The organism is Ruegeria sp. H3, from assembly GCF_056533095.1.
In genome coordinates this window covers 281,235-338,098 of the sequence record NZ_JBQFOD010000002.1, presented here as the reverse complement: position 1 = coordinate 338,098, position 56,864 = coordinate 281,235, and the positions used below count along the sequence as shown (strand labels likewise).

At 58.1% G+C, this 56,864-nt stretch carries 52 protein-coding genes (2 of these 52 cut by a window edge); 27 read left to right on the top strand and 25 right to left on the bottom strand.

The genetic code is table 11. The features are described 5' to 3' along the window. The 5 genes in view from ACR0JE_RS04285 to ACR0JE_RS04265 are tightly spaced (at most 9 nt apart) and all read left to right on the top strand, a layout consistent with a single transcriptional unit that may run on beyond the window. Positions 1-11, top strand: the end of a protein-coding gene (locus ACR0JE_RS04285) for a phage distal tail protein, Rcc01695 family (RefSeq protein ID WP_480863204.1). It extends 622 nt beyond the left edge of the window; only the last 11 of its 633 coding nucleotides appear in the window; its start codon lies beyond the left edge, outside the window; the stop codon is at positions 9-11. Beyond that, entirely contained in the window at positions 11-898 is an 888-nt protein-coding gene (locus tag ACR0JE_RS04280) for a DUF2163 domain-containing protein (RefSeq protein WP_480863203.1), read from the top strand. The genes ACR0JE_RS04285 and ACR0JE_RS04280 overlap by 1 nt, the downstream gene beginning before the upstream one ends. Beyond that, entirely contained in the window at positions 898-1,341 is a 444-nt protein-coding gene (locus ACR0JE_RS04275) for an NlpC/P60 family protein (RefSeq protein ID WP_480863201.1), read from the top strand. Before ACR0JE_RS04280 ends, ACR0JE_RS04275 begins: the two co-directional genes overlap by 1 nt. After that, positions 1,341-5,288 (top strand): baseplate multidomain protein megatron, encoded by a 3,948-nt coding sequence (locus ACR0JE_RS04270; protein WP_480863199.1) that lies wholly within the window; start codon positions 1,341-1,343, stop codon positions 5,286-5,288. Before ACR0JE_RS04275 ends, ACR0JE_RS04270 begins: the two co-directional genes overlap by 1 nt. A 9-nt stretch (positions 5,289-5,297) precedes the next feature. Continuing rightward, entirely contained in the window at positions 5,298-5,594 is a 297-nt protein-coding gene (locus tag ACR0JE_RS04265) for a DUF7742 family protein (protein ID WP_480863197.1), read from the top strand. On the opposite strand, the gene ACR0JE_RS04260 is transcribed toward ACR0JE_RS04265, so the two are convergent. Continuing rightward, positions 5,575-5,913, bottom strand: a complete 339-nt coding sequence (locus ACR0JE_RS04260) for a TraR/DksA family transcriptional regulator (protein ID WP_480863195.1) — start codon at positions 5,911-5,913, stop codon at positions 5,575-5,577. The two genes, ACR0JE_RS04265 and ACR0JE_RS04260, sit on opposite strands and share 20 nt — an antisense overlap. Positions 5,914-5,997: 84 nt before the next feature. Here ACR0JE_RS04260 and cysE point away from each other — a divergent pair, with 84 nt between their 5' ends. Then, on the top strand, positions 5,998-6,807 hold the full coding sequence (gene cysE, locus ACR0JE_RS04255) for a serine O-acetyltransferase (protein WP_480542464.1): 810 nt from the start codon (positions 5,998-6,000) through the stop codon (positions 6,805-6,807). Between the two features lie 71 nt (positions 6,808-6,878). On the opposite strand, the gene ACR0JE_RS04250 is transcribed toward cysE, so the two are convergent. From ACR0JE_RS04250 to ACR0JE_RS04230, 5 genes are all read right to left on the bottom strand, one after another. Next, on the bottom strand, positions 6,879-8,183 hold the full coding sequence (locus ACR0JE_RS04250; RefSeq protein WP_480863192.1) for a pyruvate dehydrogenase complex dihydrolipoamide acetyltransferase: 1,305 nt from the start codon (positions 8,181-8,183) through the stop codon (positions 6,879-6,881). 12 nt (positions 8,184-8,195) lie between these two features. Continuing rightward, positions 8,196-9,566, bottom strand: coding sequence for a pyruvate dehydrogenase complex E1 component subunit beta (locus ACR0JE_RS04245; RefSeq protein WP_480863190.1), 1,371 nt, complete (start codon positions 9,564-9,566; stop codon positions 8,196-8,198). A gap of 15 nt (positions 9,567-9,581) precedes the next feature. Then, positions 9,582-10,571 carry a pyruvate dehydrogenase (acetyl-transferring) E1 component subunit alpha gene (gene pdhA, locus ACR0JE_RS04240; RefSeq protein ID WP_480863188.1) on the bottom strand — a complete coding sequence of 330 codons (990 nt, stop codon included), beginning with the start codon at positions 10,569-10,571 and terminating at the stop codon, positions 9,582-9,584. Positions 10,572-10,747: 176 nt separating this feature from the next. Continuing rightward, positions 10,748-11,047, bottom strand: coding sequence for an FtsB family cell division protein (locus ACR0JE_RS04235; RefSeq protein WP_480863187.1), 300 nt, complete (start codon positions 11,045-11,047; stop codon positions 10,748-10,750). A 148-nt stretch (positions 11,048-11,195) separates the two neighbouring features. After that, positions 11,196-12,386 carry a phosphoglycerate kinase gene (locus tag ACR0JE_RS04230; RefSeq protein ID WP_480863185.1) on the bottom strand — a complete coding sequence of 397 codons (1,191 nt, stop codon included), beginning with the start codon at positions 12,384-12,386 and terminating at the stop codon, positions 11,196-11,198. 135 nt (positions 12,387-12,521) lie between these two features. On the opposite strand from ACR0JE_RS04230, the gene ACR0JE_RS04225 reads away from it, so the two are divergent. Together ACR0JE_RS04225 and ACR0JE_RS04220 are read left to right on the top strand one after the other, a co-directional pair. Beyond that, positions 12,522-13,028 (top strand): peptidylprolyl isomerase, encoded by a 507-nt coding sequence (locus ACR0JE_RS04225; protein ID WP_480546833.1) that lies wholly within the window; start codon positions 12,522-12,524, stop codon positions 13,026-13,028. Further along, on the top strand, positions 13,021-13,578 hold the full coding sequence (locus ACR0JE_RS04220) for a peptidylprolyl isomerase (protein ID WP_480542476.1): 558 nt from the start codon (positions 13,021-13,023) through the stop codon (positions 13,576-13,578). Before ACR0JE_RS04225 ends, ACR0JE_RS04220 begins: the two co-directional genes overlap by 8 nt. Positions 13,579-13,614: 36 nt before the next feature. Here ACR0JE_RS04220 and ACR0JE_RS04215 read toward each other — a convergent pair whose 3' ends face one another. The 7 genes from ACR0JE_RS04215 to ACR0JE_RS04185 all read right to left on the bottom strand — a co-directional run bounded on the left by ACR0JE_RS04215 (position 13,615) and on the right by ACR0JE_RS04185 (position 20,126). Then, the gene (locus tag ACR0JE_RS04215) at positions 13,615-14,904 is read right to left on the bottom strand and encodes a hypothetical protein (RefSeq protein WP_480863183.1); all 1,290 of its coding nucleotides are present in this window, start codon (positions 14,902-14,904) and stop codon (positions 13,615-13,617) included. Positions 14,905-15,052: 148 nt separating this feature from the next. Beyond that, positions 15,053-15,742: an aquaporin Z gene (gene aqpZ / locus ACR0JE_RS04210; protein WP_170530563.1), complete on the bottom strand. Its 690-nt coding sequence runs from the start codon at positions 15,740-15,742 to the stop codon at positions 15,053-15,055. Between the two features lie 114 nt (positions 15,743-15,856). Then, positions 15,857-16,654, bottom strand: a complete 798-nt coding sequence (locus ACR0JE_RS04205) for a M90 family metallopeptidase (protein WP_480863181.1) — start codon at positions 16,652-16,654, stop codon at positions 15,857-15,859. A gap of 110 nt (positions 16,655-16,764) precedes the next feature. Then, positions 16,765-17,265 carry a bactofilin family protein gene (locus ACR0JE_RS04200; RefSeq protein ID WP_170530561.1) on the bottom strand — a complete coding sequence of 167 codons (501 nt, stop codon included), beginning with the start codon at positions 17,263-17,265 and terminating at the stop codon, positions 16,765-16,767. Next, positions 17,255-18,583, bottom strand: coding sequence for a DUF5930 domain-containing protein (locus tag ACR0JE_RS04195; RefSeq protein WP_480863179.1), 1,329 nt, complete (start codon positions 18,581-18,583; stop codon positions 17,255-17,257). Before ACR0JE_RS04195 ends, ACR0JE_RS04200 begins: the two co-directional genes overlap by 11 nt. 175 nt (positions 18,584-18,758) lie before the next feature. Then, positions 18,759-19,577 carry a ferritin-like domain-containing protein gene (locus ACR0JE_RS04190; RefSeq protein WP_480863236.1) on the bottom strand — a complete coding sequence of 273 codons (819 nt, stop codon included), beginning with the start codon at positions 19,575-19,577 and terminating at the stop codon, positions 18,759-18,761. A gap of 87 nt (positions 19,578-19,664) precedes the next feature. Further along, complete coding sequence (locus ACR0JE_RS04185; RefSeq protein WP_480863177.1) at positions 19,665-20,126, bottom strand: peroxiredoxin; 462 nt, start codon at positions 20,124-20,126, stop codon at positions 19,665-19,667. A 68-nt stretch (positions 20,127-20,194) separates the two neighbouring features. Here ACR0JE_RS04185 and ACR0JE_RS04180 point away from each other — a divergent pair, with 68 nt between their 5' ends. From ACR0JE_RS04180 to ACR0JE_RS04165, 4 genes are all read left to right on the top strand, one after another. Continuing rightward, positions 20,195-23,581, top strand: a complete 3,387-nt coding sequence (locus tag ACR0JE_RS04180) for a YhdP family protein (protein ID WP_480863176.1) — start codon at positions 20,195-20,197, stop codon at positions 23,579-23,581. A 44-nt stretch (positions 23,582-23,625) separates the two neighbouring features. Beyond that, a complete protein-coding gene (queA, locus tag ACR0JE_RS04175) occupies positions 23,626-24,672 on the top strand; it encodes a tRNA preQ1(34) S-adenosylmethionine ribosyltransferase-isomerase QueA (RefSeq protein ID WP_480863174.1) in 1,047 nt (348 codons plus the stop codon). Between the two features lie 113 nt (positions 24,673-24,785). Then, positions 24,786-26,057 (top strand): MFS transporter, encoded by a 1,272-nt coding sequence (locus tag ACR0JE_RS04170; RefSeq protein ID WP_480542489.1) that lies wholly within the window; start codon positions 24,786-24,788, stop codon positions 26,055-26,057. A gap of 109 nt (positions 26,058-26,166) precedes the next feature. Next, positions 26,167-26,742 (top strand): DUF924 family protein, encoded by a 576-nt coding sequence (locus ACR0JE_RS04165; RefSeq protein WP_353006581.1) that lies wholly within the window; start codon positions 26,167-26,169, stop codon positions 26,740-26,742. Here the strand turns inward: ACR0JE_RS04165 and ACR0JE_RS04160 are convergent. Continuing rightward, entirely contained in the window at positions 26,739-27,173 is a 435-nt protein-coding gene (locus ACR0JE_RS04160; protein ID WP_480863171.1) for a hypothetical protein, read from the bottom strand. The two genes, ACR0JE_RS04165 and ACR0JE_RS04160, sit on opposite strands and share 4 nt — an antisense overlap. 215 nt (positions 27,174-27,388) lie before the next feature. On the opposite strand from ACR0JE_RS04160, the gene lpdA reads away from it, so the two are divergent. Further along, on the top strand, positions 27,389-28,783 hold the full coding sequence (gene lpdA / locus ACR0JE_RS04155; RefSeq protein ID WP_480542495.1) for a dihydrolipoyl dehydrogenase: 1,395 nt from the start codon (positions 27,389-27,391) through the stop codon (positions 28,781-28,783). Positions 28,784-28,917: 134 nt separating this feature from the next. Here lpdA and ACR0JE_RS04150 read toward each other — a convergent pair whose 3' ends face one another. Then, complete coding sequence (locus ACR0JE_RS04150) at positions 28,918-30,303, bottom strand: dipeptidase (RefSeq protein WP_480863169.1); 1,386 nt, start codon at positions 30,301-30,303, stop codon at positions 28,918-28,920. A 332-nt stretch (positions 30,304-30,635) separates the two neighbouring features. On the opposite strand from ACR0JE_RS04150, the gene hemA reads away from it, so the two are divergent. The 3 genes from hemA (at position 30,636) to ispG (ending at position 34,389) form a co-directional block, all read left to right on the top strand. Next, positions 30,636-31,859 (top strand): 5-aminolevulinate synthase, encoded by a 1,224-nt coding sequence (gene hemA, locus ACR0JE_RS04145; protein ID WP_480826807.1) that lies wholly within the window; start codon positions 30,636-30,638, stop codon positions 31,857-31,859. A 131-nt stretch (positions 31,860-31,990) separates the two neighbouring features. Next, complete coding sequence (locus tag ACR0JE_RS04140; RefSeq protein WP_480863167.1) at positions 31,991-33,196, top strand: helix-turn-helix domain-containing protein; 1,206 nt, start codon at positions 31,991-31,993, stop codon at positions 33,194-33,196. Positions 33,197-33,267: 71 nt separating this feature from the next. Then, positions 33,268-34,389, top strand: a complete 1,122-nt coding sequence (gene ispG, locus ACR0JE_RS04135; RefSeq protein ID WP_480863165.1) for a flavodoxin-dependent (E)-4-hydroxy-3-methylbut-2-enyl-diphosphate synthase — start codon at positions 33,268-33,270, stop codon at positions 34,387-34,389. 24 nt (positions 34,390-34,413) lie between these two features. Here ispG and ACR0JE_RS04130 read toward each other — a convergent pair whose 3' ends face one another. From ACR0JE_RS04130 to ACR0JE_RS04120, 3 genes are all read right to left on the bottom strand, one after another. After that, positions 34,414-34,764 carry a hypothetical protein gene (locus ACR0JE_RS04130; RefSeq protein WP_480863163.1) on the bottom strand — a complete coding sequence of 117 codons (351 nt, stop codon included), beginning with the start codon at positions 34,762-34,764 and terminating at the stop codon, positions 34,414-34,416. 136 nt (positions 34,765-34,900) lie between these two features. Beyond that, complete coding sequence (locus ACR0JE_RS04125) at positions 34,901-35,659, bottom strand: DsbA family protein (RefSeq protein ID WP_480542505.1); 759 nt, start codon at positions 35,657-35,659, stop codon at positions 34,901-34,903. Continuing rightward, complete coding sequence (locus ACR0JE_RS04120) at positions 35,656-37,041, bottom strand: M48 family metalloprotease (RefSeq protein WP_480542507.1); 1,386 nt, start codon at positions 37,039-37,041, stop codon at positions 35,656-35,658. Before ACR0JE_RS04120 ends, ACR0JE_RS04125 begins: the two co-directional genes overlap by 4 nt. Here ACR0JE_RS04120 and ACR0JE_RS04115 point away from each other — a divergent pair. From ACR0JE_RS04115 to ACR0JE_RS04105, 3 genes are all read left to right on the top strand, one after another. Then, entirely contained in the window at positions 37,040-38,203 is a 1,164-nt protein-coding gene (locus ACR0JE_RS04115; RefSeq protein WP_480863161.1) for a pyridoxal phosphate-dependent aminotransferase, read from the top strand. The genes ACR0JE_RS04120 and ACR0JE_RS04115 overlap by 2 nt on opposite strands. 66 nt (positions 38,204-38,269) lie before the next feature. Beyond that, positions 38,270-39,490 carry an N-acetylmuramoyl-L-alanine amidase gene (locus tag ACR0JE_RS04110; RefSeq protein ID WP_480542511.1) on the top strand — a complete coding sequence of 407 codons (1,221 nt, stop codon included), beginning with the start codon at positions 38,270-38,272 and terminating at the stop codon, positions 39,488-39,490. Positions 39,491-39,584: 94 nt separating this feature from the next. After that, entirely contained in the window at positions 39,585-42,074 is a 2,490-nt protein-coding gene (locus ACR0JE_RS04105; RefSeq protein WP_480863159.1) for a penicillin-binding protein 1A, read from the top strand. Here the strand turns inward: ACR0JE_RS04105 and ACR0JE_RS04100 are convergent. Further along, positions 42,068-42,901, bottom strand: a complete 834-nt coding sequence (locus ACR0JE_RS04100) for an aminoglycoside phosphotransferase family protein (protein WP_480863157.1) — start codon at positions 42,899-42,901, stop codon at positions 42,068-42,070. The two genes, ACR0JE_RS04105 and ACR0JE_RS04100, sit on opposite strands and share 7 nt — an antisense overlap. Positions 42,902-42,978: 77 nt before the next feature. On the opposite strand from ACR0JE_RS04100, the gene prfB reads away from it, so the two are divergent. The 3 genes from prfB to ACR0JE_RS04085 all read left to right on the top strand — a co-directional run bounded on the left by prfB (position 42,979) and on the right by ACR0JE_RS04085 (position 46,493). Then, positions 42,979-44,103 (top strand): peptide chain release factor 2, encoded by a 1,125-nt coding sequence (prfB, locus tag ACR0JE_RS04095; RefSeq protein ID WP_480863155.1) that lies wholly within the window; start codon positions 42,979-42,981, stop codon positions 44,101-44,103. A 187-nt stretch (positions 44,104-44,290) separates the two neighbouring features. Then, positions 44,291-45,691, top strand: a complete 1,401-nt coding sequence (locus tag ACR0JE_RS04090) for an amidase (protein ID WP_480863153.1) — start codon at positions 44,291-44,293, stop codon at positions 45,689-45,691. Between the two features lie 25 nt (positions 45,692-45,716). After that, positions 45,717-46,493 (top strand): DUF2189 domain-containing protein, encoded by a 777-nt coding sequence (locus tag ACR0JE_RS04085; RefSeq protein WP_480542520.1) that lies wholly within the window; start codon positions 45,717-45,719, stop codon positions 46,491-46,493. 31 nt (positions 46,494-46,524) lie between these two features. Here ACR0JE_RS04085 and ACR0JE_RS04080 read toward each other — a convergent pair whose 3' ends face one another. The 4 genes from ACR0JE_RS04080 to ACR0JE_RS04065 all read right to left on the bottom strand — a co-directional run bounded on the left by ACR0JE_RS04080 (position 46,525) and on the right by ACR0JE_RS04065 (position 49,922). Continuing rightward, entirely contained in the window at positions 46,525-47,232 is a 708-nt protein-coding gene (locus ACR0JE_RS04080) for a helix-turn-helix domain-containing protein (protein ID WP_480863151.1), read from the bottom strand. After that, positions 47,175-47,471 (bottom strand): hypothetical protein, encoded by a 297-nt coding sequence (locus tag ACR0JE_RS04075; protein ID WP_480542524.1) that lies wholly within the window; start codon positions 47,469-47,471, stop codon positions 47,175-47,177. The genes ACR0JE_RS04080 and ACR0JE_RS04075 overlap by 58 nt, the downstream gene beginning before the upstream one ends. A 72-nt stretch (positions 47,472-47,543) precedes the next feature. Beyond that, a complete protein-coding gene (gene ilvN / locus ACR0JE_RS04070; protein ID WP_170530541.1) occupies positions 47,544-48,104 on the bottom strand; it encodes an acetolactate synthase small subunit in 561 nt (186 codons plus the stop codon). A 66-nt stretch (positions 48,105-48,170) separates the two neighbouring features. Then, positions 48,171-49,922: an acetolactate synthase 3 large subunit gene (locus tag ACR0JE_RS04065; RefSeq protein ID WP_170530540.1), complete on the bottom strand. Its 1,752-nt coding sequence runs from the start codon at positions 49,920-49,922 to the stop codon at positions 48,171-48,173. 420 nt (positions 49,923-50,342) lie between these two features. On the opposite strand from ACR0JE_RS04065, the gene ACR0JE_RS04060 reads away from it, so the two are divergent. Together ACR0JE_RS04060 and ACR0JE_RS04055 are read left to right on the top strand one after the other, a co-directional pair. Beyond that, positions 50,343-51,188 carry a HalD/BesD family halogenase gene (locus tag ACR0JE_RS04060; RefSeq protein WP_480863149.1) on the top strand — a complete coding sequence of 282 codons (846 nt, stop codon included), beginning with the start codon at positions 50,343-50,345 and terminating at the stop codon, positions 51,186-51,188. Positions 51,189-51,234: 46 nt separating this feature from the next. Next, positions 51,235-51,618: a bleomycin resistance protein gene (locus ACR0JE_RS04055; RefSeq protein WP_480863147.1), complete on the top strand. Its 384-nt coding sequence runs from the start codon at positions 51,235-51,237 to the stop codon at positions 51,616-51,618. An 80-nt stretch (positions 51,619-51,698) separates the two neighbouring features. Here ACR0JE_RS04055 and ACR0JE_RS04050 read toward each other — a convergent pair whose 3' ends face one another. Both ACR0JE_RS04050 and ACR0JE_RS04045 read right to left on the bottom strand, forming a co-directional pair. Continuing rightward, positions 51,699-52,337, bottom strand: a complete 639-nt coding sequence (locus tag ACR0JE_RS04050) for a response regulator transcription factor (RefSeq protein ID WP_170530537.1) — start codon at positions 52,335-52,337, stop codon at positions 51,699-51,701. Continuing rightward, on the bottom strand, positions 52,334-53,767 hold the full coding sequence (locus ACR0JE_RS04045) for a cache domain-containing protein (protein WP_480542528.1): 1,434 nt from the start codon (positions 53,765-53,767) through the stop codon (positions 52,334-52,336). Before ACR0JE_RS04045 ends, ACR0JE_RS04050 begins: the two co-directional genes overlap by 4 nt. Positions 53,768-54,017: 250 nt before the next feature. Between ACR0JE_RS04045 and ACR0JE_RS04040 the strand changes: the two genes are divergently transcribed. The 3 genes from ACR0JE_RS04040 to ACR0JE_RS04030 all read left to right on the top strand — a co-directional run. Continuing rightward, positions 54,018-55,100, top strand: a complete 1,083-nt coding sequence (locus ACR0JE_RS04040; RefSeq protein ID WP_170530535.1) for a TRAP transporter substrate-binding protein DctP — start codon at positions 54,018-54,020, stop codon at positions 55,098-55,100. A gap of 120 nt (positions 55,101-55,220) precedes the next feature. Continuing rightward, complete coding sequence (locus ACR0JE_RS04035; protein ID WP_480542530.1) at positions 55,221-56,147, top strand: TRAP transporter small permease subunit; 927 nt, start codon at positions 55,221-55,223, stop codon at positions 56,145-56,147. 17 nt (positions 56,148-56,164) lie between these two features. Then, positions 56,165-56,864: the 5' end (the start) of a TRAP transporter large permease gene (locus tag ACR0JE_RS04030; protein WP_480863144.1), read on the top strand. 1,655 nt of this gene lie beyond the right edge of the window; the window shows 700 of its 2,355 coding nt (coding positions 1-700); the start codon lies at positions 56,165-56,167; its stop codon lies off the right edge, out of view.

Genomic DNA, 56,864 nt, shown 5'->3' with positions numbered 1-56,864 from the left:
TGCGTGTCTGATGGCCGGGGATGTTCAGGGGCTGCACGCCCATCTTCAGACCGGTCTGACCACTGTATGCCGTTGTTGGGCGATCACGCGCGCGGATGGGCAGGAATATGGCTTTACGGATCACGACCGGGAACTGGAATTCGAAGGCGTGACCTTCAAGGCCAGTACCGGCCTGACCGCTGCGGCGATTGAACAGGCCACCGGGCTGTCGATTGATAACACCGAAGCAATGGGCGCGCTGTCTGACGCCGCCGTGCGCGAGGAAGATATCGAAGCGGGCCGGTTCGATGGCGCAAAGGTGCGGGCTTGGTTGGTCAACTGGGCCGATCTGGATCAGCGTATCCTGCAGTTTCGGGGATCGATTGGAGAGCTGCGCCGCTCGGGCGGGGCGTTTCACGCCGAGCTGCGCGGGCTGACCGATCTGCTGAACCGTCCGCTTGGGCGTATCTATCAGAAACCCTGTACTGCGGTTCTGGGCGACAAGGTGTGCCGGTTCGATACAAAAGCCGAAGGGTTCTCGGTCGAGGCCGAGATTGTGGCCTTTGACGGTGGTACATTGATCCGTGTGGACGGTGGTGAAAACGCGGCTGCTGCTTGGTTTGAACGGGGGCGTCTGGACGTGTTGTCCGGCTCGGCCAGCGGACTTTGGTCTTCGATCAAAGCGGATCAGAGGGTCGATGGCGGGCGCGAGGTCACCTTGTGGTCCGGAATTGGCGGAGGGCTGTCTGTTGGCAACCAGGTCCGGCTGACCGCGGGCTGCGACAAGCGCATGACAACCTGCCGGTCAAAATTTGACAATATTCTGAATTTTCAGGGCTTTCCCGATCTTCCGGGCGAAGATTGGATGATGGCGGTGCCAAAGAAAACCAATCCGAACAACGGGGGGAGCAGACGGTGATGCCACGTAGACAGGATATCGTGGACGAGGCGCGCAGTTGGCTTGGCACGCCCTATGTCCATCAGGCTTCGACCAAGGGGGCAGGCACAGATTGTCTGGGACTGCTGCGCGGCGTTTGGCGCGCGCAAATCGGTCACGAACCCGAAGAAGTGCCCATTTACACGATGGATTGGTCGGAACCTCAGGGCGAGGAGCGAATGTGGGCCGCTGCGCAACGTCATTTGATCGAAAAGCCAAGCGCGGATCTTTCGGCGGGTGATGTCGTTTTATTTCGCATGCGCGACAGCGGCATCGCCAAGCATTTGGGGATTATGACCAGCACCGGAACAGTCCCGCGTTTTGTGCATGCCTATAACGGGCACGGCGTTGTCGAAAACGCCCTGAGCGAGCCGTGGCGCCGCCGGATTGTGGCCTGTTTTGAATTCCCGTTGGAGGACCGCTGATGGCGACGATAGTTCTTTCTGCAGCTGGTGCTGCATTGGGTGGTTCAATCGGTGGCACGATTGCCGGCCTGTCGACCGCCATTATCGGTCGCGCGGTGGGTGCGACCATCGGGCGGGTAATTGACCAGCGTCTTCTCAGCCAATCTGTGATGGGCGGCGGCAGTGACGTTGTCGAAACCGGGCGGATGGACCGGTTCCGTCTGACCGAGACGGGCGAAGGCGCGCCGGTGTCGACCGTATTTGGGCGGATGCGGGTCGGAGGGCAGGTGATCTGGGCTTCGGACTTTCTAGAAACGCGCAGTGAGACCATCGAAGGTGGTGGCGGTGGCAAGGGCAAACCCAAAGCACCTAAGGTCACGACCGTTACCTACAGCTACTCCATCTCGCTGGCGATTGCCGTTGGCGCGGGACAGATCGCAGATGTTGGCCGCGTCTGGGCCGATGGCGAAGAACAGGAACTGAGCAGCCTGAACATGCGCATCTATCATGGATCGGATGATCAGTTGCCGGACCCTCTGATCGAATCCATCGAAGGTGCGGGCCAGGTGCCAGGCTATCGTGGTACGGCCTATGTGGTAATCGAAGACTTCCAGCTTGGGAACTTCGGAAATCGTGTCCCGCAGTTTTCCTTCGAGGTCGTACGCCCGCCGCAAACGGACCTGCCCGATCGCGAAACTTCGGTCCAGGAATTGGTGCGGGGCGTCGCGATGATGCCCGGGTCGGGTGAATACGCCTTGGCCAGTTCGCAGGTGAACTATGCGCTTGGCTATGGCAAAAGCGCTCCGGCCAATGCCAGCTCAGCCTCGGGCTGGACGGATCTGGTGACCTCGACCCGCGCGTTGTCTTGGGAGTTGCCGCACTGCGATGCAACCTCGTTGATCGTGTCATGGTTCGGCGATGATCTGCGCTGCGGGTCCTGTGATATCCGCCCCAAGGTTGAACGCCGCGACGCGGATGGACAGGGGATGCCTTGGAACGTGTCCGGGCTGTCGCGCAGTCAGGCGCAGCTGGTAGCGCGAGAGGATGATCGCCCGGTCTATGGCGGGACGCCCACGGATGCCTCGGTAGTCGAGGCGATCCGGCATCTGAAGCTATGGGGCAAGCGGGTCATGTTTTACCCGTTCATCCTGATGGAGCAATTGGCTGGCAACGGGTTGCCTGACCCTTGGTCTGATGCAGCCGATCAGCCGCATCTGCCCTGGCGTGGACGGATCACGTTGAGCGAGGCCCCCGGGCGCACGGGTTCCCCCGATGGCACTGCGGATGCCGACACGCAGGTTACTGCGTTTTTTGGGACTGCAAAGGCCAGTGACTTTGTGATCGGCAATGGCACTGTCAGCTATACGGGCCCGCAAGAATGGGGGTTGAACCGGTTCATTCTGCATTATGCCGCCTTGTGCAAGGCTGCGGGTGGGGTCAGCTCGTTTTGTATCGCATCCGAGATGCGCGGGCTGACGCAAATACGCGGAGCGAGCGGTTTCCCGGCTGTTGCACGTCTGCGGGCGCTGGCGGCTGAGGTGCGCAGCATTTTAGGGACTGCTACCAAAATCGGCTATGCAGCGGATTGGAGCGAGTATTTCGGCTATCAACCGCCCGGTACCAGCGACCGGCTGTTCCACCTCGACCCATTGTGGGCCGATGGCAATATCGATTTCATCGGTATCGACAACTACATGCCCCTGTCCGATTGGCGCGATGGCGAAGATCATCTGGATGCCGTTGCGGGCGCGCCATCAATCTATGATCTCGATTATCTGCGCAGCAATATCGAAGGCGGCGAGGGGTATGACTGGTATTATGCCTCGCCCGAGGAAGCAGAGGCGCAGATACGCGCTCCTATCGAAGACGGCGATTATGATGAGCCTTGGATCTGGCGCTACAAAGATGTGCGGAACTGGTGGCTCAACACTCACCATGACCGGATCGATGGTGTGCGACAGGCCACCCCCACAGATTGGATTCCGGGGTCAAAGCCGATCTGGTTCACCGAACTGGGCTGTGCGGCCATCGACAAGGGCACCAATCAGCCAAACAAGTTTCTGGACCCCAAATCGTCTGAATCTCAGCTACCTGCCTATTCCAACGGCATGCGGGATGATTTCATTCAGGTTCAGTATCTTAGGGCGATGCTGAGCTATTGGGGTGATCCGCAGATCAACCCGACCTCAACGGTCTATGGCGGTCCGATGGTGGATATGTCCAACACCTATGTCTGGGCCTGGGATGCCCGGCCGTTTCCGGCGTTCCCGAACCAGGGCGTTAAATGGAGTGACGGCGGCAACTATGCGCGCGGTCACTGGCTGAACGGGCGATCAGGCGCACGCACGCTGGCCTCGGTCGTGACTGAAATCTGCTATGGCGCCGGGGTGACTGATATCGACGTATCGGGCCTCTATGGCGTTGTACGCGGCTATGTCATCGAAGACGTCACCAATGCGCGGTCCGCCTTGCAACCACTGATGCTGCGCTACGGGTTCGACGCCATCGAACGTGACGGTGTGTTGCGGTTTCAGATGCGGGATGGCTATGGCGCTGTTGATCTGAACCCGGATCGTCTGGCGGTCAGCCCCGATCTGGACGGCACTGTCGAATACCGTCGTGAGGCCGAAGCCGAGATGACCGGGCGCGTGCGCCTGCGCTTTGTCCAGTCCGATGCAGACCACGACTTCGTCGCCGAAGAGGCTGTGTTGCCCGATGTCAGTACCCATTCCGTTTCGGTCAATGAGATGCCCCTGTCGATGACGCGCGGTGAGGGAAGGCAAACAGCGGAACGCTGGCTCAGCGAGGCGCGCGTGTCGCGCGACAGCACCCGGTTTGCGCTGCCCCCGTCCATGATGCATCTGGGGGCCGGGGATGTCGTGCGCCTATCGGGCGAGGCCAAAGGTGCGCTCTATCGGATTGACCGGATGGAGACGGCAGAACTGCAACTGGCCGACGCAATTCGGGTTGAGCCGGGGGTCTATAAGCTGTCGGATATTGAAGAGGACCCTATCTCGGTAAAGCCCTATCTGGCGCCTGTTCCGGTGCTGCCAGTCTTTATGGATTTGCCACTGATCACCGGGGCGGAGGTGCCGCATGCGCCTTATCTGGCTGTTTCGGCTGATCCATGGCCGGGCAACGCGGTGGTCTATAGTTCGACGACGGATCAGGGCTATACGCTCAGCGAGGTGATCACCGCACCCGCGACCATTGGCCGAACCGAAACGCCACTGCTGCGCGCCAGCACTGGGCTTTGGGACGATGGCCCGGTCCTTCGGGTCAGGTTGATTGAGGGTCAACTGGAATCGCAACCGCGCGAAGCGCTGTTGAACGGGTTGAACCTTGCGGCCATTGGTGATGGGACAACCGGTAATTGGGAAGTGTTTCAGTTTTCGAATGCGATGCTGGAAAGCCCCGGTGTCTACGCGCTGTCTGGACGACTGCGCGGGCAGTTGGGAACGGATGCCCTGATGCCCGATGCCTGGCCAGACGGATCGGTTTTTGTGCTGCTGAACGACAGTGTCTCGCAGATCAACCTGTTGCAGACCGAGCGCCGGATAGACAAGCACTATCGCATCGGACCCGCGACCCGAGGGTATGACGATCCATCTTATACGCATCTGGTGCAGGCATTTGAGGGCAATGGGCTTCGACCGTATGCGCCGGCACATCTGACGGCAAGGGCAGTTACCGATGGTTATGCAGTCAGCTGGGTGCGTCGCACCCGTGTAGATGGCGATGACTGGTCCGGTCTGGATGTACCGCTCGGTGAAGAAGCGGAAGCGTATCTGTTGCGGGCATGGTCCGGCTCAACGGTTCTGCGCGAAGAGGTGGTGACCCAACCAAGCTGGGCCTACACAGCCGCGATGCAGGTGGCAGATGGGGTATCCGGTCCGTTTGACGTAGAAGTCGCTCAGGTTTCCGCCATCTACGGACCGGGTGCTTCGGCCCGTGTGATGGTCGGGTAGGCCGTTCCGATGCGATCTTTGTTTCATGGGGACCTTAGCGCTGCGGCACGCGCCTTGTTGGCGGTGCCGCAGCCTCAGCGAAAGAGCCTGTGTTTGAAGATGATCGCCGAGGCGGAACTGGCCGACGCGCATGTCAGATCATCAGGTCGCTTGCATCCGTTGTATGGAAATGGCTCGCTGATGGTGGCTGCGCGAAACCGAAAACTGGTGGACGAGCCCGGCTTTGACGACGTGAACTATTGTCAGTGTTTTGAACTGGTTCTGCGTCAGCTGGTCCGCATTCACCTTAGCCAGAAGCGCAGCTGACGCATTTGCAGGCCGCCAGGTCCAGTTTTAGACGGCCATCCGGAATTCGGTCGCCGCAATCCTCGCAATACCCGTATTCACCGTCTTCTAAACGTTGCAACGCCGCTTTGAGACGGTGTGTTTCGATATTCCGGTTCGTTTGCTGCGCTTTGGCCATCGCCTGATTTTGCAAGGCATCCATGCGGCTGAGGCGTCCGACGGCCTGTTGGTCCAATTCGACGACGGCCTGCGCCTGCTGAGATGATGCCGAAAGCGCCGTTAGCTCGGCTAAACGGGCGCGAATGAGGATGTCAAAATGGCTTCGTTCTGTTTCATTCATTTTTGTTGAAGACCCGATCACGGGTTTGCGTTTGGTGTTTTTGTCACTAAATGGCATTCTAGGCGCAGCAGAGGATCAAAAGCCATGTTTGAAAAGCGCAGCCATGTAACGCCGGTAGATCCGGTTTGGACCCGCATCACCTCAGAGGCGACTGAGGCTGTGGAAAAAGAGCCACTGATGGGTGGGCTCGTCCATGCTTGTGTCCTGCATCACCGCAGTCTTGAGCGGGCTTTGTCCTATCGTATCTCGGCCAAACTGTGTTCGAACGAGATGTCGATGATGGTGCTGCGCGAGATCGTGGATGAGGCTTATGCCGATGATCCGTCTCTGCTTGAGGCCGCGCGGGCCGACCTGATGGCGGTTTATGAACGTGATCCGGCCTGCCACCGCTTGTTGCAGCCGATCTTGTATTTCAAAGGCTATCAGGCAATGCAGGCCTATCGCGTGGCGCATTGGCTGTGGCGGAAAGGGCGGCATGATCTGGCGTATTTCTTCCAGATGCGGTCATCCGAGATATTCGGGATCGATATTCATCCGGCCGCCAAAATCGGCAAAGGGATCATGATCGATCATGCCCATTCGATCGTCATTGGTGAGACTGCGATTGTTGGCGACAACGTCTCGATGCTGCATTCGGTGACGCTGGGCGGGACCGGCAAGGAAGAGGAGCAGCGCCATCCCAAGATTGGTGATGGCGTTCTGATCGGTGCCGGGGCTAAGGTTCTGGGTAATATCGAGGTCGGACATTGCAGCCGCATTGCTGCGGGGTCTGTGGTTCTGCAGCCTGTGCCATCTTGCAAAACCGTTGCTGGCATACCTGCCAAGATCGTAGGCGAGGCTGGTTGTGATCAACCTTCGATCTCGATGGATCACATGCTCGGCAAAGACCAGTAATTGGATATAGATAAACGCAAAAGGCCGCCTTGGTTACCGAGGCGGCCTTTGTTTTTTGTGGTTGGCTGTATTTAAGCCAGCATGACCATCGGATTTTCCAGATTGTCGACGATAGCTTGCAACAGCTCTGCCCCAAGCGCCCCATCGATGACCCGGTGATCGACGGACATGGTCACCGACATGACGGTGGCAACCGCTAACTCTCCGTCCTCGCCAACGACTGGTTTCTTGACGCCCGAACCGACGGCCAGAATACCAGCATGCGGCGGGTTCACGATGGCGTCGAAATTGTCGATGCCGAACATACCGAGGTTCGAAACCGCGAAAGTGCCGCCCTGATATTCATGTGGGGCCAGCTTGCGTTCGCGGGCACGACCGGCGAGGTCTTTCATCTCGGTCGACAGCGCTGACAGCGACTTGGTGTCGGCGTCCTGCAGGACCGGGGTGAACAAGCCGCCTTCGATGGCAACCGCAACGGCCACATCCGAAGGTTTCAATTGCAGAACGCGATCACCTGCCCAGACCGCATTACAAGCCGGAACCTGTTGCAGTGCGTTGGCGACGGCTTTGATGATGAAGTCGTTGACGCTCAGCTTGACGCCACGGCCTTCCAACTGCTTGTTCAACTGGCTGCGGAACTTAAGCAACGCGTCCAGCTTGATATCGCGGCGTAGGTAGAAATGCGGTATGGTCTGCTTGGCCTCGCTGAGACGCGCGGCGATAGTTTTGCGCATACCGTCCAATGCGATTTCTTCGTAGTCGCGACCCTCGTACATGCGGGCTACCATATCAGGCGAGGGACCAGCAGGGGCGGCAGCTGTTGGCGCGGCTGCGGAAGCGGCTGGTGCAGCTGCCTGAGCCGGTGCGGCGGCTGTTGCGCCTTCGACGTCTGCTTTAACGATGCGGCCATGCGGGCCCGAGCCAGCGATTTGCGCCAGATCCAGACCTTTTTGTGCAGCGATCCGACGGGCTAAGGGCGAAGCGAAGATACGACCGCCATCGGCCTTCATCGGTGCTGCCGGAGCAGGGACGGGCGTCTCGGATGCCGCTGGCGCGGCGGCCTCGTTGCCCGCAGCGGCTGGGGCCGCATCAGGGACCTTGGCAGGCGCAGCGGCGATATCATCAGCGCTTTCGCCATCTTCCAGCAGAACGGCGATGGCGGTGTTGACCTTGACCCCTTCAGAGCCTTCGGGGATCAGGATCTTGCCGATGGTGCCTTCGTCGACGGCCTCGAATTCCATCGTGGCCTTGTCGGTTTCGATCTCGGCCAGCAGGTCGCCGGACGACACGGTGTCGCCCTCTTTGACCAGCCATTTTGCAAGCGTGCCTTCCTCCATGGTTGGCGAAAGGGCGGGCATCAGAATTTCTGTGGGCATCTGTGTCGCTCCTTACCGGTAGGTCACTTGTTTGACAGCTGCGATCACCTCATCGGTGGTGATCAGGGCCAGCTTTTCGAGGTTCGCCGCATAAGGCATCGGAACATCCTTACCAGTGCAATTGATCACCGGCGCGTCGAGATAGTCAAACGCCTCTTGCATCACGACTGAGCTGATGTAGCTGCCGACCGAGCCTTGGGGCCAGCCTTCCTCGACCGTAACCAGACGGTTGGTCTTCATCACCGAGTTGATGATCGCGCCGGTGTCCATGGGTCGGATCGTGCGCAGATCGATAACCTCGGCGCTGATGCCTTCCTCGGCCAGTTTGTCCGCGGCTTCCAGCGCATATTGCATGCCGATGCCAAAGCTGACGATGGTCACATCCGAGCCTTCGCGCCAGATGCGGGCCTTGCCCAGTGGGATGGTCAGGTCATCCACCTGCGGCATGTCGAAGGACCGGCCGTAGAGGATTTCGTTTTCCAGGAAGATCACCGGGTTGGGGTCTCGGATTGCCGATTTCAGCAGGCCTTTGGCGTCGGCCGCCGAATAGGGCATGACGACCTTGAGGCCCGGTATCTGCATGTACCATGCCGCGTAGTCTTGCGAGTGCTGCGCGGCCACGCGGGCGGCGGCACCGTTGGGGCCACGGAACACGATTGGGCAGCCCATCTGACCGCCAGACATATAGAGCGTCTTGGCGGCGGAGTTGATGATCTGGTCAATCGCCTGCATGGCGAAGTTGAAGGTCATGAACTCGACGATGGGCTTCAGGCCGCCAAAGGCTGAACCAACCGCGATACCTGCAAAGCCATGTTCAGTGATTGGGGTGTCGATCACGCGTTTTGGGCCAAACTCATCCAGCAGCCCTTGGCTGATTTTATACGCGCCCTGATACTCGGCGACTTCCTCACCCATCAGGTAAACGTCTTCGTCGCCGCGCATTTCTTCCGCCATCGCATCGCGGAGCGCTTCGCGGACGGTTTCGGATTTCATCTCGGCATCGGCGGGCCAATCCGGCGACAGGTCCACGACCGGAGCTGCCGGAGCAGATGTAGGAGCGGGGGCCTCAACCGCCGCAGGGGCGGCCTCGGCCACCGCTGCGGCTGCAGGTGCAGCCGCGGGGAGGGCGGCGGCGTCTTCACCTTCTTCCACCAGCACCGCGATAGGGGTATTCACTTTAACCCCCTCGGTGCCTTCCACGATCAGGATTTTGCCAACGATACCTTCGTCAACGGCCTCAAACTCCATCGTCGCCTTGTCGGTTTCTATCTCGGCCATGATGTCGCCCGAGGATACGGTGTCGCCTTCCTTGACCAGCCATTTGGCCAGCGTGCCCTCTTCCATTGTGGGCGAAAGGGCGGGCATGAGAATTTCGGTTGCCATGTCTTATTCGTCCTCTCAGGCGTAAATATCTGTCCAGAGCTCGTCCAGCGACGGCTCGGGGCTTTCTTTCGAGAATTCAGCGGCCTGGTTGACGACCTCTTTGATCTCTTTGTCGATCGCCTTCAGGTCGTCCTCGGTCGCGTGTTTGCCGGTCAGCAGCAACTCGCGCACATGTTCGATCGGGTCGCTTTGCTCGCGAACCTTCTGAACCTCTTCGCGGGTGCGGTACTTGGCCGGGTCGGACATCGAGTGGCCGCGATAGCGGTAGGTCTTGACCTCAAGGATGTAAGGGCCCTTGCCTGCGCGGCAGTGGGCGACAGCCTTTTCGCCCGCCTCTTTAACGGCCAGCACATCCATACCGTTGACCATCTCACCGGGGATACCAAAGGCCTGACCGCGGTGGTAAATATCCGCCGACGAGGTCGAGCGCGCCTGCGCGGTGCCCATGGCGTATTGGTTGTTCTCGATCACGAATACAACGGGAAGTTCCCAGAGGGCCGCCATGTTGAACGTCTCATAAACCTGACCTTGGTTGGCTGCGCCATCACCGAAATAGGTGAAAGTGACGCCGCCGTTTTCCTTGTACTTATCTGCGAAAGCCAGACCCGCACCCAGCGGCACCTGCGCGCCAACGATGCCGTGGCCGCCGTAGAAATGCTTCTCTTTCGAGAACATATGCATCGAGCCGCCTTTGCCCTTGGACAAGCCGCCCTCGCGTCCAGTCAGTTCAGCCATCACGCCGCCCGGATCCATGCCACAGGCCAGCATGTGACCGTGATCGCGGTACGAGGTGATCCGCTTGTCACCTTCCTTTGCCGCTGCTTCCAGACCGACAACAACCGCTTCCTGTCCGATATAGAGGTGGCAGAACCCACCGATCAGACCCATTCCATAAAGCTGACCAGCCTTTTCTTCGAATCGGCGGATCAGAAGCATCTCGCGGTAGTAAGTCTTGAGTTCTTCCGCAGAAACATTTGGTTTCTTTGTGGTTTTTCGCGCAGCCATCTTGGCGACCTCTCCCTTTCGGACAGATAGTTTAGCGTTAAACTATCTCTTAAAGCATTTCGGGCTTTCTGGCGAGGGGAAATCTGACGCAGCATCGCACGGCGTAGCGACCGGCTAGGGCGTAACCGGTTTGTTTGCGGAGAAAGACAGGGAATTTGACGATAGCTTGGTCCGCCTTAGCGGATGACAATCTCATCTGCGCGGATCATGCCCAGGATTGACCGTGCCTGTTGATCCAGCAGATCAAGATCCAGATAGGTATCTGACAAGCGACGCGTCAGGTTTTCCATCTCGACGATCTGGGTTTCAAGCTTGGCCATGTCGCGTGACAGAGCGTCCCGTTCCGCTGCAATCTCGACCCGACGGAACAGGCCATAGTCGCCTTGCACGGCGGCAAAGGTGAAATAGACACCCAGCATGAAAGCCACCGAGAAAAATGCGACTGAGCCCAAACCGGGGCGATTGGAACGGGACACTCTGTTTACCGCCGTATGAAAACTTGCCTCAATAACGGGTCCTTTGCGAACCTCTGACAGCACTATGTCACAGGTGATTCGGCTTGTGAATCCCCTGATTCGCAAAATCTTACGCAAGGGTCAGATTATTCGACCGCCCGAAACAGAGCTATTGCTCCAGCGCGGCAACGCCGGGCAGGGTTTTGCCCTCCATCCATTCCAGAAACGCACCACCTGCCGTTGAGATGTACGAGAAATCCGCCGCAGCGCCCGAGGCGTTGAGCGCAGCAACCGTATCGCCCCCACCCGCGACTGAGACCAACTGGCCAGAGCGTGTCAGCGCCGCGGCTTTCAGTGCGGCCGCATTGGTGGCCATATCAAACGGTTCCAGTTCAAACGCGCCAAGGGGGCCGTTCCAGATCAGGGTCTGGCTTTTTGCGAAGATCTCGGAAATTGCCGCAACGCTTTCGGGACCGGCATCCAGGATCATGCCCTCTTCGGTGCTTTGATCAGCAGGCAGCACCTGATGCGGTGCATTGGCCGCGAAGCTTTCCGCCACAATGATGTCAGTGGGCAGGACGATGGTGCAGCCCGAGGTTTCGGCCTTTGCCAATATCTGGGCTGCGGTGTCTTTCATATCGCGCTCGGCCAGAGATTTGCCGACACTGATCCCTTGGGCGACGAGGAACGTGTTCGCCATGCCGCCGCCGATCACCAGATAGTCTACCTTGTCGATCAAGTTGCCCAGCAGTTCCAGCTTGGTCGACACTTTCGCGCCGCCCACAACCGCCGTCACAGGGCGTTTTGGCGCGCCCAACGCGCCTTCCAACGCTTGCAGTTCAGCTTGCATCAAGCGGCCTGCGCAGGCGGGTAGAAGACGGGCCAACGCTTCGGTCGAGCTATGTGCGCGGTGTGCGGCCGAGAACGCGTCGTTGCAATAGATGTCGCCCAGCTTGGCCATACCCGCGGCCAGATTGGCGTCATTCTTTGTCTCTGCTGCGTGAAAGCGAGTGTTTTCCAACAAAAGAACCTGACCGGGTTGCAGGGCCTCTGCGGCCAGTTCGGCCTCGGTGCCGACGCAATCAGCGGCAAACAGAACCGGTGTGCCAAAGGCGCTTTCTAGTGTTGGCACCAACTGTTTCAGCGATAGGTTCTCGCGCCGCTCGCCGCCCGGACGCCCGAAATGCGCCAGCAGGATCGGCTTACCACCCGCAGCCAGAATATCGCGCACGGTGGGCACGATCCGCTCAATGCGGGTGGCGTCCGTCACGACACCGTCCACGACGGGCACGTTGATGTCCACGCGCACCAGAACGCGTTTGCCGTTCAGGTCCATATCGTCCAGCGTTTTCCAGCCCATCGTGCATTCCTTCATGCGTTTGTTACCGATTTAGGCGGTTCTTTCCTTCATTTTGCCCTCAGGTCAATGCGTCACTTGGCTTTCACGCGCCCTGCGCATAGGTATTTGCGCAAGACAAAACGACAGGAGGGCCAGATGGCCGAAATCAAGGATCCCGAAAACACCATCATCATCGAGCTGAAAGACGGCAACGTCGTCATCGAATTGCTGCCCGACGTCGCCCCGCAACACAGTGCACGGATGAAGGAACTGGCCCGTGGTGGTGAGTATGACAACGTGGCCTTCCACCGCGTGATCGACGGCTTCATGGCACAAACCGGCGATGTGCAGCATGGTGATATGGAGGACGGGTTCAACTTGCGTATGGCGGGCACCGGCGGTTCGTCGCTGCCGAACGTTCCGGCAGAGTTTTCGAAGCTGCCGCATGACCGGGGTACTCTGGGTGCAGCGCGGTCGCAGAATCCGGACTCGGCAAACTCGCAGTTCTTCATCAACTTCAAGGACAATCATTTTCTGAACGGCCAGTACACCGTCTATGGCCGTGTCATTGACGGTATGGAACATGTGGACGCCATCGTGCGGGGTGAGCCGCCGATGCAGCCCGATCGCATGATCAGCGTGAAAGTGGCCGCAGATGCGTAAGCTGGCAGTCGCTCTCACTTTGCTGGCCAGCCCGGCCTTGGCCACAGGCCTGCAGATCGAGGTCGAAGGGGAAGGGGCCAACGGCACCATTCTTGTCGACCTGTTCGAAGACGTCGCACCGCAACATGTTGAACAGATCACCGCTCTGGCCAGCGAAGGCCAATATGACGGTGTGGTGTTTCACCGCGTGATCGATGGATTCATGGCCCAAACCGGCGATGTGCAATATGGCGATCAAAGCGATGAGGCGTTTGACATGCGCTATGCGGGCCGTGGCGGGTCGGATCGCCCGGACGTACCGGCAGAGTTCTCGGATGTCAGCTTTGATCGTGGTGTCGTCGGCATGGCACGGTCGCAGGACCCCAACAGCGCAAACTCGCAATTCTTCATCATGTTCGAACCGGGGCCGTTTCTAAATGGCCAGTACACGGTTGTCGGTCAGGTCACCGAAGGCATGGATGTGGTTGATGCGATCAAGCGTGGTCATCCTGAATCGGGTGCTGTTTCCGGCCAACCGGATGTGATGAAAACCGTCACTGTAACCGAATAAACGTTTCGCCCGGCGCGCCAAAGCGCCGGGTCTATCCTAGTTCAGCTTTTCTGACGCCCGCTGCGTTGTTGTGAATACAACGCGCCTGATCCGGGCCAGCAACCCGTTTTCCCTGATATGCTGTTGATAGGCCCTGTAGGATGGCGACTGCGACAGGCAGCGTTCTTCATGCCAGGCGCGCATGAAATAGATGAAGTTCACCCCCAGCAGGGCCATGCAATTGGCCACACCGGTCCAGAAATCCACCGCGATGAACGGGATCGAGACAAGCCACCAGCTGATGTTCTTGCTGATGTACGAGGGGTGTTTGCTTAGATTATAGGGGAAATCACAGGCCAACCCGCGATAGGTGAGGTTCGAAAACCTTAACCCCATACGGGCGGCTGTTAGGCAGTATATCCCAAGGAAAAACAGGATCGTGCAGCCCCAGATCGTGTAGAGAACCGGATAATCCCACAGCCAGGCGCCCCAGGCGAAGCCCTCTTGGGTGTAGTTGAAGTAGTCCCGCGACAGCACCTGCCAGAACGGCGCGTAACAGGCCAGGCAGACCAGCCAGCCGCTGACGGTGGTTTCTGTCCAACGGATATGGGACATCAGCAGCCGGGTGGCCGTTGCGTAGCCGATGACAACAACCGTCAGATCAAGGAAGAAGGAGAAGCGGAACAGGTATTCATAGACCTGCGGGAAGCTTGTCATCTCCCACAAAGATCGCGACTGAAAGAACGTCCAGTCATAGACCAGATAGCAAAACATCAGGGGCAGAAAGTAGCCTTTGACCAAAAGGCCCAGCAGATAGACTTTGAGGCCGCGCGCGCGGGTGGAGTGCTGCCCAAGCGTCAGAACCACGCGCCCCAGATGCCACATCCCATCCCGCGGATGCCGCATCATGAAATGCACCGAAGTGACAACCGCCAGAACGACGGCCAGTATCAGCCACCAGTAGTCGGCGAGCAGCGAAAAGAAGGGTGAATACCAATCCCCGCGATAGAGGTCTGCCGACCAGTAGAACAGCGCAAGTAGACCCGCACTTGCGACCAACCCAACCAGCTTGACCTGAAAATCTTGAATATAGGAGGCATCACGAAAGTTCTGCGCCTTGAAAACCAGCCCGCTGCCGGGCATGCGGTGCAGCTTGGCAAAGGCGAATTCTGACGCGACCATCAAACCAAATACGGTCAGGGCGAACAGCACGGTTTGATCGCGGTCTGAAACGCCGGGCATCGCGGGCCACAGGTAGTGCAGGATCGGGATGCTGAAGATCGCGACCAGCCCGGTTGAGGCCGGGATGGCCGATGCGGGGCGCTTAAAGCCGGTTCGCGAGGTCATGAACAAAATCTCTTACACATGCGCAGCGATATTCGCGGCTTTCGGGCGGAATTCAACCTGGCAGTTATCAGGGCGGGAATTCCGAGGAAATGTGTGTCTTGTATCGGATCAAGCGGCGCAACCCTTTGGCTGCGCCGTATTGTTCAGGTTAATCGTCGGGCGACATCACTTTCCAGATCAGTGCACCAATTGCAGCACCGATAAGAGGCGCCACCCAAAACAGCCACAATTGAGCAAGAGCCGGGCCATCGGCAAACAGCGCAACACCGGTCGACCGTGCCGGATTCACCGATGTGTTAGTCACCGGGATCGAGATCAGGTGGATCAGCGTCAGGCACAGACCGATCGCAATCGGGGCAAACCCGGCCGGGGCGCCGCTTGAGGTCGCACCCAGGATGACCAGCAGGAAGAACGCGGTCAGCACGATCTCGATCACCAAAGCGGACATCAGCGAGTATCCCTCAGGTGATGCGTCGCCATACCCGTTCGAAGCAAATCCGCCGACGCCCTCAAACCCAGGCGCGCCGCTGACGATCAGATAAAGGACCACGGCTGCCGCGATGGCGCCGATGACCTGAGCGACCCAATAGGGCAACAGGTCTTTGGCTGGAAACCGCCCGCCGATCATCAGCCCCAGGCTGACCGCCGGGTTGAAATGCCCCCCCGAGATATGGCCAACCGTATAAGCCATGGTCAGGACAGTCAGGCCAAAGGCGAAGGATACACCCAGCCATCCGATGCCCACATCTGCCACACCAGCGGCCAGAACCGCACTGCCGCATCCGCCCAGAACCAGCCAGAATGTGCCGAAAAACTCGGCCATAAGTTTTGATGACATGAAAACTCCTCCGATAAACCAATGGGTTTGAGTTTAGTTCAGAAGATGCCTTTTGTTAAATTTGCAGGCACGGGGAGTTTTCCGTGGGACGTGTCACAGCTAACGCGTATTGCGTTAAGTCCAGCTGACCGGGTCCAGTTGAAACAGCAGTGAGAGCTGTTCATAAACTTCGGGCACACTGTCTTTCAGCGCGTTTGGGCGTTCAAAGAACACCTCGACTGAGACGGCGAAAAACTCTTCATGTCCTTCGGCGCCGTAGGGATCGATGACAGTGGGTCTACCGGTTTCAACTGCATGGACATGGGCATCGTAAGCGGCGACAAAAACGCGCTCCCAATCGGCATAGCTCTGCGCTCGATTCAAGACGGGTACGCCATCTGTGCCGCCGGACAGATCATCGATCTGATGCGCAAACTCATGAAAGACAACATTGTGCCCGTCGTGGTCGTTCAGGGCCCCTTGCCGACTATGCGCCCAGGATAGGATCACCGGGCCTCGGTTCCAGCTTTCTCCGGTGCGGATGATTTCTTTCTCCGTAACGACGTAGCCGCTGCGCCTTTGTTGGCGGGATTTGAACGCATTTGGGTAGATCAGAATGGTCGTCAGATTGTCGAACCACATGTCGGTGTTCACAACCAGAAGGCAGGCCTGAGCCGAGATCGAAAGGCGCATCTCTTCTGTGACCTCAAGCCCATCACAGCCAAAGAAGCGGACCTGATCCTGAAACAGGGTCATCTTACCGTCCAACTTGCTGCGCAAATCGGGTGGCAACCGCCGAACGATCGGCACCATAGTCTCGACCAGCTGTCGTTCCGAAGCTGTTAGCGTGGTGGCCAGCAACCGAACGCGGGCCTGACGGCGCGACCACAGGTAGTAGGCGATCAGGGCGACAAGGCTGAGGAATATCAACATGATCCGACCCTATGCCAGTTCCTGCCTGGCGGGAAACGCAAATCGAGTGTCGAAAGAAAAACGCCGCAGGATTGTCCTGCGGCGTTTCAGAAATCTGCTTCGCGTTTGGCTTACTGCTTGACGTCCGCCGCAGGGTTGCCGCCGGATTTACCGCTGCGACCGGGGTTCAGCGGATCGTCCTGACGTTGGACCGAGCCTTCGAAATGCGCGCCGCTTTCGATGGCGATTGTCTTGTGAATGATGTCGCCTTCGACACGTGCGGTTGAGGTCAGGCGCACCTTCAGGCCACGCACACGACCCACGATGCGGCCATTGACCACAACGTCATCGGCGGTGACTTCGCCCTTGATAGTCGCGGTTTCGCCGATGGTCAGCAAATGCGCGCGGATGTCGCCTTCGACAGTGCCTTCAACCTGAATATCGCCAGTGGTCTTGATATTGCCGGTGATGTGCAAGTCCGAAGACAGAACCGATGCGGGCGGCTTTGGCTTGGGCGCGGTGCTGGCCTTGGTCTCGGATGGGGCAGGGGCCGCCGGGGTCGCCGGAGCAGCAGGTTTCGCCGCCTCAGTTTCCTTGGATCCGGGCTCGTTCATTTTGCTCTTAGAAAACATTTCTCGCAGCCTTGATGTAAGTCATTGGGTTTACAGGTTTCCCGTTCACGCGCACCTCATAGTGCAAATGCGTGCCGGTGGACCGTCCGGTGCTACCCATATCAGCAATATGATCCCCGCGCGAGACCCTTTGGCCGACCTTTACGTTGATCTTGGTGTTATGAGCATAAAGTGTCTCAATCCCGAAGGCATGTTTGATCTTCACAAGGCGACCAAAGCCGGATTGCCACCCGGCATGGCTGACCACACCATCGGCAGTTGCAAAGATATCGGTGCCTTGCGGACCCGCAAAATCGACGCCGTTATGCATCCGGCGGCCGCCGGTTTTTGGGTCGCGACGCGAGCCGAAGCCGCTGGTAAAACGCACGGCGGAATGCACAGGATTGGCAAAGGGGGCCTTTTCGGCAGCCAGACGGTACAGGTTCAGCTGATCCATCTGCTGCAGCAGTTTGTTGGCCCTGATTTCGTCAGCCGTCAGCTCTTCATCGCCGCGGCTGCTGAAGGATAAAGGGGTCAGCGGACCGCCCATACCGCTATATCCGCGCCGGACCTCTTCGATGATACGATCTGTTGGCATACCTGCCTGACGGAACATTTTGTCCAATGGCTCGACCGAGATAACCATCGCCTCTTCCAATTGGCGAAAGATCTCGTCGCTGCGTTCCTGCATCAGGCGGATTTCAAGCTCTAACTCGTCGCGCTGATCCAGCGCGGTCTGCGCATCGGCGGCGATCTGGTCGCGTTCTTCGGCGGTGCGCGCCAATGCGTCGGTCATGAACTCCATCTGCGCCGTGTCGCCGACCGACGCCAGATACATCCCTGATCCGTCGCTGTCCTGCTTCAGTTCGGTCAGTTCGGTGCGGACCTCTTCGCGCTGTTTCATGGTTGTGCGCAAGGTCGTCTGAATCACCTCGATCCCGGTTTCCAACTCGCGGCGGCGGTTTTCCGAGGCCAGCAGTTCCGACTGCATTGCCGAAATCTGCGCAAGGGCTGCATTGAACCGATCCTGTGCGGCCAGCGCTTCCTGCGCGCGGGCGTCCCGTTCAGCAGACAATATGTTTAGCCGTTCCTGATAGGTCGCCTGATCGCGTTTCGCCTGTTCCCGGAAGTTGCCTGACCCAATGCTGTCCATCAGCAGGATCGCGGTCGAAAGCGCGGTCCAGCCAACAATCACCGCAACACCGGAAACAGCGACCACTTGCGTCTCGGAGCTGAGCCGGATGAACCGGGTGTCCTGATCTGATTTAAGAAAAACCCGGCGTTCCGGGAAACGGCGTTCAAGCCATGAGTGAAACTTTATTGCCAGACGTGTTCTCACGCGTCTTACCTCTCATCCCCAAGATCGGGACCGGTCGTGGTGCAATCTCCGTCCCTTGGGGGGATTTCATAAAGCGGACCGGGACATCGGGCAAGTTTGCTGACCAATTTGACGCGAAGCTTGCGAAATTACCCTGTGTCATCGGCAGGAATTCGCCTAAATTAACCTATTTGGATCAATCTGAGACGGTGCCGGGCTGTGGTAGGTCTTCGGTGAGGGGCCAGTAGAAATCTGGCGGCAATCCGGCCTCGGCGCGTTTCTCTTCGTTAAAGGGCGGTTTCAGGACGCCATGGAAATAGCGCCGCACCAAGTCGTGGAATACATCCTTGGGATCGGCATTCTCGCGTCCGCACAGGAAATGGAACCATTTGGACCCGTAGGCCACGTGCCCGACCTCTTCTGCGTAGATGACTTCCAGCGCCGCAATGGCCTGATCGGCCTTGGCCTTCCGAAAAATGTTGATCATGCCGGGTGTGACGTCCAACCCGCGGGCTTCCAGTACCATGGGCACGACGGCCAGACGCCCCATCAAGTCCTCTGCCGTGTCTTCGGCCGCACGCCACATACCTGCGTGGGCGGGCAGGGCACCGTAAGAGCTGCCCATCTGTTCCAGGCAGTCGCAGACCATCTCAAAATGGCGCGACTCTTCCTCGGCGCATTTCACCCAGTCGTCATAGAATCCGATGGGCATGGGGACATGCCCAAACCGGGCTATGATGTCCCAATGCAGGTCGACCGCATTAAGCTCGATATGGGCAACGGCGTGCAGCAGAGCGATCCGCCCGGCCTCGGTTCCCGGTTTGCGCTTGGGCACTTCGCGCGGCGACAGCAGCTCGGGTTTGTCCGGGCGCGCGGGTTGCAAGGGGGGCGTCGCGGTGCCGATCTCGATCGCCTCGGCCTCACCTTTGCGGGCGGCAAACCATGCGTCGGCGTGGCGTTTCGAAAGGGTGGTTTTTTCCCGCCCGTCCGCTGTTGTCAGAACTTCGGTGGCCATCTGGGTCAGTGTTTTGGGCACAGATACGCTCCGCCTGTTTAATGCAAGGCTGCGGCATAAACCGGATGGCCGTCGGGGTCGAGAGGCTTACATTGCCTTCACTGAATCCAATACCGCATCAACATGGCCTGGCACCTTGACCTTGCGCCAAAGCTGCGCGACGCGGCCTTCGCCGTCGATGATGAAAGTGGACCGTTCGATTCCCATCGACTTGCGGCCATACATGTTCTTTTCGACCCAGACGCCATAGTCTTCGCACACGGTCGAGTTTTCGTCGGACAAAAGTGGCGTGGTCAGCCCGTGCTTGGCGACAAACTTTTCATGTTTGGCAACGCTGTCGCGCGAGATGCCGAAAACTTGAGCGCCTGCATCGGCAAAGGCCTGAAGTTGTTCCGAGAAACCGATGGATTCCTTGGTACAGCCCGGCGTATCATCGCGGGGATAGAAAAACAAAACGACGGTTGTGCCACGCAGGTCCGATAGGGTGATCTCGCCACCTCCGTCGCGAGGCAGGGTGAAATCGGGGGCCATGTCTGAAATGTCGGGCATTGGATACTCCGCAATAGGGTTTTAAGGGCTGCCCGACATCATAGGGCGATATCAGCGGGTTAAAAGGCGTGGACAGCAAATTGGCGCAGCAGGAACAGCAAGAGGGCGATCCGACGGAACCCGCCCCACGCCGTCGTTCGCGCCGCCGGGTTGCAGGGCTCTGGGCCATGCGCGGGGCCGTCCTGCTGGTGGTGCTGGCGCTGATTGCGGGTTTCATGCTGATTGGCCAGCGCATGCATGCCCCGGCCTGGGTGCGGGATCGGGTCGAGGCGCGGCTGGAACAGAGCCTTGGCGGGCTACAGGTTCGGTTTGGCGATGTCAGTTTTATCATCAATGAAGGCTGGCGCCCACGCCTGCGCCTGACAGACGTCAGCATCGCGGATGCGGCGGGCCAGCAAATCGCGCAGGTGTCGGACATGCGAGCGAGCCTTGCGATGCGCCCCCTGCTGCGCGGCAATGTACGACCCAAGCGTATCCTGCTGAGCGGTGCCCAGATTTCGTTGACCCGGGGCCTGGACGGGGCGCTAACCCTCACAGTCGGTACCGACAGTTCGCCGGTTCAGCAGGCCCCCAACCTGGCGCAGCTGATCGAAACCTCGGATGATGTCTTTTTGTCTCCGATGCTCTCGGCGCTGACATCCGTTCGGCTGGACGCGATCACGCTGGACTACCGCGATCTGCGACTGGGTCGGTCATGGATCATGGATGGCGGGCATATCCAGATCACTCGCAACGACAACGAAATGCGACTGGCAACCGGCTTCTCGGTCCTCTCGGGGCGCGATTTTGTCAGCGGGATCGAGGCCAATTACACCAGCGTTCTGGGCACGCCCGAGGCGCGGTTCGGGGTCACGATCACGGATTTACCTGCCGAGGATGTCTACGGCCAAAGCCCTGCGTTGGCTTGGCTGCAAGTTCTGCGTACGCCAATCTCTGGCGCGTTGCGGGGCAGCATCGATGGCGAAGGCGCGGTCGGTCCGCTGTTTGCAACGCTCAATCTGGGGGCCGGTGTGGTGCAGCCGACGCCCGAGACGCGCCCGGTGCCGTTTGATTCGGCTCGGACCTATTTCACCTATGAGCCCACACGTCAGGAGATCGATTTTAACGAAGTATCGGTTGTCTCGGCTTGGGGGTCAGTGCAGGCGTCAGGTAAAGCCTATTTGCAGGGCGTCGAAAATGGAACGCTGGACAGCCTTGATGCGCAGCTTCGACTCACCGGTATCGATGCCAATCCGGCGGGGTTGTTCCCCGAGGCTTTGAAGCTGCGGCAGGCGGATCTTGATTTCAAAATGACCTTTGCTCCGTTCAAGCTGCGCCTTGGGCAGATAACCGTCGAAGACGGCGAACATCGCGTACGCGCATCGGGTGAGTTGCTCGGGTTAGAAGACGGTTGGTCCGTCGATTTGGATGCCCATCTGGATCGCATGACCTCAGATCAGGTGCTTGGCTATTGGCCTGAACGTCTGGCCCCGAAGCCACGCGACTGGGTCACGAAGAACCTCTATCAGGGCAAACTGTCGGACATGGATTTCGCCTTGCGCCTGCGGCCCGGATCGAAACCCGATCTTTATCTGGATTTCGGGTTCGAAGACGCAACGATCCGGTTTGTCAAAACGCTGCCCCCGATTGAAAACGCGCAAGGTCAGGCCAGCCTGATCAACAACAGGTTCACGGCAACGGCGCAGAACGGGATTGTTGTTGCAGATGCTGGCGGTCCGGTGGACGCGTCGGGGACGTCCTTCATTATCCCGGATACGGATATCAAGAAATCCGCCCCGGCCATTGCCCGGATCAAGGCATCAGGCAGTGTGACAGCCGCGCTGTCGCTGCTGGATCGACCGCCGCTATCCTTGCTTAGCAAAGCCAATCTGCCAGTTGATCTGGCTGATGGTACCGTTGCACTGAGTGGCACGTTATCCTTGCCGCTAAAGAAAAAGCTGAAGTTTCAGGAGACCCAGTTCCATTTTGATGGCGATCTAGACAACCTAAGCAGCGACAGGCTGGTACCCGGATTTTCCGTTACCGCTGACACCCTGCGCCTGAGCGGCGATCAAACCGGCGTGCAGATCGCAGGGCAGGGCCTTTTCGGTGATGTGCCCATCGAGGCCACTTGGCGGCAACCCATCGATGGAGAAACGGCGCAGCGCGGCGAATTGACCGGTCAGATTGAACTATCCCCCAAGCTGATGGAAACGCTGAAGGCGGGTCTACCGCGCGGGATGCTAACGGGGAAAGGCACGGCCGATATCACGCTGGGGATCGGTGCAGGGGAACCGCCGAATCTATCGGCCCAGTCTGATTTGCGGGGGGTTGCACTCGCCATCCCGGAACTCAGTTGGCGCAAAGCTGCGGGCAGCACTGGTACGCTGAGTGCAGAAGCAACCTTGGGAGATCAGATCAGTGTCGATAGCTTACAGTTGAACGTGGCTGGATTGCGGGCCAAAGGCGCGATTTCCTTCCGCGAAGACGGGGCGTTTGATCGCGTCAGCTTTAGCTCATTTGATCTGGGCGATTGGCTGGCCGTCCCGGCAGTATTGATTGGGCGCGAGTCGGGACCGCCCGATATTCGCGTGCTGGGGGGCGTGCTGAACCTGGGCCGCGCGCAATTTGGCGAGGGCGACGGGGGCGCAGGCGGCTCGGGCCAAGGATCGCAGGTGGACGTGACGCTGGATCGGCTGCAGGTCACCGAAACCGTAGCGTTGACGGGATTTCAGGGGGTGTTTCAAACCACGGGCGGGGTCAATGGAAGCTTTCGGGCGCGCGTGAATGGGGAGGCTGCGGTTCAGGGTCAGGTGACGCCGCGTGGCAATCGCAGCGCTGTGAGCCTGACCTCTGGCGACGCAGGGGCGGTTTTGCGCGCTGCCGGGGTGCTGACACAGGCAAAAGGGGGCGATCTGGATTTGCAACTTGAGCCAGTAACCGCGCCCGACAGCTATGACGTGATCCTCAAGATCATAAATACCCGCATTACCGACGCCCCGGCCATGGCGGCGTTGTTAAATGCCATCAGCCTTGTGGGTCTACTGGATGAGATGGCTGGGCAGGGGATCTTTTTCTCATCCATCGACAGCCGGATGAGGCTGACGCCGACCGAAATCAAAGTGCTAAGCGGCAGCGCCGTCGGCCCGTCGATGGGCCTGTCTTTCGACGGCATTATTGATACGGTGAACGGCAGGCTCGATCTACGTGGTGCGATCTCGCCAATCTACCTGGTGAATGCCATCGGCAGCGTGCTGACCCGCAAGGGTGAGGGGATCATCGGCTTTAACTATTCTCTCACTGGCCCACTGAGCGCACCCAAAGTATCGGTGAACCCTTTGTCCGGATTGGCCCCGTTGTTCCTGCGCAATCTGTTGCGCCCACCGGCACCCACCGTCTCGGATGGGCCGAATGCGCAGCGCCAGAAACCGGATGAGCCAAAGCGGACCTTTGGATCACCGCCTCGGGACAATTGAACCGGGATATGGCCGAATCTGTCCTAGCCTTGTAAGGCGCGGCCATGAAACTCAGCGATTTTGATTTCCATCTGCCCGAAGAGCTGATTGCCACGCGGCCCGCCAATCCGCGATCCTCGGCTCGTTTACTGGTCGCGCACGGGGATCGGGTCACCGATAGCTATGTCTTCGATCTGCCCGATTGGTTGCAACCCGGCGACCGCCTTGTGTTGAACGACACACGGGTGATCCCAGCACGGTTGAGCGGACGCAGACACCGTAACAGCGCGCAGGGTCCAGTCTCTGCCGCGATCGAAGCAACCTTGCTAGAGCCGCAGTCAGATGGCTGTTGGTCTGCCTTGGTCAAACCTTTGAAAAAGGTGAAACCAGGAGAGGATATTGTCTTTTCAGATGATCTGTTAGGAGTGTTGGATCGGGTCGAGGACGGTCAGGCTTTTCTGCGCTTCAACCTGACGGGTGATGATTTCGACGCGGCGCTGGAACAGTCAGGCGCCATGCCATTGCCGCCCTACATTGCCGCCAAACGCCCTGCGGACGAACAGGACAAGACCGACTATCAGACCATCTGGGCTCAAAATGCGGGTGCTGTGGCCGCACCAACGGCGTCGCTGCATTTTGACGACGCGCTGATGCAGGCCTTGGCCGCGCGCGGGGTCACCTTCAGCCATGTGACATTACATGTGGGCGCAGGCACGTTTCTGCCGGTGAAGGTCGAAGATGTGACCACTCATAAGATGCATGCTGAATGGGGCCGGGTCAGCGCCGAAGCCGCTGCTGAGATCAGGGCGACCAAAGCCGCAGGCGGACGCGTAATCCCGGTTGGCACCACAGCGCTGCGCCTGATCGAAAGCGCTGCGCGCGCGGGGCAGATCGAAGCCTGGGAAGGTGAAACTGATATCTTCATCTATCCCGGCTTTCAGTTCCATGTAACCGATGCGTTGATGACCAATTTCCACCTGCCCAAATCCACCTTGTTGATGCTGGTGTCCGCCCTGATGGGTCAGGACCGGATGCGGCAGCTCTATGATCATGCAATCGCTCAAAAATATCGTTTCTTCTCATATGGAGATTCGTCGCTTTTGATCCCGTGAGGGCCGCGTTTCAGGCGGCGAACGACAGGAATGTCGTAGACAAGCGCGACCGAGGCGGTTTTTGATCGCACCAACGAATCCGTATTCTGATCGGCATTTCACCGGAGGCCCCAATGATTCAGGTTCTGTCCAGCGCGTGGGCGTTGTTGCTGGGAATGGGGCTGTTGATGGTCGGCAACGGCCTGCAGGGCACTATCCTGGGTGTGCGTGGTGAAATCGAAGGGTTCTCGACGCTCGAGATGTCCTTTGTGATGTCTGCCTATTTCGTCGGTTTTCTGGGCGGATCACGTTTGGCGCCCGAGATGATCCGCCGCGTTGGCCATGTGCGCGTCTTTGCGGCGCTGGCTTCGTTCATCTCGGCTGTCATGATCATGTATCCGATGCTGACCGACCCGATAGCCTGGGTCCTCGGTCGTGTTGTGATTGGGTTCTGTTTCTCGGGCGTGTACGTGACCGCAGAAAGCTGGCTGAATAACGCAGCCAGCAATGAAAACCGCGGCCAGGCTCTATCGCTTTACATGATCGTTCAGATGACCGGCATCATCAGCGCGCAGGGCTTGGTTCTGCTCGGGGACCCGGCTGGCTATCAGACCTTTGTAATAGCCTCAATTTTGGTTTCGATCTCATTCGCGCCGATTTTGCTGTCCATCTCGCCAACCCCTGCATTCGATTCAACCAAGCCGATGACTTTGCGCGAGTTGCTGGATAAATCGCCCTTGGCTTGCGTTGGTATGTTCTTTCTGGGCGGTGTGTTCTCGGCTCAGTTCGGCATGTCGGCGGTTTACGGCGCCCGGGCCGGGTTGTCGCTGTTCGAGATTTCGACCTTTGTGGCCGCGTTTTATATCGGAGCGGTTGTCTTTCAATATCCGCTGGGTTGGTTCTCGGACCGAATGGACCGCCGCCTGCTGATCACGCTGGTCTCGGTCGCAGGTGGCGTTGGTGCCGTGGTCGGGATGATCTATGGCGTGACCTATCCTGTTCTATTGGGATCAGCTTTTGTCATCGGAGGTCTGTCGAACCCGCTTTATTCATTGCTGATTGCGCATGCGAACGACTTTCTTGATCACGAGGATATGGCTGCAGCTTCAGGCGGATTGGTGTTCATCAACGGCTTGGGCGCCATTGCGGGTCCACTGATCACGGGTTGGTTAATGGGCGATGAGGTCTTTGGCCCGCAGGGCTTTTTCCTGTTCCTCGCCGCATTGTTGTTCATGACTGCGATTTATGCGCTGTATCGGACCACGCAGCGTCCGACGGTTCCTGTTGACGAGACCGGTACGATGTCGCCGCTTTACCCCACAGCCTCGCCTGTGGCGTTTGAGGTGGCGCAGGAAGTTGCTATCGAGGCGGCCGAAGCCGAGCAGGATGCGCAGGAAACGGCTTAAGACACGAAAATATGTCGATATTGTTGCAATATTTTACTGTAACAAATCTGTAAAATGGCAATAAATGACGTTACGTCCCTGGGGAGGGCACAAGACGGAGTTTAGGGCAATGGTAGGGCCTGAAGACGTACTGAGTTTTTGGTTGGATGAAGTTGGTCCAGACGGTTGGTATCTGCAGGATGATGCCTTGGACGCAAAAATCCGTGATCGTTTTTTGAAAACCTGGGAAGCATCGACCGAAGGCAAGTTCTCGCTTTGGTTGACATATCCCAGCGGTGCCTTGGCATACATCATTCTGACCGACCAATTTCCACGCAACATGTTCCGGGGCAGTGCGCGGGCATTCTCAACTGACCGGGCTGCGCTGGCCGCAGCCAAATGTGCGGTCGACAAAGGCTGGGACCTTAAGATCGATGAACCGGCGCGGCAGTTCTTCTATCTGCCGATGATGCATTCAGAAAACCTGTGCGATCAGGAACGCTGTGTTCGGTTGATTTGCCAAAACCTCAGCAGCGAGCCTAGCAACCTGCTACATGCACGCGCCCACCGTGAGGTGATCCGCAAATTCGGCCGGTTCCCCTACCGGAATGAGGCTTTGTCACGCCATTCCACCGAACATGAAATGGCGTATGTCAGCATGGGCGGCTATGGCTCGACAGTGCGGGAATTACAGGCTGGGGGTTAAACCTCGGGCACGCATCCGCGAATGGCCAGAACCTTCTCGGCGATCACATCGCCAGCGGTGGTGATGGCCGTCTCCACCAACACATCAGGTTCTTCTGCCAGGTCGGAGAACCGGGTCTGAGCAGATTTCAAACTGTCTTCAATCGCGTCCAAACGATCCAGCGTCTTGGAAATACGCTGCGCGGTGGCCGTATCCAAAGCGCTACCATCGGTTGGCAGCGCTGCCAGTTCGCTGCGCAGGGCAGTCAGCTCTCCGCGAATGCCCTTGGCTTCGTCGCGCAGGGGGGCAACGACTTGAATGACATCCGAAAAATTGGCCGAGATACCCTCCACACTCGACGCTAGTTTCCAGCCAAGAAATAGGCAAAGGGCCACCAGGATCAGGGTGGCATTGAGCAGCGCAAGCAAAAGATCTTTCAATGTTTTGGCCATGGTAAGCCTTTCGAATAAACTGGGGTTGAGACTATGAAATCGCCTAAGGCTCTTCTGTTCTAGCCTTTGGGCAGTCCCGGGTATAGGCTGAAAACAGCGCCTTTTCGCTGCTGGTTCCTCGCGTCGCTTTTGTCGCGGATGTGCTGTGTTGATGCGCTCTTAAAAGTAGTTTAATGGTAAACTAAATTTCGTTCGACCTGCGCCGAGAGGGACACATGGCTGCACAATCTTTTGATCTGATCGTTATCGGGGCTGGTCCGGGGGGCTATGTCGCTGCAATCCGCGCCGCGCAATTGGGGTTAAAAACCTGTGTGGTTGAACGAGAGCATCTGGGCGGGATCTGCCTGAATTGGGGCTGTATCCCAACCAAGGCACTGCTGCGCTCTTCCGAGGTGTTCCACCTGATGGAGCGCGCCAAGGATTTCGGCCTGAAGGCGGACAAGGTCGGATATGATCTGGACGCGGTCGTCAAACGCTCACGCGGTGTAGCAGGGCAGCTTTCGGGTGGCATCGGACACCTGCTGAAGAAGAACAAAGTGACCGTGGTGATGGGCGAGGCGACAATCCCGGCCAAAGGCAAGGTTTCGGTCAAAACAGACAAAGGCACCGAAGAACTGACCGCCAAGAATATCGTTCTGGCCACCGGCGCGCGGGCACGTGAATTGCCGGGGCTGGAAGCTGACGGCGATCTGGTTTGGACATATAAACACGCGCTGCAACCGCCGCGGATGCCGAAGAAGCTGCTCGTCATCGGCTCGGGTGCCATCGGGATCGAATTCGCCAGTTTCTATAACACGCTGGGCGCGGATACGACCGTTGTCGAAGTCATGGACCGCGTACTGCCCGTCGAAGACGCCGAGATCAGTGCGTTTGCCAAAAAGGCCTTTACCAAACAAGGCATGACCATCATGGAAAAGGCGATGGTCAAACAACTGGATCGCGCCAAAGGCAAGGTTACGGCACATATCGAGGTGAAGGGCAAAATCGAAAAACACGACTTCGATACCGTGATTTCCGCTGTCGGCATCGTCGGCAATGTCGAAAATCTGGGGCTTGAGGCTCTGGGCGTGAAAATCGACCGGACCCATGTAGTCACGGATGAATATTGCCGTACCGGCGTCGATGGGCTCTATGCCATTGGTGATATCGCAGGCGCCCCCTGGCTGGCGCATAAGGCAAGCCACGAAGGCGTTATGGTCGCGGACCTGATTGCCGGGAAACACGCGCACCCGGTCAAGCCCGAAAGCATCGCAGGATGTACGTATTGCCAACCGCAGGTCGCCTCGGTCGGGTACAGCGAAGCCAAGGCAAAGGAACTTGGCTATGACATCAAGGTCGGTCGCTTCCCCTTCATCGGCAATGGCAAGGCCATCGCACTGGGCGAGCCTGAAGGTCTGATCAAAACTGTCTTTGACGCCAAGACCGGAGAGCTTTTGGGTGCGCACATGATAGGTGCGGAAGTGACAGAACTGATTCAGGGCTATGTGGTTGGCCGCCAGTTGGAGACCACCGAAGAGGACCTGATGAACACGGTCTTCCCGCATCCAACCCTGTCAGAAATGATGCACGAAGCCGTGCTGGATGCTTATGGGCGCGTAATCCACATGTAAGGGTAGGGGGCCCTGCCCCCGTCGCGGCAAGCCGCGACCCCCCCCCGAGGTATTTTCAAACAGAAGAAGCAGGGCATCCGAACTTCTTCTGTTCCCAAATACCTCGGAGCGCGAGGCAGAGCCTCGCAAAAGACTTACTTATTCAAAGCGTCTAGAATGCGGGCCCAAGAACGGATGCCCTTGTGGAAGCTTTTGACGTCATACTTTTCGTTGGGCGAGTGGATGGCGTCATCGTCATTGGCGTAACCCACCAGCATGGAATCCAGCCCAAGCACGGTGTTGAAGTAACCGACAACGGGGATAGAGCCGCCCATGCCGGTAAAGACCGCCTCGCGGCCCCATTCGTCAGATAGCGCACCGAGCGCTGCTTCGAATTCAGGTCGGTTCAGATTCATGACCGAGGCTGGCGATCCTTCTAGGTCGTTGTCCCATACGACTTTGGCATCTGGTGACAGGCGATCTTCCACATGTTTGCGGATTTTGTCACGCAGCGCGTCCGGGTCCATGTCGCCAACCAGGCGACAGGTTATCTTGCAATGCGCCTCGGATGGGATGACCGTTTTCGACCCTGCACCATTGTAGCCACCCCAGAGCCCGTTCACCTCGAGCGTTGGCCGGGCCCATTGCTGTTCAAGTGTGGAATAGCCCTTTTCCCCATGCGGCTGGCTGTAGCCGACCGAATTCAGATACTCGGCTTCGTCAAACCCGCAATTTTGCCATTGGCGCAACTGCTCGGCAGGCACTTCGTGGACGCCTTCGTAGAAGCCTTCCACGGCAACGCGGCCGGTTTCATCGTCGTAGAATGAATCCACAATTTTCGAAAGCTCACGCAGAGGGTTCAGGCCTGGGCCGCCATAGTGGCCTGAATGCAAGTCGATGCGCGGCCCGACGATGGTGAACTCATCCTTGAGCATACCGCGCAACTGCGAAGCAATCGACGGTACCCCCCGCGATACCATCGACGTATCGCAGACCAGCGCCAGATCGGCCCGCAATTCGTCTTTGTTGGCCTCCAGAAACGGCACCAGAGAGGGTGAACCGGATTCCTCTTCACCCTCGAAGAAAAACGTGATGCGGCAAGGCAGGGTGCCGTGAACCGCTTTCCAGGCGCGGCAGGCCTCTACAAATGTCATCAACTGGCCCTTGTCGTCCGAGGACCCGCGCCCGCGAATGACCTGCCCATGCTCGGTATCCTCGATTGCCGGATCAAACGGATCACGATTCCACAGGTTCAGCGGATCGACAGGCTGCACGTCGTAGTGGCCATAGAACAAAACATGGGGTCCGTCTTGGCCTTCGCCCACATGGCCCACAACCATCGGATGGCCTGGTGTTTCGCGTTTTTCGGCCTGAATACCAATGCTTTGCAAATCCCCGACCAACCAATCGGCGGCCTGATCAACCTGTTCCTTGTAGGCAGGATCGGTTGAGATCGACGGGATGCGCAGCAGCTCCATCAAACGGTCGATCGCGCTTTTCAGGTCATCGTCAATCCGACTGAGGACAGGGTCTAAAGACATGAAGGATTCCTTTGTGGTAGACTGTGTTGGCCGAAACCTATCAGCGTTATCGCTAAGGTCCAGTCGGCGGAGTTAGTAAACTGAGTATTGTATTGGAACTTATTTAAAACATCGACTTTCGCCTGCGTCGTTTCCTCGCGCCAGATATCCGCAACTTTACTTGTCGGGGCGGGAACAAGGCTGTATTTGATGCAAATCAAAGTTGGGTTTACCCGTTGGCGATAGGCCGGATAACAGGTGAATGCAAACGCGTCCCAAACAGTGCAAGCTGTGACGCTGGAAAGAATATGCCCGGTTCTCTGACCGTTCACCGGGCGGCCAAGGAGGGTCCTTTGGACTATACTGCTCAGCTCGATAAAGCGATTGCCAGGCTGCACGACGAAGGACGTTACCGGACTTTCATCGACATCGAACGCCGCAAGGGACACTTCCCCCATGCGGTGCGGACGCGTGCGGATGGGTCGACGCAGGATATCACTGTCTGGTGTGGCAATGACTATCTGGGCATGGGGCAGAATGCGGTGGTTTTGGATGCAATGCACGAAGCCGTCGATGCTGCTGGCGCAGGTTCAGGCGGCACCCGCAATATCTCGGGAACCACCGTTTATCACAAGCGGCTTGAGGCCGAGCTTGCCGATCTGCATGGCAAAGAAGCGGCTCTGCTGTTCACCAGTGCCTATATTGCGAATGATGCAACGCTCAGCACACTGCCAAAGCTATTCCCGGGCCTCATTATTTATTCCGACGCGCTGAACCATGCCTCGATGATCGAAGGCGTGCGCCGCAACGGTGGGTCTAAGCGCATCTTCCGCCACAATGATGTGGAACATCTGCGTGAGTTGCTGGAAGCCGACGATCCCAAATCACCCAAACTGATCGCGTTTGAATCGGTCTATTCCATGGATGGAGATTTTGGACCCATCGAACAGATTTGCGATCTGGCCGATGAATTCGGTGCGCTCACTTACATTGATGAGGTGCATGCGGTTGGCATGTATGGCCCACGTGGCGGTGGCGTGACCGAGCGGGATCGTCTGGCCCATCGCATCGACATTATCAACGGCACGCTGGCCAAGGCCTATGGCGTGATGGGCGGCTATATCGCCGCCAGCGAAAAGATGTGTGATGCGGTGCGCTCTTATGCACCGGGTTTCATCTTTACCACGTCACTACCGCCTGCAGTTGCCGCGGGGGCTGCTGCCTCGGTGGCCTATCTGAAAACGGCGCCCGAGCTGCGCGAGCAGCATCAGACCCAGGCCAAGATCCTCAAACTGCGTCTAAAGGGGATGGGGCTGCCGCTGATTGATCATGGCAGCCATATTGTGCCCGTGATCGTGGGCAACCCGGTCCATACGAAAATTCTGAGCGACCGGTTGCTGGATGACTATGGCATTTATGTGCAACCGATCAACTTCCCGACCGTTCCGCGCGGGACCGAGCGGTTGCGGTTTACGCCGTCTCCGGTGCATGGACCGGGCGAAATGAACCGCTTGGTTCAGGCGATGGACGAACTTTGGTCACATTGTGCGCTAAATCGCGCCGAACTTGCCGGATAACCTTACGCTAAAGTGTGCAACTTATTTGCCACGTGTTAAGCTTACGCTAACAAAAGAAGCGGACGAATCGTCTATGGGAGACGATTCGGCGTTAGCGCAAAACGCGTGACAGGCAGAATGGGGCGGCAGGCATGATTGGGCGCAGATCACAGCGCGAATCTGAAGAAGGCGTGGAGTTCAGACCAAAGGGTTTTGACGACTACGAAGTGCGTCTGGGTGACCAGATGCGCGGTGAGCGCGCCACCATGGGCAAGTCGCTTCTGGATGTGCAGCGAGAGCTCCGGATTAAGGCCAACTACATCGCTGCTATCGAAAACGCCGATCCTGACGCGTTTGATACACCCGGCTTCATCGCCGGGTATGTGCGTTCCTACGCTCGCTATCTTGGCATGAACCCGGATGAGACTTTTGCCAGCTTCTGCGAAGAAAGCGGTTTTGAAGTCGCGCATGGGATGTCGGCTGAGGCCTCAGTTGTACGCAAGCCTTCTGGTGATGTGCTGTCGCGCGGTCCGATGGGACGCGACCCGTTCATTTCGCCAAACACCCCTTATATTCCGGGCAAGGAATCTCTGGTCAGCCAGATTGAACCGCGCGCGATTGGCTCGTCTTTGGTGCTGTTGGCTGTGATTGCCGGCATCGGCTATGGCGGCTGGTCTGTTTTGAACAAGATTCAACAGGTGCAGGTCAGCCCGGTTGAACAGGCCCCGGTTGTTTTGTCAGATCTGGATCCTTTGGATGCGGCACGGACCAATACAGCCGAAGTCGAGACAGCGGCGGCCAACACCGAAGCGCTGGACCGTCTGTATCGCCCGCAAGCGCTGGATGTCCCTGTTCTAGTCGCGCGCGATGCGCCTATATCAACGCTCGACCCGCGTGATGTGGGAACCTTCCGTCCACCGGAATTGCCCGAAGTTGTCGTGGCAGACATTCATACCGTTGAACGCCCAAGCTTGCCGCAGGTTGTTGAACAGATCGACACAACTCTGAAAATCGTGGCCGTTGATCCAGCTTGGATGCGCGTTACGGCCGCAGATGGCAGCGTTATCTTCGAAGGCACGCTGGGCACGGTCGAACAGGGCAACGTGTTCGAGGTTCCATTGACCGAAGAACCGCCGCAACTGCGGGCCGGGGCGTCTGGTTCGGTGTATTTCTCGATGGACGGCCAGCATTTTGGCCCGGCAGGTGCCCCAGGCACTGTTGCCAAGGGTGTGGTTCTGTCCAAGGACGCCGTGTCCGACGCCTATGCCGTGGCCGATCTTGAGGCGGAACAGAACAGCGCCCTTAAGCAGTTGGTCGCTGAGCTGCAGACAGACGTGGCAGAACAGCCCTCTGAGTGATCTAGGCATTGCGGTACCCCTGTTGGCGGACTATCTAGAGACGCAACTCAGGCAGATGCGGACGGGTCCCTATGTCCCTCAATCATGTACGCCCCTGGCGGAACATCTATCGTCGTAAGTCTCGTCAGATCATGGTGGGGAACGTGCCGGTCGGTGGCGATGCCCCTATTGCAGTTCAAACCATGACCAACACGTTGACCACGGATGTGGCGGCGACGGTGGCGCAGGTTCAGACGGCGGCCGAGGCAGGCGCCGATATTGTGCGCGTGTCGGTGCCGGACGAGGCATCGTCAAAAGCTCTGAAAGAGATCGTGCGCGAAAGCCCTGTGCCAATTGTGGCGGATATCCACTTTCACTACCGCCGTGGGATCGAGGCGGCAGAGGCGGGCGCGGCCTGCCTGCGGATCAATCCGGGCAATATCGGCAATGAGCAGCGCGTCAAAGAGGTCATCCAGGCCGCGCGCGACCACAATTGTTCAATCCGGATTGGTGTGAATGCGGGCAGTCTGGAAAAGCACCTGCTTGAGAAATACGCCGAGCCCTGTCCCGAAGCGATGGTTGAAAGCGGGCTGGAGCATATCCGCATTTTGCAGGACAATGATTTCCACGAATTCAAGATCAGCGTGAAGGCCAGCGACGTGTTCCTGTCGGCTGCCGCCTATCAAGGCATTGCCGAGGCCACAGACGCGCCGATCCATCTGGGCATTACCGAGGCCGGCGGGCTGGTCAGTGGCACCATCAAATCGGCCATCGGTCTGGGCAACCTGCTGTGGATGGGTATTGGCGACACAATCCGCGTCAGCCTGTCTGCCGATCCGGTTGAAGAGGTCAAGGTGGGTTACGAGATCCTGAAATCTCTGGGCCTGCGCCATAGGGGCGTGAACATTATCTCATGTCCTTCCTGCGCGCGTCAGGGGTTTGACGTGATCAAGACGGTTGAGGCGCTGGAGCAACGGCTGGAACACATCAAGACGCCAATGTCCCTGTCGATCATCGGCTGCGTCGTCAATGGCCCGGGTGAGGCGTTGATGACCGATGTGGGCTTTACCGGCGGCGGGGCCGGGTCTGGCATGGTCTATCTGGCGGGCAAAGCCAGCCACAAGATGTCAAACGACCAGATGATCGATCACATCGTGGAAGAGGTCGAAAAGAAAGCGGCGGAACTGGACGCCTCGGCTGAGGCAGCGGAGTAAGAGCTGGACTAAGCGTGGGTTTTGTTAGGCTTTAGCCTTCTCGGGCTCTTGCCAAACACCGGTTTCGACCGAGCGCCTTAGGTCTGAAATCTCCAATCGGACTATTCCATGATCCAGCTTTCTTCCCCTTAGTAAGCAACAGAGGAAATAAAACGGATTCAACAGTGCTGCCTCGGTTCCAAAATACTTAGTGCTGTCCACGCCGCTCATATCAACTTTGAACTCAGCTTCAGTTAACTCCAGTAGCTCCACCCCATCGTCTCCTGCAACACCATGTTCATGAAAAAGAGATGTGCTCTCGGATAGCAATTGAGGGTCGATCTCTAGAAACCGAGATATGACTTGCACCAGCTTATCAGGGGCCTGTGTGAGCATTCGGTGCCTCATTACTTGGATTAAGCAGAGCGATTAGTGCCGTATCTATGTTTGCGCGTATCGTCCAATAAATACTCAAATCTGCAATTCGCGAACCTAAGGCACTGGAAGGAGCGGTCAAGCCGCCCCTTAAAACTCAGCCCCGATCCGCGCGTACCCCGTCCGCAATCTGCTGCATTTGATCCGCAGGCAGGAAGCCGCGCAGCATCTCGGTGCCCAGAACAAAGGACGGTGTGCCCGAGATCTGCATCCGTTGCGCCAGCGCGCGAGTGCGGGTAATCTCATCGGTGACCTGCTCGCTTTCCATCGCGGCGATGATGGCGTCGCTGTCAAGGCCCAGACCGTCCGAGATGCGGCGCAGGGTGACTTCGCTGGGTTCTCCGGTGAACTCCAGCAGGGCGTCATGCACCTGCTTATACGCATCATCCCCGGCCACATGTTTGGTGGCCACTGCAAAGCGCGACGATAGTACCGAGGCATCGCCAAGGATCGGGAATTCCTTGATCACCAAACGGATGTTTCCGTCGGCTTCCAGCAATTGCGCGACCTCAGGAACCGCGCGGCGGCAATAGCCACAGCGATAGTCCATGAATTCGACTAGGGTGATATCGCCATCCGGGTTGCCGCCGACCCAGCTGTAGCCGTCATCGAACAACTCATCCACGTTTGCGGCGACCAGATCCTTGTCTGCGGCGGCTTCGGCCGCGGCGTTGCGCTGTTCCAGAATATTGATCGCTTCCAGAATAACCTCGGGGTTTTCCAGAAGGTATTCGCGCACCTGCGCACCAAATTCGGCGCGTTCCGCATCGCTCATGGCGTTCAGGTCCAGTGCTTGTACTGGGCCTGCAATCAGGGAAAGCCCCAGAAGGGCGGGGGCTGCATGTCTGAGGATCATTTCCGTTTCCTTTTTGAGTTCTTCTTTGCGCGTTCCGACGCAATCAACACATCCTGTGCCCTTTGCCAACCCGGAGATCCTTCGGGCAATTGCCCGACTGCGCGCCTTGCGTGGATCCCTGCATCTGCCAGCCGGCCTTGTAGGGCATATCGTTCAGCGGTGACGGCCGAGGCCATCCCATTGTTGCCGACCTGTGCGTAGGCCAGTCCCAAATCCCGCATCAGGCGGGCATTGCGAAAATCGCGGGCGCGTGCCTTCTCAAGCACGTGCAGGGCGTCTTTGGTTTTGCCTTGCGCCAAAAGGGCACGCCCATAGCCTGCCAGGATCAATGAGTCATTCGGTGCCATTTCAACCGCTTGACCATATGCTTGAACTGCCTCAGCCAGTTGTCTGTTTTCCAACAGGATTTGACCTTTGAGCTCATAGTAGAACGGATCGTCCGGGCGGATGGCCAGCGCCTCGTCAATCGCGGCGCGCGCACTGGCCAGATTGCGGTTTTGGTGGTGGGCCGAGGCTTCTCGCATCATGCGGATGTCGCGATCGGTCTCTTCTTTGGCGCGGCGCAGGGTCCAGGACGGGGTGCGCAAAAAGGCCGACAGCTTGCCTTTGACACGCGCAAACCAGTAGTCGGCATTTGCGTTAGGCTGGGCCCTGTCGCCGAATTCCTCCAGAAACGCTTCGGCGGCGCGCAGGCGTTCGCGGCTGGTCGGATGCGACCGCATATAGGGGTCCTGATTTACCGTGCTCAGCAGTTCCTGCCCAGCGAATTTGCGGTGAAGCGTGACCATCCCGCTGGGAGAGATACCGGCCCATCGCAAGTAGCTGGCTGCGCTGCGGTCGGCCGAGGCCTCTTCGGCCCGTGTATGCCCCAGAAAGCTACGCAGCGCAGAGCCCTGTACACCCGCGGCAATCCCGGCGGCGGCTTCTCCGCCGCCCGCCGCAGCTGCGATCAGCGCCAATGCGGTGCCAAGGCCTGCATTGCGGTTCGCCGCACGCAGATTCTCTGAACGCCGCGCCAGATGCCCGTTGGCGATATGCGCGGCTTCGTGTGCGATCACCGCCTGCAGCATTTCGGGGCTGTCGACGCCCAGGATCAGGCCATAGTTCAAGTAGATCGCGTTATAGTCGATCACAAAGGCGTTAAACGTGCTGTCATTGACCACCAGGATTCGAACCCGGTTGGTGTTCAGCCCGGCTGCGCGGAGCACGGGAAAGGCCAGTTCTCGCAGGCCGTATTCGATATCGGGGTCGCGGATCAGGCTTTGCGCATGGCTCTGCACCGCCGCCGTCAGCCACAGGACAGCCGCCAGTATCAGGGCCGGGATTGACGCCAGCCGGGATACGCGTTCAAAAGCCATGGCTGCAACATGGGAGATGGGCATGAGAAACTCAACCCGATCCGGGGTCGATCCGTTTATTGTGATGGACGTGATGGAGGCCGCGCGTCGGGCGGAAGAGGCCGGACGTCACATCATTCATATGGAAGTCGGCCAGCCCGGAACCGGCGCCCCGAAAGGCGCGACCGAGGCTTTGGCCCACGCGATGCAGCAGGGCCCGTTGGGCTATACGGTGGCTTTGGGCCTGCCCGCGCTGCGCCAGCGCATCGCGCAGATGTATGGCGATTGGTACAATGTCGATCTGAACCCTGAACGGGTGGTGATTACGCCTGGGTCGTCGGGCGGGTTTCTGCTGGCTTTCACGGCGCTGTTCGACAGCGGCGATCGTGTGGGTATCGGTGCGCCGGGCTATCCGTCTTACCGACAGATTCTGAAAGCGCTGGGCTTGGTTCCCGTTGATCTGCCAACCGCGCCCGAGAACCGATTGCAGCCTGTGCCATCCGATTTCGCAGGGCTGGACCTGCAGGGTCTGATGGTGGCTTCACCCGCCAATCCGACCGGTACCATGTTGAATCGCGCAGCCATGGGCGCGCTGATCGATGCAGCGCGCGGGCAGGGCGCGTCCTTCATCAGCGATGAAATCTACCACGGGCTGGAATATGAGGCCAAAGCCGTCACCGCATTGGAACTGACGGATGAATGCTATGTGATCAACTCATTTTCCAAGTATTTCTCGATGACCGGCTGGCGGGTTGGTTGGATGGTGGTGCCCGAAGATCAGGTGCGCGTGGTCGAACGCATTGCCCAGAACATGTTCATCTGCGCGCCCCATGCCAGTCAGGTGGCAGCCTTGGCTGCGATGGAATGCGAGGATGAGCTGCAAGCCAATCTGGATGTCTATCGCCAGAACCGCGCGTTGATGCTGGACGGGCTGCCCAGGGCTGGCTTCACCAATATCGCCCCGCCTGATGGGGCGTTTTACGTCTATGCCGATGTCTCGGATCTGACCGATGACAGTCGCGCCTTTGCGGCCGAGATTCTGGATAAAGCGGGCGTTGCAGTCACGCCGGGGCTGGATTTCGACCCAGTGCGTGGACACACGACCCTGCGGTTCTCTTACGCGCGCGCCACGGCCGATATCGAAGAGGGATTGAAGCGACTGCGGGCTTTCATGTCGGAACGTCACGGGCTGGATCAGCGCGCCTGACCCGTTCACAAAAGTTGCGGATTGGTATAGGCTGCCCGCCAAACGATCTCGGGATAACTTGAGGCCATGAGCAGGATTTTCTATTGTATCGCGCTGATCTGGGCGCTGTCTTGTGCTGCTGTCGCGCAGGATTTCAGCGCCCTTGCACGCATTCAGCCGGATCAAAGCCGCATTGTCGACACGGGACGCACCGGTGTGCAGGTCGATCTTGGCCTTAGCCAGGGGGTGCCGTACCGCATCTTCACCCTGCGCGATCCCTACCGGATGGTGATGGATTTCCAAGAGGTCGACTGGAGTGGCCTGAACAGTTCAGACTTCCTGCAATCCGAGCTGATCAGCGGCGTTCGGTTTGGCGCTTATGTTCCTGGCTGGTCTCGATTGGTGCTGGAACTTGGCGCACCGATGGCTGTGGACACCGCCGAGATGCAGATCAATCCGAATGCTGGCACGGCCTTGCTGACGCTAAACCTCAAGGGCGTTGATTTCGACGTGTTCAACGCCTCGGCAGGTGAGCCCAAGAATCCCGGTTGGGATCTTCCCGAGCCTTCGCTGACCGGTCAGGCGACTCCTCGCAAGTCCGATGGTCCCTTGCGCGTGATGCTGGACCCCGGTCATGGCGGTATCGATCCGGGGGCTGAGGTTGGGGGGATCACCGAGAAGAACATGATGCTGACCTTTGCGCGCGAACTACGGGAAATGCTTTTGCGTTCAGGCGGGTATGAGGTGGTGATGACCCGCGTTGACGATCAGTTTGTTTCGCTGGAACGTCGCATCGCGCTGGCCCATCGGGCGGGCGCAGATGTGTTCATCTCGCTGCATGCGGATTCGCTGTCCGAGGGGCAGGCGCATGGCGCGGCGGTTTATACCCTGTCGGATGAGGCTTCGGACGTGGCCAGTGCAAAGCTGGCCGAACGTCACGATCGCGCGGATTTGCTGGCGGGCGTCGATCTTAAAGGTGCGGATGATGAGGTCACGGACGTCCTGCTGGATCTGGCTCGGCAAGAGACAGAGCCCCGCACAGACGCGCTGGCGCAGGCCTTGGTCAATGGTATGGCGCAGCAGGGCGGGCCGATGAATCGCAAGCCGTTGCGTACCGCGTCCTTTTCGGTGCTCAAGGCGGCGGACATACCGTCGGTTCTGGTTGAATTGGGGTTTCTGTCCAGCCCCCGAGACCTGGAAAACATCAAGAACCCCGATTGGCGCGCCAAGATGGCCTTTGGGATTTATCAGGGGCTTGAGGACTGGAACCAGCAGGATGTGATCAGGCGGTCCCTGATTGGACAGTGACCTGAGGCCGCAAAACGGCTAGAATACGCCTGTGGTTTTGACCCTTGGGCGGTGCGCCCCTATATAGGCGGCAGCGCGAGAAAAAGGCAGTAACGTGATCCGGTTTGTTCTTTCGATTTTCGGGGCGATTTTCAGCCTCGTGACTTTGGGTATCTTTATGGCGGCGCTGGTAATCGGTGCCGTGTTCTGGATGTATGGCCGCGATCTGCCCAGCCATGAATCGCTGGCCCAATACAAACCGCCAACGATCAGCCGCATCTATTCGGGCAAGGGTCAGCTGATCGACGAATTCGCACAGGAACGTCGTCTGTTCACCCCGTCCGAGGAAATCCCCGATCTGGTGAAACAGGCCTTTATCTCGGCCGAGGACAAGAATTTCTACAGCCATCAGGGCTATGACCCGCGTGGGATCATCGCAGCGGGCGTTGAGGCAATCCGGTCAAAGGGTGAAACCGTGCGCGGGGCCTCGACCATTACGCAGCAGGTGATGAAGAACTTCCTGTTGTCGGGCGACCGCCGGGCCGAGCGAAAGATCAAAGAGATCATTCTCGCCACCCGGCTTGAGGATACCTTGGACAAAGAACAAATCCTCGAACTCTATATGAACGAGATTTTCCTGGGTCAGAACTCTTATGGTGTAACCGCTGCCGCCCAGACCTACTTTAACAAGACCTTGCAGGAACTGGCCCCGCACGAAGCCGCGACATTGGCCTCGATGCCCAAGGCGCCATCCGATTATCACCCGGTTCGGCAAAAGGAACGCCTGCTTGCACGCCGCAACTATGTGCTGCGTGAGATGAACCAGAACGGCTATATCGATCAGGCGACTTATGAGACCGAAGTCGAGATGCCGCTGCGGTCGGTGCAGAACGGCGATTTCGAAAGCTTCCGCACCGCGCTGCCACCGCGCGACTATTTCACCGATGAAATCCGCCGTCAGTTGAGCGAAGATTTTGGTGAGGGTGAATTCTTTACTGGTGGTTTCACCGTCCGTGCCTCGGTTGATGAGGAAATGCAGGTCGAGGCCGCCAAAGCCCTGCGCACCGCATTGCAGAAATATGACCTGTCTCGTGGCAAGTGGCGCGGAACCGGTGAGGTGATTGCCGAGGACGCGCTGGCGGATGAGGCACAATGGCGCGATGCGCTGTCTCTGATGGAAATCCCGCGCGATGTGGTGCTGCCGACCAAATGGTATCCGGCTGTGGTGCTGGACGTGGCCGAGCAGCAATTGACCGTCGGGATCGAGGATGGTCCGTCCGACGGCATCATCCCGCGTTCTGACATCAAGTGGATGCAGGGCAATTTCTTCGACAATTTCAAACGCGGCGATGTGATCCTTGTGATGGCCGAGGAAGAGGGGCAGTGGTCCGCCCGTCAGGTGCCAGAAGTGCAGGGCGGCTTTGTTGCGATGGACGTGAATTCAGGCCGCGTTCTGGCGATGCAGGGCGGGTTCTCGTATCAGGACACGGTGTTTAATCGTGCCACGCAGGCGCAGCGCCAGCCGGGATCAAGCTTCAAACCGTTCGTCTATGCCGCCGCATTGGACAGCGGCTATAGCCCAGCAACCATCGTTGTGGACGCGCCGATCGAAGTGAACACGCCGCAGGGCCTGTGGCGGCCCAAGAACTCGTCGAACAAATTCTACGGCCCGACGCCGCTGCGCACCGGGATCGAACAATCCCGAAATCTGATGACCATCCGTTTGGCGCAAGAAGTGACGATGCCCGTCGTTGCCGGTTACGCCGAGCGTTTCGGCGTCTATGACCGGATGGGCGCTTTCCTTGCCAGCTCGCTGGGGTCCGAAGAGACGACGCTCTACAAGATGGTTGCGGCTTACGCGATGTTCGCAAATGGCGGTGAACGGGTAGAGCCCACGCTGGTTGACCGCATTCAGGACCGGTTCGGCAAGACGATCTATCGCCATGATGATCGGCAATGTCTGGATTGTAACTCCAGCTGGCTGGAGCCGGATGAATCGCCCACGATTGAGACCAACCGCTCGCAGGTGATGGATGCGATTACGGCGTATCAGCTAACCTCGATGATGAAGGGCGTTGTGGACAGGGGCACCGCTTCGCGTTTCGTTAACCTGCCGGTGCCGACCGCGGGTAAGACCGGAACGACCAACGACTCGAAAGACGCCTGGTTCATCGGCTTTACCTCGAACATCGTGGCGGGCTGCTATATCGGCTATGACCGTCCGCGCCCGATGGGCCGGGGGGCCTATGGTGGCACCATGTGCGGCCCGGTGTTCCAGAGCTTCATGGAAAAAGCGGTTGAGAAATATGGCGGGGGCCCGTTCGACGTGCCGCCCGGTGGTCACTTTATCAAGATTGACCGGTTCAGCGGCGCGCGTCTGCCCGCAGAGGCGACTGGCGATTATGTCGTGGCTGAATACTTCCGCGATGGTGTCGATGGCTTTATCGACCGGATTTATGATGGCGGCTTTGCCATCGGATCAGATTTGCCGCTGTTCGAAGAGGTTCAGCGCGCAGGTGTACAGGTGCAAACTTCAACAGGTGAAACGGTCACCGTCGGCCCAAAAGCCTCGCAAGGCGATTTGAGCACGGGCGGTCTTTACTGATTTGCTGCGTTAAGCAGCAAGCGCAACAAATCGGCCTCTTTGTCTTGTGCAAGGGAGCCTTTTGCCCTCCAGTAGATCGACAACGCGCATTTGGCGGCGGCCCATTGGGCCAGGCGCTTTCGGTCAACGCCAAGAGTATCTGCGTAGAGCGAAAGACATTTGTTCATGTGATCCGGTTGGCGCACGAGCTCTGGCATACCCTTGGGATGCCGGATTGTGTTGGCCAATTCAAAGGCAAGATCGCCCAGATAGCCTTTGGCGTCGATGACACGTGGACCCGCGCTGCTGAGGATGACATTGTCGGGGTGCAGATCGCCGTGCAGCGGGGTCATCGCTGTCTGACTGTCCAATAGGCTTCGCGCCAACCCAATGGCCTGTTGCATATCCCGAACCAGATCGACGGGACAGGAGGGGGCGAATTGGCATTCGAAAAGGGGGTGGATCACTTCTGATAGTGCGGGTAGCCCCGCGATCTGTGGGGTGGGCTTGGCATGCAGGCGCTTGGCCGTCTCTGCCAGAGTGATCAAGGCGCGATCTACATTTCCCCGCCGTGCGATGTCTCCGAGTGTCGGGCCTTCAAGCCATTCCATCAGAATAGCCATCTCGGTCTCTTTCAGAATCCTGACGGCTCCTCGGTCCTGCCAGGCATTTAGGACTTTGGTTCCCGGTGTTTCGTTCCCACGATCTAAGCGGCGATAGAGCTTGAGCGCAGCCGCGGTATCATCAGGATCCAGAACCTTCCAAACACGGGCCGCGCCGGTTTCCGCAACCGGCGTGATCAAAGTCAGCTGCCATTGATCCAGAATCTCTTGTGGTGGGTTCTGCATTCCCGATGCGCCTGTCTTGTGGTGGCCTCCACCTCTTGCTATCACGCAGGCCTGATTGAGCAAGTTGGGACAACACCATGCGCGCCGAAACCCAAAATATCGTGGCGGAAATCGAAAAGTCGCTGGAGCTGTTGGCGCAGCGCATGGACTATGAAACCGCGCCGCATCGGCTTGAGGAGTTCAATGCGCGGGTCGAGGACCCCAACCTGTGGGACAGCCCTGAAAACGCGCAAAAGCTGATGCGCGAGCGGCAGATGCTGGTCGACGCTATTGAGACATACGAATCCATCAAAACTGACCTTAGCGACAATATTGAGCTGATCGAACTGGGCGAGATGGAAGAAGACGAAGAGGTTGTTCAGGACGCCGAAGAAGCCATCGTCAAGCTGGGCTCGAAGGCTGCTAAGAAAGAGCTTGAAGCGCTGTTGGATGGCGAGGCTGACGGCAACGACACTTTTCTTGAGATCAATTCAGGTGCGGGTGGCACGGAAAGCTGCGACTGGGCCTCGATGCTGGCGCGCATGTATGTGCGCTGGGCAGAGAAAAAGGGCTATACTGTAGAGCTGCAATCGGAGACGGCGGGTGAAGAGGCTGGAATTAAGTCTGCGGCGTATAAAATCACCGGTCATAATGCTTATGGTTGGCTGAAATCGGAAAGCGGCGTGCACCGACTGGTGCGAATTTCTCCGTTCGATTCGGCGGCAAAACGGCATACGTCTTTCAGTTCGGTCTGGGTCTATCCGGTCGTGGATGACAATATCGAGATTGAGGTTAATCCGTCGGATATTCGGATCGATACTTACCGGTCATCCGGTGCGGGTGGTCAGCATGTAAACACCACGGATTCGGCAGTGCGGATCACGCATATTCCCACCGGGATTGTTGTGACCTCGTCCGAGAAATCCCAGCACCAGAACCGCGATATCGCCATGAAGGCGCTGAAATCGCGGCTTTATCAGCAAGAGCTGGATCGCCGGAACGCCGACATCAACGCCGCGCATGAGGCGAAAGGTGATGCGGGCTGGGGCAACCAGATCCGATCTTACGTGTTGCAGCCCTATCAGATGGTGAAAGACCTGCGGACAAACCATGAGACCTCGGACACCAAAGGGGTGTTGGACGGGGATCTGGATGGGTTCATGGCGGCGACGCTGGCGTTGAACGTGGCGGGCAAGAGCCGGTCCGAGGCGCAAGGCGAGTAAGTCGGCAGGGGGCTCTGCCCCCGCCGCGGCAGGCCGCGGCTCCCCCGGTTTATTTTTTGGCCAGATGAAGTGGATCCGGTGTGCGTGTCCGCGGGCCGAAAAGATGTATTGAAACAGTGGGTTTTAATGATCTGGTGGCCCGGCTAGGCTGGATGTGACATTCACGACCCCTGCCGCTGGAGCCTAAATGGACATCACAGAATATTCTGCGCGGATGCTGATCGCGGACTTATCGGAGCGGCGGGTATCTGCGGAAGGCGTGATGCGCGCGACGCTGGAGCGGATCGGGCAGGTCAACGGCGTGGTAAACGCCATCGTGGCGATACGGAATGAAGAGGCGCTGTTGGCCGAGGCCCGTGCGATGGATACCGGGCCAATACGCGGGGCACTACATGGGGTGCCAGTGGCGGTAAAGGATCTAGTGAATGTGGCGGGTGTAGTCTCATCTCAGGGGTCACCTCTGTTTGATGGGTTTGTGCCCGAAACAGATGATCTGATCGCGGCGCGGATGCGGGCGGCAGGCGCGATCCTGATTGGCAAGACCAACACGCCCGAGTTTGGGTTGGGATCACATACGTTCAATCCGGTCTACGGGGCGACGCGCAATCCATACGACGCCGCACGGACCTGCGGTGGGTCTTCGGGCGGGGCGGCGGTGGCCTTGGCGACCGGGATGGTGACTCTGGCCGATGGATCGGACATGATGGGCAGCTTGCGCAACCCGGCCGCCTGGAACAACGTCTACGGGTTTCGGCCCAGTTGGGGCCTTGTGCCTTCAGACCCGGTTGGGGACAGCTTTCTGCACCAGTTGTCGACGCTTGGACCAATGGCGCGCAGCCCCGAGGATATTGGCCTGTCGCTGGATGTGATCGCGGGGTCTGATCCGCGATTGCCCTTGAACGCGCCCCATAGGTCTGTGTCGCCGGTTGAGCCCCTGGATTTGACGGGGATGCGTATTGGCTGGCTGGCGGATTGGGGAGGCGCCTTTCCGATGGACGCGGGGGTCCTGGACCTTTGCGAAACGGCTTTGGGTGTGTTCGGGCAGTTGGGGGCCCATATCGAGCGTATACCGCCGCCTTTTGATGCGGAAGCCATGTGGGACAGTTGGATCACGTTGCGATCTTGGTCTGTTGCGTCGGGTCTGGAGCCGTTGTCCCAGAACCGCGATGCCCTAAAAGACAGCGCGCAGTGGGAGCTGGATCGAGGTCTGGCACTGTCGGCGTTGCAAGTGCATCAGGCGAGCGTGGTACGGTCCGATTGGTTCCGAAAGGCAGTCGAGGTTTTTGACCACTACGATGCCCTGATCCTGCCGGCGGCGCAGGTCTGGCCTTTTGATGTCAACCTGCCATATCCGACCGAAATCTCTGGGCGGGCCATGGATACGTATCACCGCTGGATGCATGTGACCGTGCCCGTCAGCCTGATCGGTCTGCCCTGCCTGGCGGTTCCAGCTGGTTTTGGGGCGCAAGGATTGCCGATGGGGCTGCAACTGTTCGGGCCGCGTGGGTCGGATGCCCGCCTGTTGTCCATTGGCGCGGCCTATCATGCGGCAACAGAGTGGCCCCAAAGGCGGCCCGCCTTGCAGTAACGCCTCATGGCGAGGAGGAGTTGAGATGGATAGACCCTTTGGTGTACCGAACCTGCGCCCGGTGAACCGCGTGATGATACGGCAGGCACTGCATCAGGCCTGGGCTGATCTGCGCCGCGCGCCGGTGTTCGGTCTGATCTTCGCGGGGGTTTATGTTCTGGCCGGTTGGGCCATGGCCTGGATCACCGTGCAAACTGGTACAAGTTTCTGGCTGGTTCTGGCCGCGATCGGCTTTCCGCTGATCGGGCCGTTTGCGGCTGTCGGCCTCTACGAGGTCTCTCGTCGGTTAGAACAGGGGGAACCCCTTGATATGCCTGCCGTGTTTGGCGTGGTGCTGCAGCAAAGCCGCCGCCAATTGCCCTCGATCTGCGCCATCATCGTTGTGGTGTTTTTGTTCTGGTTCTTTTTGGGCCACATGATATTTGCACTTTTCATGGGGCTCTCGACGATGACGAACATATCCAGTTCGTTGGAGGTTTTTCTGACCCCCAACGGGGTGATGATGTTGGCTGTCGGCACGGCTGTTGGTGCGGTTTTTGCAACGCTGCTTTATATGATTTCGGTTCTGTCGATCCCGATGCTGCTGGATCGAGAGCTGGATTTTGTCACCGCCATGATCGCCAGCTTTACATATGTCTCACAAAATAAAGTCGTGATGCTGGCTTGGGGGCTGTTTATCGCGGTTTTGACCTTTGTTGCGATGCTTCCCTGGTTTTTGGGCCTGTTGATCGTGCTGCCTTTGTTGGGTCATGCAAGTTGGCATTTGTACCGAGGAATTTGCAGTGACGACGCACCAGATTGATCGATCTGCCATAGGCGCCGTTTCGCGAGGGTTAGACTGATGGTCCACCGGTTTTTGCAGATCGTCGCGCGGCTTGGAACACGGTTTCAGCGTTCTGTTTGAGATGGCGCAGAACAACCGGCTGTGGCTGATGCGGTTCAGAGGGTTTGATAACCGTTCCGCGCCAAAATTCGGCATTCTGATTCAGCAAGTATATCTTACTGTTATGGCCACCGCGTTGTGAGGTCAGAATGTAGACATGATCGCCAGTGGTCGCTGCAATCCCTTGAATTTCGCGCGCTTGTGGTGATGTGCCGGGCATATGGGCTCGGGGGGTATAACCCCGTATCAAGGTGCATTGAGGTCGCCGTTTGGCGTAAAGCAAGGTCACTTGTGGTGCCGAGGGCTGGCTTTCGGCGACCGCATAGAAACCGGATGCAAAGTTCTTTGGTCCTCGAACTTCAGACCCGGACCCCAGAAACTGTGTCAGGATTGAACTCGCAGGATGTTCTGTCACAGCGGGAATTTCACCTAAGGGGCTTAGGACAATCCTTGCATCAACATCAAAAAACCGACAAATCCGATCCAAAACATCCGGGCGCGGGAAGCTCTCGCCTGCGAGGTAGCGATTGAACTGCGTCCGATTGATGCCGAGCTTCCGGCACAAGGCCGAGACAGATGGGTAGTCGCGCGCAAGGTGCCTTAGGTTCGAGCCGAACATAGCCCGAAGCTCAGCAGGGCTGCGAATGTCATCGGCCATGTTTTTCCCCGGCGCTTTATTGCTTCACGTGTTAAAAGTTCAGGCTTACGGATCACCGCAGGCACTGAGAAATCACAAAAATCACCAAAACAACGCATCCCCAAATCGCGTTGCGGGCCGAAGCTAACGCGCCGTAAGCCAAAAGCAATAGGCTTTATCTTAATTTGTTTGAGGTTTTTCTCAGGAGAAGGGGCGTTATGGTAAAAATAACGCACATAAAGCCACTCGATTGCCAGCATCTGTGGAAATCGACCAATTTCAGATCGACCCCGCCCGAAGTTTTCGGAGGCAGGGTCGGGGCTTAAGAAAAATCAATCGCCACGCAGCAGGGCGGCAACACCGGTGCGGGCAATTTCAATCAGTCCCAGCGGGCGCATCAGATCGGCAAAGGCGTCGATCTTGTCGGGTGCGCCGGTGATCTCAAAAATGAACGAATTCAGCGTGCTGTCGACCACATTGGCGCGGAAGATATCGGCAAGACGCAGCGCCTCGACCCGTTTGTCACCTTCTCCGACCACTTTGATGATCGCGAGTTCGCGCTCGACCGAGGGGCCCTCGACCGTCAGATCATGAACATCATGAACCGGCACGATCCGGCCCAATTGTGTCTTGATCTGTTCGATCACCTGCGGGGTGCCGGTGGTGACGATGGTGATGCGGCTTAGGTGGCCGGTGTGGTCGACCTCGGCCACGGTCAGGCTTTCGATGTTGTATCCACGGCCCGAAAACAAGCCGATCACGCGGGCCAGTACGCCCGGCTCGTTCTCGACCAGTACCGCGATTGTGTGCCGTTCCTGCACGTCCGAAAATGTGGGCCGTAGGTTATAGGCCGAATGGCGGGTAGAGCCTTTTTTGATATGTAGGGCAGACATTTATGTCCCTTTCATCACCTTGCGAAAACCGGGCGTCGGGCGCCCGATCAATTCCGACGAATGTTGTTAAACCAGAACCGAACCTTTGGAATCGATCACGCCCTGCGTTTCGGCCTCGCCCAGCAACATCTCGTTATGGGCTTTGCCCGACGGGATCATGGGGAAGCAGTTCTCGTGCTTTTCAACAAGGCAGTCAAAGATCACCGGACCGTCGTAGTTGATCATCTCCATGATCGCGTCATCCAGATCGGCGGGGTCGGAACACAGGATACCCTTGGCCCCGAAGGCCTCGGCGAGTTTGACGAAATCGGGCAGGGCCTCGGACCACGAATGCGAATACCGCTCGCCATGCAGCAGCTCCTGCCACTGACGCACCATGCCCAGTCGTTCATTGTTCAGGATGAACTGCTTCACCGGCAGGCGGTACTGAACGGCGGTGCCCATTTCCTGCATGTTCATCAGCCATGATGCCTCACCGGCAACGTTGATCACCAATGCGTCGGGATGCGCCATTTGAACGCCTATCGACGCGGGGAAACCGTAGCCCATCGTGCCCAGACCACCGGAGGTCATCCAGCGGTTGGGATCTTCAAAGCCAAGATACTGTGCAGCCCACATCTGGTGCTGGCCCACTTCGGTGGTGATGTAGCGGTCATGCTTTTTGGTCAGTTCCTCAAGCCGTTGCAGGGCGTGCTGTGGTTTGATGGTCTTTTCGCTGGCGGTAAAGGCCAAACAGTTCACCTTGCGCCAATCCGCAATCTGCGCCTGCCATTGCTTGACATTCGCCGCGTCCGTCTTGCGGCCCCGCGCTTTCCAGATCTTCAGGATATCCTCAAGCACATGGGCCACATCGCCCACAATCGGGATATCCACGCGGATCACCTTGTTGATAGAGGATGGGTCGATATCGATATGCGCTTTTTTCGAATTGGGCGAAAACGCATCAATCCGGCCTGTGATCCGGTCGTCAAACCGCGCGCCGATATTGATCATCAGATCGCAATCATGCATCGCCATATTGGCCTCATAGAGACCATGCATCCCAAGCATACCCAGCCAGTTTTTGCCCGAAGCCGGATAGGCACCAAGTCCCATCAGGGTCGAGGTGATCGGAAAGCCAGTCGCATCGACCAACTCACGCAGCAGCTGGCTGGCAGCAGGACCCGAGTTGATGACGCCGCCACCCGTATAGAACACCGGCTTTTTCGCCGTCTCTATCGCCGCAACCAACTCGGTGATCTCTTCCAGATCGCCTTTCAGGATGGGTTGATAGTGCGAGGTTGAGGATTTGGGCGAAGCGTACTCGCCTGAGGCAAACTGCACGTCCTTGGGAATGTCGATCAAAACGGGGCCGGGGCGGCCCGAGGTGGCGACGTGGAAGGCTTCGTGCATGGTCTCGGCCAATGAATCCGTGTCTTTCACCAACCAGTTGTGTTTCGTGCAGGGTCGGGTGATGCCAACCGTGTCGGCCTCTTGAAACGCATCCGATCCGATCATGAAGGTCGGAACCTGTCCGGTCAGAACCACAATCGGGATCGAATCCAGCAGCGCGTCGGTCAGACCGGTCACCGCGTTTGTCGCGCCGGGGCCGGATGTCACCAGCGCAACGCCCGGCTTGCCGGTCGAGCGCGCATAGCCTTCGGCGGCATGCACGGCCCCCTGTTCATGGCGCACCAGAATGTGGCGAATGTCGTTTTGCAGAAAGATCTCGTCATAGATCGGTAGCACGGCGCCGCCGGGGTATCCGAATACTGTGTCCACGCCCTGATCCTTAAGGGCCTGAACCACCATCTTTGCGCCGGTCATCTCACGTGTCATCTGCTTTGCTCCGTTCGCGACATGTGTCTTGCGTTTGACAAAAAAAAGCCCCCGATGTTTTCGGAGGCGCATGGGTTCGATTATGGTTTACCGTTACCGGCCCATGCGCTTGTTTCCCACGATTACGACTAGCGTTCTCATCGCCAGAGGCTCCTTTTTGCGTGCAGGGACATTATGGTCGACGCGCAGGGGCGTCAACAGGCAATTGCACCAATTTTCTATCCTGAAGACCTGATTTTGCGACATTTTGTTGCGCAGATTGCCGCAGGTTGGGAATTTTAGCGAAAAATGATGTCTTGGGTGCCGGATGGGATGGATATTCGCCAGTCTGAATGCGTCAAGCAAATGTCCAAAATGGGCATGATTGGGCGGTTTAACTGAGTCACGCTGACAGAGACGGGACTACGATGGAGGTATGTCATGCTGCATGATCTGGTGGATTTGGGCCGCTATCCCATCGACCGGCCAGGTTCACAGGCTTATGACCGGATGATCGATGATGTTCAGCGCGAACTGAGCGAAGACGGCTGTGCGGTATTGCCAGGTTTTGTGCATCCCGACGGGATCGAATTGTTGGTGAAAGAGGCCGACGCGGTGTCGCCGCAGGCACATCGCTCGTTCAACCGAACGAACGCCTATTTCTCTAAAGATGACCCGCGGTTCGGAATCGGCCATCCCATCCGCCGCTTCTGTGAACGATCGAATGCCTTTGTCCCGGCGGACAATTTCCCTAAATCCGGACCCCTGCGACGGATTTATGAGTTTGACGGGTTCATGCCCTTCATCCGGACCGCGTTGGAGGAGCCTGCGGATCGGTTCTTTCGCTATGACGACCCGCTGGCGGATGTGATCATCAATGTCGTGGAAGCGGGGCAGGGCTTTCCCTGGCATTTCGACACAAACAACTTCACGGTGACTCTGGCCATTCAAAATGGTGAAGACGGGGGTGCGTTCGAATATGCGCCGAACCTGCGGACTTCGGAGGATGAGAATTTTGGTGCGGTCTCTGCCGTTCTGGATGGCGACATGTCGCGCGTGCGCCGGTTGGAACTGCAGCCAGGCGATCTGCAAATCTTCAAGGGGCGGTATTCCCTGCACCGGGTCGCGCCGGTTTTTGGCACCCGCCAAAGATATGTCGGCATCTTTTCCTTTGTGGAAACCGAAGGCATGTGCGGCGGGGTCGAGCGGACCCGGCAGCTATACGGTCGCGTCCTGCCGCATCATTATGAGCGTGAAGGCACACGGCAGGATCAATTGCTGGATTGAGCCAGCAGAATATGTAGCATGATCCTGATGCAGGCCGGAGGTTCCAATGCCCGAAGTGCTACAGATTACGCCGTTTGTTCTCTGCGCGTCACTGGAGGCGCAGATTGATTTCTATTGCCGACGTTTGGGGTTTGAATGCGGATTTAAACAGGACAACTATGCCTTTCTGTCGCGGGGGCCAGTTGCTGTCCGGTTGCTGGAATGCCCGCCACGCACCGATGGCAAACCTTTGGGTGATAACCAGTCCTTTTACATCGATGTGAAAGGTATTGATGCGCTCTTTGACAGTTTGAAAGATGGTTTGAGCGACCTGCCCGAGGGACGGGTGCGGCCACCTTTTGATCAGCCCTACCTACAGCGCGAGTTTCACGTCCTAGATGAGGACGGGACTTTGATCTTTTTCGGGGAAGATATTCGCCCTCGGAACTAAAGCCTCCCGCCCATCGGCAACGCGCCTTTGGCGCGTCTTCTCTGGTTGGGCCGGGCGGCGCGTGCCGCGCCGCGTCTGGATCAGAACCCCACACCAGTGCCCTGTAAAACCCCATGTTCCAGCGCATAGCGGGTGAGCCCAGCGGTGGAGGATATGCCCAGTTTACGCTTGATGTTCTTGCGGTGGGTTTCGACCGTGCGAACCGAGATATCCAAGGCCAGGGCGACTTCTTTGTTGGATTTTCCCTGCGCCAGTTCGAGAAGGATCGTCTGTTCCCGACCGGTCAGGGCCTCTCGGGTACTGTCGCCTTTGGGTTTCAGCGACCCGCTTGCTCCAGTGCACAGATATTGCTCGTCTGCCATGACCGCATCAATGGCCTGTTTGATTTCGTCTGTTGGGACGTCCTTGAGCAGATACCCTTTGGCCCCATGGCTGAGCGCGGTTGAGATGTATTCTGGGCTGTCATGCATCGACAGGATCAGGATGCGCGTTTGAGGCAAACGTTCAAGGATCATTTCCGTTGCGCTCAGGCCCCCCAGGCCCGGCATGTTCAGATCCATCAGGATCACATCGGGGGATAGGCTTGCGGCCTGATCCACAGCAGACTGACCGCTGCTGAGCGTACCGACCACCTCGATCTCGTCATAGCTTTCAAGGATCGACTGGATGCCCTCGGCCACCATCGGGTGATCGTCGACAATAAGGACTCGGATGGTCATGTCCCGGCCTTTCGCTTTGGTGTTGCGTCTTCCTGCGGTGGGAGCAGGTGGCTCAGCGGCAAGCTGGCTTCGATCACCGTGCCGCCATGCGGGCCGCGTGATGACAGAATACGCAGCGCCCCGTCAAGCTGTTCGATGCGCTCCTGCATGTTGCGCAGCCCGATCCCGGTGGCCACTCGGCCCGGTTCGTTTCGCAACCCGCGCCCATTGTCGGTGATCCGCATCGTCGCACCTTTCTTGTGGCCACGCAGATCGATGGTAACATGCGACGCATCGGCATGACGTTCGATATTGGTCAGCGCTTCTTGCGCAATTCGATAGAGCGCGATCTTGCTGTCCTGATCCAGCCGGTTGCGGAATACAACGGTCGAGAACTCGGTCTCGATCCCGGTGCGGTCCCGAAAATCATCCGTCAGCGATTTAAGGGCAGGGCCCAAACCCAGATCATCCAGCACACCAGGGCGAAGGTCGCGGCTGATACGGCGCACTTCGGTTATGGCGGTGCCCAAGTGTTCGATCCCTTTGTCCAACGGGTCCTCTGCATTTGAGATATCTCCACGAGATACCCGCCGCCGAGCGGTGTCCAGCGCATAGCGGACGCCGACCAATATCTGGCTGATCCCATCATGTAATTCTCGCGCAACTCGTCCGCGTTCTTCTTCCTGTGCATCAAATACACGCTGTGTCAGCTCTTTCAGCTTTGCGTCAGCCAGCCGCCGTTCGCGGATGTTCAGTAACATGCCCGAGGCAAACACGATCAGGACAGCCGCCACAACAATGGCGCCGATATACATAAAGGTGCGCTGCACACGGGCTTCGACCTCGGCGCGTGCATTCGCAACAGCGGCAACGATGTCGTCGATGAACACGCCCGTACCGACCACCCAGCGCCAATCCTGTAGCCCGACCACATAGGCGATCATCTGCGCCTCTTCTCCGGTAGACGGTTTTTGCCACATGAAACTGTGCCACCCCGCGCCTTGACGGGCGAGGCGGATAAACTCATTCACAACGGGCGTGCCATCGCTATCGGTCAGGCCCTCCCAGTTTCGGTTGATGAATTCGGTCTGCCGGGGGCTGACAAGGTTGTTGCCGTCATAGTCATAGACAAAGAAGAACCCGTCCTGCCCGTAGATCATAGCCGACAGGATCTGAGACACGAGGTTCTTGGCCACCTCGTCATCAGGTGTCGCCCGACCATAGATGTAAGCAAACCCGTTGCGGGCTTGCGTGACGTAGTTGCGCAGCTCTTCTTTCTTGGCCTCGATCAGGCTGCGCTCCAACGCTTCGATTTCGCGTTCGGCTGTTGCACGCGCTTCGTAGGCTACCAGCACGGCAATGGCTGCCACGGCCACAACCAAGGGGATCGCGGCGACAAGGGACAGCTTCTGCGCATAGGTCAGCGAAACCAGATTTCTTAATCTCTGCATTGTCGAATCGATACGCAACAGGCGGCAGAAATGCAAAAAGAATGGACATCTTAAGGACCAGAACGACCGAAAATCCGGGGTTCGAGCCGTATTTGCTAGTTATTTTCCTATAAAAACCCGTCAGAAACCTGCGTTTCTACGCAGTACTAGGTATTCCTTTTCACATCTTCGGCATTACCCTGCGGCCTACTGAATGCGACAGGCCCGGAGTGTTTCCGGGTTACGACTATGTAAGGGGAGGAACACTCATATGGATCGTCGTTCATTTCTAAAGAAATCTGCTCTGGGCGGCTCGGCTGCCGCGGCAACCGCACTGGCCGCACCGGCCTATGCGCAGGGTCAGCGTACCCTGACCATGGTGACCTCGTGGGGTCGTGGTCTGGCCGGTGTGTTTGACAGTGCACAGCGCTGCGCCGACAGCATCAACGCGATGTCCGATGGCAGCCTGAATGTCGACATCAAGGCCGCAGGCGAGCTGGTTGGCGCGTTTGAAGTGTTTGACGCTGTATCTTCGGGTCAGGCCGATATGTACCACGCGGCAGACTACTACTTTGTGGGTCAGCACCCAGGCTATGCCTTCTTCACCGCTGTTCCGTTCGGCATGACCGCGCAGGAATTGGTGAACTGGTACTACCACGATGGTGGTATGGAGCTGCATGATGAGCTGGGTTCGATCTTCGGCCTGAAATCCTTCCTGGCCGGTAACACTGGCGCGCAGGCAGGCGGTTGGTACTCGAAAGAGATCAACGGTCCCGAGGATTTTCAGGGTCTTAAGTTCCGTATGCCGGGTCTGGGCGGCCAGGCGTTGGGCAAACTGGGCGCATCCGTTCAGAACATTCCGGGTTCGGAAGTGTATCAGGCGCTGTCCTCGGGTGCGATTGACGGCACCGAGTGGATCGGCCCCTGGGCGGACGAAAAAGCTGGTTTCCAGGAAATCACCAAGACCTACTACACCGCGGGCTTCCACGAGCCGGGCGCAGGTCTGTCGCTGGCGACCAACCGCGACGTGTTCGACGAGCTGACACCGGCCCAGCAGAAGATCATCGAGATCGCAGCTGCCGAAGCGCACCAGTGGAACCTGGCGCAATTCCTGGCCAACAACGGTGCAGCCCTGCAGCGTCTGCAGTCGGGTGGCGTCAAGGTCATGGAATTCCCGGACAGCGTTTGGGATGCCTTCGGTCAGGCCAGCCAAGAAGTTCTGGACGAGAACATGGGCGACGAGCTGTTCAAGAAGATCCACGACAGTGCGATGGCGTCGATGGCATCGTCCTCGGCCTGGCTGAACCTGTCGTCTGGTGCTTACACCGCTCAGCGCGACCGCGTGCGCGGCTAAGCCCTGATCATCAGACCAAACGGTTTCCCCGCAGACGCGGGGAAACCTTTCCTGTTGCACATGCGCGGACCCATCATGCCGCACCAATAGGCAGTGCAACCGACGCGACCTGGGGACAACATGCAGGACGAAAACGGTATCTCGTTCTTCGGCGCCCTGTGGAATGGACTGATCTGGTTCATTCAGAGCATTGCCGAAGCCTTCTATAATTTTGGATATGCGATCACGCATCCGCAACTGTGGCTGAACTGGTCGGACAATGAAGCTGTGATGCGCTTTGTCTACTATGGCGGGTCGGTCGAGTTCTTCTTTGTGATTTTTGCCCTGTTTCTGGTGCTGACGGCCATTGGCCTCTACTACCGGAATTTCATGTGGGGCATGGTTCGCGGGCTGGAAGGGTTCGCAAACATCACCGGGCGGTTCTTTGCCTGGGCCGGTTTGCTGATGGTGCTTCAGCAGATCATCATCGTTTTCATGCAGCGTGTCTTTACGCGCGCGGATATGGCGTTCGGGTTTGGTATTCCTTTTCAAAAGGATATCAGTTGGTTCGCAGAAGAACTTAAACTATATAACGCCATGGTGGTCTGCCTATGCTGTACCTACACATTTGTGCAAGGCGGACATGTGCGGGTTGACCTGATCTACGCAGGCATAAGCCACCGCGCCAAGCGTGTGGTCGACATGTGCGGTGCGCTCCTGTTCATGATGCCGATGGCGGTGCTGACTTGGATGTATGGCTGGTATTTCATGTGGCGGCATCTGATCGTGCCGAAACCATCGGCCAGTGATACTCTGGACCGGTTGGTTGCCAAATCACGCGCGCTGCGGTGGAATGTGGAAACCATCGGCTTCAGCCCCAACGGTTTCAACGCATATTTCCTGTTCAAAATCCTGCTTGTCCTATTTGCAGGCATGGTGTTCCTGCATGCGATTGCGTTCCTTTACCGATCGTATCTGGAATATGTGGAAGGGCCCGAGAACGCCGGAAAATACCTCGACAAGGACAGCCTTGGCGCAGGTGAAGAAGCCTATGAAGGCGCACATTAGGGACGGAGACCCAGACAATGCTATTCGGACTTGATGGCGTCGAGATAGGCCTCATTATCGTATTTTTCTGCCTTTTCGGAGGCATCCTCTCTGGTTTCCCGGTGGCCTTTGCCATTGGTGGGGCCGGGGTCATATCCTTCGGGATCATTGCCGCGCTGGACAGTGCCGGGCTATTGATCCATCAGGCAATCGATACCAGTTCGCAAATGTACCGGGATCTGGTTGCGACGGGGGTGAAACCCGATTCAGTTTCTGTGTTCCGATACCCGGATTTGCCAAGGATCGGCGAGCCGGTCTTCCCCTCGGGATGGGAAACTGCACTGGACCGCAATGTTTCGTTTATCGTCAATCGTATGAACGAGCGTGTTCTGGCGGGCCAATCGATCGAGACACTGCTGGCCGTGTTGATGTTTGTTCTGATGGGCATCACGCTGGAGCGCTCGAAGATTGCCAATGATCTGCTGACTACAATGGCGCGTGTCTTTGGCCCGTTGCCGGGCGGTTTGGCGGTTTCGATTGTGGTTGTGGGCGCGTTCCTGGCGGCCTCCACCGGGATTGTTGGCGCGACCGTGGTGACCATGGGATTGTTGGCACTACCGACCATGTTGCGAAACAACTATTCGCCAGAGCTTGCGACCGGTGTGATTGCTGCGTCGGGTACTTTGGGGCAGATCATACCGCCCTCGATTGTGATTGTCCTTTTGGGGACACTGGCAG

Excerpts from the sequence above, each read along its gene's own strand:
- ACR0JE_RS04130 (WP_480863163.1), bottom strand. The coding sequence starts at position 34,764 with ATGCTCACACAGGCCCCTGATAAGCTGGTGCAAGTCATATCTCGGTTT.
- ACR0JE_RS04270 (WP_480863199.1), top strand. The coding sequence starts at position 1,341 with ATGGCGACGATAGTTCTTTCTGCAGCTGGTGCTGCATTGGGTGGTTCA.
- ACR0JE_RS04065 (WP_170530540.1), bottom strand. The coding sequence starts at position 49,922 with ATGACACGTGAGATGACCGGCGCAAAGATGGTGGTTCAGGCCCTTAAG.
- ACR0JE_RS04115 (WP_480863161.1), top strand. The coding sequence starts at position 37,040 with ATGAGAAACTCAACCCGATCCGGGGTCGATCCGTTTATTGTGATGGAC.
- cysE (WP_480542464.1), top strand. The coding sequence starts at position 5,998 with ATGTTTGAAAAGCGCAGCCATGTAACGCCGGTAGATCCGGTTTGGACC.
- ACR0JE_RS04225 (WP_480546833.1), top strand. The coding sequence starts at position 12,522 with ATGGCCGAAATCAAGGATCCCGAAAACACCATCATCATCGAGCTGAAA.
- pdhA (WP_480863188.1), bottom strand. The coding sequence starts at position 10,571 with ATGGCTGCGCGAAAAACCACAAAGAAACCAAATGTTTCTGCGGAAGAA.
- ACR0JE_RS04220 (WP_480542476.1), top strand. The coding sequence starts at position 13,021 with ATGCGTAAGCTGGCAGTCGCTCTCACTTTGCTGGCCAGCCCGGCCTTG.
- lpdA (WP_480542495.1), top strand. The coding sequence starts at position 27,389 with ATGGCTGCACAATCTTTTGATCTGATCGTTATCGGGGCTGGTCCGGGG.
- ACR0JE_RS04125 (WP_480542505.1), bottom strand. The coding sequence starts at position 35,659 with ATGATCCTCAGACATGCAGCCCCCGCCCTTCTGGGGCTTTCCCTGATT.
- queA (WP_480863174.1), top strand. The coding sequence starts at position 23,626 with ATGAAACTCAGCGATTTTGATTTCCATCTGCCCGAAGAGCTGATTGCC.
- ACR0JE_RS04075 (WP_480542524.1), bottom strand. The coding sequence starts at position 47,471 with ATGCTGGCAATCGAGTGGCTTTATGTGCGTTATTTTTACCATAACGCC.
- ACR0JE_RS04045 (WP_480542528.1), bottom strand. The coding sequence starts at position 53,767 with ATGCAGAGATTAAGAAATCTGGTTTCGCTGACCTATGCGCAGAAGCTG.
- ACR0JE_RS04260 (WP_480863195.1), bottom strand. The coding sequence starts at position 5,913 with ATGAATGAAACAGAACGAAGCCATTTTGACATCCTCATTCGCGCCCGT.
- ACR0JE_RS04265 (WP_480863197.1), top strand. The coding sequence starts at position 5,298 with ATGCGATCTTTGTTTCATGGGGACCTTAGCGCTGCGGCACGCGCCTTG.
- ACR0JE_RS04040 (WP_170530535.1), top strand. The coding sequence starts at position 54,018 with ATGGATCGTCGTTCATTTCTAAAGAAATCTGCTCTGGGCGGCTCGGCT.
- ACR0JE_RS04140 (WP_480863167.1), top strand. The coding sequence starts at position 31,991 with ATGATTGGGCGCAGATCACAGCGCGAATCTGAAGAAGGCGTGGAGTTC.
- ACR0JE_RS04215 (WP_480863183.1), bottom strand. The coding sequence starts at position 14,904 with ATGACCTCGCGAACCGGCTTTAAGCGCCCCGCATCGGCCATCCCGGCC.
- ACR0JE_RS04190 (WP_480863236.1), bottom strand. The coding sequence starts at position 19,577 with ATGGCCACCGAAGTTCTGACAACAGCGGACGGGCGGGAAAAAACCACC.
- ACR0JE_RS04165 (WP_353006581.1), top strand. The coding sequence starts at position 26,167 with ATGGTAGGGCCTGAAGACGTACTGAGTTTTTGGTTGGATGAAGTTGGT.
- ACR0JE_RS04185 (WP_480863177.1), bottom strand. The coding sequence starts at position 20,126 with ATGCCCGACATTTCAGACATGGCCCCCGATTTCACCCTGCCTCGCGAC.
- ACR0JE_RS04120 (WP_480542507.1), bottom strand. The coding sequence starts at position 37,041 with ATGCCCATCTCCCATGTTGCAGCCATGGCTTTTGAACGCGTATCCCGG.
- ACR0JE_RS04250 (WP_480863192.1), bottom strand. The coding sequence starts at position 8,183 with ATGCCCACAGAAATTCTGATGCCCGCCCTTTCGCCAACCATGGAGGAA.
- ACR0JE_RS04160 (WP_480863171.1), bottom strand. The coding sequence starts at position 27,173 with ATGGCCAAAACATTGAAAGATCTTTTGCTTGCGCTGCTCAATGCCACC.
- ACR0JE_RS04080 (WP_480863151.1), bottom strand. The coding sequence starts at position 47,232 with ATGGCCGATGACATTCGCAGCCCTGCTGAGCTTCGGGCTATGTTCGGC.
- ACR0JE_RS04245 (WP_480863190.1), bottom strand. The coding sequence starts at position 9,566 with ATGGCAACCGAAATTCTCATGCCCGCCCTTTCGCCCACAATGGAAGAG.
- ACR0JE_RS04085 (WP_480542520.1), top strand. The coding sequence starts at position 45,717 with ATGGATAGACCCTTTGGTGTACCGAACCTGCGCCCGGTGAACCGCGTG.
- ACR0JE_RS04170 (WP_480542489.1), top strand. The coding sequence starts at position 24,786 with ATGATTCAGGTTCTGTCCAGCGCGTGGGCGTTGTTGCTGGGAATGGGG.
- ACR0JE_RS04100 (WP_480863157.1), bottom strand. The coding sequence starts at position 42,901 with ATGCAGAACCCACCACAAGAGATTCTGGATCAATGGCAGCTGACTTTG.
- ACR0JE_RS04060 (WP_480863149.1), top strand. The coding sequence starts at position 50,343 with ATGCTGCATGATCTGGTGGATTTGGGCCGCTATCCCATCGACCGGCCA.
- ACR0JE_RS04230 (WP_480863185.1), bottom strand. The coding sequence starts at position 12,386 with ATGGGCTGGAAAACGCTGGACGATATGGACCTGAACGGCAAACGCGTT.
- ACR0JE_RS04150 (WP_480863169.1), bottom strand. The coding sequence starts at position 30,303 with ATGTCTTTAGACCCTGTCCTCAGTCGGATTGACGATGACCTGAAAAGC.
- ACR0JE_RS04090 (WP_480863153.1), top strand. The coding sequence starts at position 44,291 with ATGGACATCACAGAATATTCTGCGCGGATGCTGATCGCGGACTTATCG.
- aqpZ (WP_170530563.1), bottom strand. The coding sequence starts at position 15,742 with ATGTCATCAAAACTTATGGCCGAGTTTTTCGGCACATTCTGGCTGGTT.
- ilvN (WP_170530541.1), bottom strand. The coding sequence starts at position 48,104 with ATGTCTGCCCTACATATCAAAAAAGGCTCTACCCGCCATTCGGCCTAT.
- prfB (WP_480863155.1), top strand. The coding sequence starts at position 42,979 with ATGCGCGCCGAAACCCAAAATATCGTGGCGGAAATCGAAAAGTCGCTG.
- ACR0JE_RS04280 (WP_480863203.1), top strand. The coding sequence starts at position 11 with ATGGCCGGGGATGTTCAGGGGCTGCACGCCCATCTTCAGACCGGTCTG.
- ACR0JE_RS04275 (WP_480863201.1), top strand. The coding sequence starts at position 898 with ATGCCACGTAGACAGGATATCGTGGACGAGGCGCGCAGTTGGCTTGGC.
- ACR0JE_RS04035 (WP_480542530.1), top strand. The coding sequence starts at position 55,221 with ATGCAGGACGAAAACGGTATCTCGTTCTTCGGCGCCCTGTGGAATGGA.
- ispG (WP_480863165.1), top strand. The coding sequence starts at position 33,268 with ATGTCCCTCAATCATGTACGCCCCTGGCGGAACATCTATCGTCGTAAG.
- ACR0JE_RS04200 (WP_170530561.1), bottom strand. The coding sequence starts at position 17,265 with ATGTTTTCTAAGAGCAAAATGAACGAGCCCGGATCCAAGGAAACTGAG.
- ACR0JE_RS04050 (WP_170530537.1), bottom strand. The coding sequence starts at position 52,337 with ATGACCATCCGAGTCCTTATTGTCGACGATCACCCGATGGTGGCCGAG.
- ACR0JE_RS04205 (WP_480863181.1), bottom strand. The coding sequence starts at position 16,654 with ATGTTGATATTCCTCAGCCTTGTCGCCCTGATCGCCTACTACCTGTGG.
- ACR0JE_RS04110 (WP_480542511.1), top strand. The coding sequence starts at position 38,270 with ATGAGCAGGATTTTCTATTGTATCGCGCTGATCTGGGCGCTGTCTTGT.
- ACR0JE_RS04055 (WP_480863147.1), top strand. The coding sequence starts at position 51,235 with ATGCCCGAAGTGCTACAGATTACGCCGTTTGTTCTCTGCGCGTCACTG.